The organism is Pantoea sp. SM3 (assembly GCF_000963995.1).
Taxonomy (GTDB): Bacteria; Pseudomonadota; Gammaproteobacteria; order Enterobacterales; family Enterobacteriaceae; genus Pantoea; species Pantoea rwandensis_B.
The window spans coordinates 1-56,069 of sequence record NZ_JZRD01000036.1 but is presented as its reverse complement, the minus strand read 5'-3'; the positions used below and the strand labels follow the sequence as shown (position 1 = coordinate 56,069).

The window sequence follows — 56,069 nt, the reverse complement described above, 5'->3', positions numbered from 1 at the left end:
TGGCAGGATTGGGCATTACGCAGTTTCCGGCCTGGCTGGCGGGGCCGGATTTGGCTTCAGGGGCATTGGTGCCGGTGCTGAGGGAGTTTGCAGTGGGATCGATGCCGGTAAGTGCGGTGTTCGCAACGAAGCAGACGGCGAACAGTAAGGTAAGGGTTTTTGTGGAGTATTTGCTGGGGACGTTGAGGGAGGATTTGCCGTTGATTGGAGATCACTACAAGTTGAATTTTCAAAGTAAAAAGCTACATTCAGCCCCCTCGATAGATCACTTTTTAACCATGGTAGGTAGTTAGAAAAACGCAAAAAATTATTTTCTTTTAAGTATGATGATAACTTAACTTTTAGGGATACAAATCCACTATCAAACGGTATGATTTAGTATTTTCAAGAAATTACATTACTAAATTGGTCCCCCAATGCTCCTTGGTTGCGGAGAAGGGCGGTAGCGTATGCAATGATTTTCACTAAATTTTTTAAAATATATCATTGCTTGCAAATTTAGTTAGTTTCTCAAATATGAAAATGGATAAAGCCCAATGGACATTATTACTTCGGTGTTACTTTTTGCTTTTGGGAAGAGCGAATCGATTCAAGGTGATTTTTCACTTGTAACCTTTTCACTTTCGGCATCAATTTATGGATTACTAATTGTTACCCTGGATTTCCTAACGTCTAAAACTACAAAAAATACAAGTTTCCTTAAGCTTTCCTATAATTGGCCTGGGGGAGTGTTAGTGATACTGATGTGGGGAGCAGGGGCCGGCATTGGTGCGCTTATAGGTGCCGGGATAGGTATTTTTGAAATAAAGAAAATATCTTGTATTTTTGTTGGTGCAATATGGCCTACAGTAATCCCAAGGTTATTAACATCATCCAACAATGAGCTTTCCAAAGAAAAAATAAAAGTTACGGAGTAAAACAAAATGAACCTGGAATTTTTACTAGGTAGAAAATCTTTCAGCCATGAAAAAGACATCATTAAATCGATTAGTCAATTCGAGAAATTCCAGCCCAATGAATTGTTGGGAAAAGTGAATAGCCTTTTGATTTTCAAAAGTGAAACACAACAGTGCTGGCTTATATTCACTTCATTGAGAATGTATTTTGTAATTGATGATATTGATAAGGGATTAATCAAAGTTTTATGGGCCCGAGAAAGAGAGAAAGCAATATCCAACGGAATGATCAATGTCCATCTAAAAGAGGAAAGCTTATCAAAAGAAACAGGAAAACTATATTTTGGCAAAATGAATAACAGTATACTTTTTACTAAATCATTATTTAAGAACAGCTCCATATCAGGTAAAGTTGCATCGCTATTGAAAGAACATTTCTTGGATTAAACACTAGTAATTAATTAAGTAAAAAATTAATATATGAAAAAAACTATCACCCATGAATAATCACTCAAAGTCTCAAAAGAAAGCACTTGGTGCTTATTACACTCCAAACAACCTAAGCAAAGTGCTTTGCGATTGGGCTATAAGAATGCCTAATGACCATATTTTAGAGCCAAGTTTTGGTGGTTGTGGATTCTTAGAGGCTAGCGTTGAGAGACTTACTGATTTGGGTAGTATCCATCCAAAGTCCCAGCTTTATGGTGTAGACATTGATGCAACTGCTTTTAATTTTTTAAAAGAAAACTTCGCAGATCTTAGTAATTTTAAAAGGCATTTTCTTTATAAAGATTTCATCCAAACTAAAAGTCATGATTTTAAGCATGTTGGATTTGATGTTGTTTTAGGCAATCCGCCATATGTTTCAATGCACAATATGTCAAAAACCCAAAAGGAAAGTTGTTTTAAATTGTTAAAGGAATCTGAATTTGCCGATGATACCCTAGGTAGAAATGCAAGTTTATGGTCATTTTTCCTTCTGCATAGCCTATCATTCATCAAATCTGGTGGGAGATCGGTTTGGGTTTTACCCAGCAGTCTTTTACATGCCGATTATGCAAATGCAATATTGAAAATATACTGCAGACATTTTTCAACAGTAAAAATTGTCAAACTAGGAGAAAGATTTTTTCAAGGTGATGATGCCGATGAAATTTCAGTCATTTTATTTGCGGATAACTTTTCTCAAGAAAAGAAAGAATCAGCAATTATTGGCTACTCCTCGGTATATGGTTCTAAAGAATTAGAGTTATTATGTAAAGACATTAAATTAAACTCAATCAAACAAGTAAGTTACAAATCAACAATCATTTCTGAAAAAACCATTAATGAATTCAATTTAATAAAATCATCTTCAATGTGTGTTCCCTTAGGGGAATTATCTAAAATAGTTATTGGCATGGTTACTGGTGATAACAAAACATTTATAATAGATAAAAAAACGGCTGAAAAAAACAGTTTAAAAAATGAGGATTTGAGACCTGTAATAGGTAGATTTTCAAGTTTGAGTGGATTGATTCATACAAAAACTAGGCATTTAAAAATTCAAGAAGAAAACCACAAATCATATTTGGTATGTCCGACCAGCATTCTAGAAAAACACTCTACGATTAGAAATTATTTATCTAAAGTAAGCAAGAAAAACAGAATTAATAATAGAACCTTTTCAAAAAGGCCTAATTGGTATTACCCAGATGATAATCGTTATCCTGATGCATTTCTGACTTATATGATTCATAAAACACCTCGATTGGTAATCAATTTATCAAAAATCACTTGTACTAATTCAATCCATCGGGTTTTTTTCAGAAAAGACATAAGCTCAATTGAGCAAAAGGCAATTGCGATGTCGATGCTCTCATCATTTTCTCAACTATCGGCTGAAATGGAAGGTAGAGCATATGGGTCTGGAGTTTTAAAACTTGAACCAAGTGCAGCGAAGAAAATACAGGTTTTACTTACTCCAAAACTTATACTTGCGCTTAACGAACATTACAAATCAATTGATAATTTATTGATAAACGGCTCAGTAGTTGATGCTCAATCAATTGTTGATAAAGTAATAGTTGATTCATTAGAAATTGACTCTAGGATCATGAAATTATTTTCAACTGCAGTTGAAAAATTACGCCAAGAACGATATTTAGGATTAAATAGAACATAAATAAAAGGAAATAGTCTATGATTTTTGAAGAAGATCTCAGTTTTTCAATTGACGGCAGGCTTTTATCAGAGCTTGGTGAAAAGTTAGTTACAAAAAACTATCTTGCACTTTCAGAGCTTATTAAAAACAGTTATGATGCGGACTCTTCATTTGTAGAAATTAAATTAGAAAACATAAAAGATATATCAAGCGCCAGTAAAATAATTATAAGAGATGAAGGTGAGGGTATGTCATGGGAGGACTTTAAAAACAATTGGATGAGAATATCAACTTCCAATAAGGAACGAAATCCCATTACTGAAAAATATGGAAGAAGTAAAACAGGAAGTAAGGGTATTGGGCGATTTGCTTGTCAAAAGCTTTCTGACACAATCAATCTTGAAACAACAAAGCTAATATCACCTAGCACTTATGAAATAACATCTATAACAGTCAAATGGGTTGAATTTAAAACCGAAAGTGAGCTTATTAAAGTTTCTTTCAAAGCAACTCATTACACAGTTAGTGATCAATCACTACAAACTGGCACTGTAATTACATTATTAGATTTAAAGGAAAAATGGAGCCAAGTTTCTTATAAAGGACTGCTAAAAGAGCTAGCCTCATTATCTTTAACAACACCAGTAAAACGTGATGGTTTTATCGAAGACTCCGGATTTGAAATAAGAGTTTTATCAAATGAATTTGGCTCTGAAGATAATCTGGACCTTAATGATGAAATTCTTAATGGTTCGTGGGGAAGACTTAACGCGGAGGTAACCCAAACTGGTGAAATTGAACTTATACTTGATGCAAAAACATTGGGTGTAAAAAAGTATACGTTAGCGAAACTCTATCCTGACTTATCAAAAATTGCATTTGACATATCATACTTTCCAGACAGGAGCAGTTATTTAAGAAGGCCTGACATAATTCCTTTGAAAGTGATACGGCCAATTAGGGAAGTCCATTCAGGCATCAAAATTTACAGTGAAGGATTCAGAGTATACCCCTATGGGCAAGCAGGCGATGATTGGTTAAACCTTGATCAGGATGTGGGACGACGTAAAGCTAAGATTGATAATGATGAATTAAGTTTCATAGCTGAAAGTTACGGCCTTGACCCAAAAAGAACTATGCTTGATTTATTTCCAAACAAAATGCTAATTGGTAGTGTTAAGCTTGATGCCAATAATAGTACAAAATTTCTCACTAAACTAAATAGAGAAGGATTTATTGAAAACAAAGCTTTTGAGGAACTTAGAGAAGTATTAAGATCTGCAATTGAATGGATGACCATTCAATATTCATCGTTTAAGCTTCTTTATGCTGACGAAGAAGCAGAAAAAGTTAGAAGTGATTTCGATAAGGCCCTATCTGATACTCAGCCTATAGATAAATTGATTAACCGAGAAGCAAGAGTTTCTGAAGCATTTAAAATTATTCGCAATGCAGTTAACTATGAACGCCATTCGAATAGCCCAATCGAGCAAACTCAAGATCAAACTTTAGAAAAGGCAACAAAACTATTATCGACTGAATTCAGTGTAAATGAAAAAGAGTTGAATTTATTACGTTCAATCGCTTCAGCAGGCCCATTATTTTTTGTGTTTGCACATGAGTTTAGAGGATTAGTTTCAAAGCTTGACACAAATGCTGGTAGTATTGAGCAATGGATAGAAAACAACCAAGAAAGTGCAATTGATATTACATGGTTGAAAGATATTGCCACTTCAATGAGGCAAACGAGAGAGGATTTTGTATCTCTTGAAAAACTAATTGGGATTTTCTCATCTACCCATAAACTTGAGCAAAAACAAATTAGAGTGTTGGATGCTGTGAATTCTGTTTGTGATGGCTTTTCTTTCATTACAAAAGCTTATGGAATAAAAATAACAACAAACATTGATAGCCAGTTTACTAAAACCGCATCGATGCCTGAAGCTTCCTTCTACTCAATATTAGTTAATTTACTCTCAAACGCAATCAAAGCAGTTTTGGCAAGTAAAAACAGTGGTCATCGCACAATTGAGATAACAGCATCTCGAAAATCTAACTTATTAATTTTAATTTCAGACAATGGTGTCGGTTTAGATAAGTCTTTATGGGAAGATGTTTTCAAACCTTTAGTAACTGACCCTACTGGTGAAATTTACAGAAGACTTGAAGCCACTACTAACGTTGACGATTTAGCTGTATTAGGTAAAGGCACGGGTTTGGGATTAAATATTGTTAAAAGCATGGTTTCCCAAAGCAAGGGTAAAATAAGCTTTATTGAGCCAGAAGATAACTGGGCTACAACAGTACAAGTACAATTACCATAGGTGAAAATTATGTCTGAAAAATTCAATATTTTTTTCATTGATGATGAATTAAATTCATCTGATGATACTCAAGCAAATGTCCGAGTTGTACTAGTTAATCAATTGAATAAAGATGGTAGATTTAATATTATTCCTTATCATCCCGTGGATTTTATAAAGCAAACAAGTGATGACCAAATTAAAATCATGCCTGACTTGATAATAATTGATTATAAACTGAGTGGTGGCAGCAATACTAAAAGCGAACGTTATCATGGAACTGGTTACTCTATGACCAGCTATTGCAAAGAGCGTTTTTCTGATGTTCCTTGTTATTTGATTAGCCAACTAATTGATCATGATGTGTCAGTCAGTGAACATTACGATAAGAAATTATCTCATGGTTTTCTTACAAGACTATCCGGAAGAGATAATTTGGCAAGTGATTGCCTATCTTATAAATCTCTAAAAGACTTCATGTCTGAATTTAAAGGTCAGGAACTAATTACTAAAGTTTTAAAAGTTCCTCATGAAGAAATGACCAATTTGAAAGTTGCAACCCCTTCTGAATTTTGGAATGAGTTAAATTTCGAACAGCCTAAAAGCATAACAGATAGTGAGTCTATAATAATAAAATTTACTAAGTGGGTGAACTCTACTCTTTTAGTAAAAAGAGGACCTCTGATTAATTCCCTTGAACTCGCAACACTTTTAGGCGTTTCAGAGTCTTTTTTTAAAGAGGGGCTTATTAATGGTGAACCTTTAGAAAACTTATTCTCTGAAGAAAGATATACTGGGTTATTCTGCGAAAGTTTTCCACCCAAGTGGTGGGCTCAACAATCATACAATAAAATTATGGAAATTCTTGAATGGCAGGGTGGCGCAGAACCTTGGAAGGTTTTTCCTGCGAAGCTAAATATTCCAGAGGAGTATCAATCAGTTTGTCCTGTTTGCGGGAATAAATTCCCTGAAACTGTAGCTAAAGATAAAGAAAGAGGGGTAGATCATTGCTGTCACTGGATATGTTGCACCGCTGGTGAATTAATCGATGATGTTGTAGGGTTTGAGCCTCAACTTTATCTTGACGTCTAATAAGATGATGTAAATAAAATGAAAGATGATGACTTTTTCTACATACGGTATCGTAATAACTTACGAAAATGTTTAGATTATATTATCAACAATCCAAAACTAAGCCGTATAATTGATCCGAAAGTAATATCTCAACTAAAATTCAATAACAGTCAATTAGCTGTTAAGGCGGCGCTAAAGGAATTTAACATTTCTATTGGACCTTTTGAGATTAACGCAAATGAGCTAATGAATTGTAAACACTTTCCAGAAGCTCACCTTTCAATAGGTGGAGAAATACAATTCAACAGTAATGGTGACTTTTTTCAAGCTATCTCTTTATGTGTCATTTCAAAACCCAATTGTGATGTAACAGCTGAGAATGGGTTTTCATTATGTAAGATGGATAATGGGAAAAGTTATATAGTTCGACGCTTTCATTTTGATATTGATGCGAAACAAATTAACGGTGATCGTCCTGTATTCCATCTTCAATATGGTGGAAATATTCATGACAAACAAAAATCAAGTCACCAATATGAGTTAATTAGTAGCATAGATCTGCCAAGAATACCTACAATGCCATTAGACTTGATACAGGCTTTAAATTTAATATTCAGCCAAATTAAAACTCAAATAATGAGCGTTTTTAAAGATCCACGATGGAGAAGTATAGTTATCGAAAATGATAAGATCTGGGATGATATTTATTTTTCAGCAATACTAAAAAGAGATGAGAAACAGACATTATACGAAAGACTTTGCTCACATAATGTTTTCAGTTAAGTTAATAATTTTTGGCTTATCTGTATAATTTTACAGATAAGCACTTACGATTTCACTTCACAAACATCAATTAATTATACAATTCCTTCATAAATGAGATATCTTAAAGGTGTTTTTATTATCATACTGATAACGGCCTGGTAATATCAACGAGATCTATCTAAATTTTAAAATCAAGTATAGTAATCACATATTAAAAATAAATTTGAGAAAAACAATATTTTAATTTAGTTTGCTATTTTTCATTCTACTAAATATATTTTTTTATTTTAAGAAGAATAAAAAAAGCTGATAATTTGAAAAATGAGACTCCGAACGGCATCTCATTACGAATTTGGTACGCCCTACAGGATTCGAACCTGTGACCTACGGCTTAGAAGGCCGGTGCTCTATCCAGCTGAGCTAAGGGCGCATAGTGGTTGCGTCGGATTATACGTTTGCACGCTCTCGCGTCAACGTTTTTGCCGCCCTGCGGCTCCAGAGTGTTGAATCATTGAACAATTCGTCCTGAAGACCGAGCAGTGCGCCCCATGTCTCGCGCCATCCGCCTTCGATACCCATGCCTATGCCGTGCCCAATAATCCCCTCCGCCTCAATGCCGCTTACGCCACTCGCTCATCGACACCAAATTACTCACCTCACCAGATTCCCCTTCCAGCTCGATCCCCTGCTGCGTAAACCGCGTATTATACTGCTCCCGCAACGCATGCAGTTCCGCACTCTCCGGCTCCAGCTGCCGCAGAAATCCCAACGCTAACAACAGTTGCTGCCGCGAGATCAGCCCTGAAAACCCAGCCTTAGTCAAAATCCCGTGCCAGCGCACTGCGTTCTCGTCGCTGCCATCGACAATCAACACCTGCCAGATCAGCATCACCGCTGCGCCGTTGCCCAGATGGGTTTCATTATCGCCCGCGATGTAATCGGTGAACTCTTTCGCCGCGTCCTTACCCATCAGCGACAGCATCGATTCGATGTGTACTGGCGGCAATTGCAGCCTTTTACTCAACCCTTGCGCAGCATGACGCGAACCGGCCGTCAGTAGTTGAAACCCTACAACAAACACCACCGCCAGCGTGGCGAGTATTAACCAAATCATCACGGCATCCACATAATTTCCTGAGGGACATAATACGCGCTAAGGCGGTCTCACGTCACTGCGGAAAGTCGTGAAACGCACGGGCGAAATGAATCTCTACCTGACAGCCGGACGCGCTTCTGACAGAATAGGCGCCAATCCCCGATTTAACTTTCTACAGATGGATTTCCTCTCTGATGGCAGCAAAAATTATTGACGGTAAAACGATTGCGCAGCAGGTGCGCCTTGAGGTTGCCGAAAAAGTACAGCAGCGTCTGGCAGCCGGTAAACGTGCACCAGGTTTGGCAGTGGTGCTGGTGGGTGAGAACCCCGCTTCGCAGATCTATGTCGCCAGCAAACGTCGCGCCTGTGATGAAGTGGGCTTTATCTCTCGCTCTTACGATCTGCCTGCGACCACCAGCGAAGCCGAACTGCTGGAACTGATCGATACGCTGAACAATGACAGCGAAATCGACGGCATTCTGGTTCAGCTGCCGCTGCCAGCCGGCATCGATAATGTCAAAGTACTGGAACGTATCGTGCCGGACAAAGATGTCGATGGCTTCCATCCGTACAACATTGGTCGTCTGTGCCAGCGTGCGCCGAAGCTGCGTCCTTGTACGCCGCGCGGCATCGTCACGCTGCTGGAGCGCTACAATATCGATACCTACGGCCTGAACGCCGTGGTGGTTGGCGCATCCAATATCGTCGGTCGTCCGATGAGCATGGAGCTGCTGCTGGCGGGCTGCACCACCACCGTCACGCACCGTTTCACCAAAGATCTGCGTCATTACGTTGAGCACGCCGATCTGCTGGTTGTGGCGGTCGGTAAACCGGGCTTTATTCCCGGTGACTGGATCAAGCCTGGCGCCGTGGTGATTGATGTTGGCATCAATCGTCTGGAGAGCGGTAAAGTGGTGGGCGATGTGGATTTCGCGAGCGCGTCTGAGCGTGCGTCTTATATCACCCCGGTTCCCGGTGGCGTCGGTCCGATGACCGTTGCGACTCTGATTCAAAATACATTAGTCGCGTGCGAAGAGTATCACGACGTGGAGGAGGCATAATGGCCAGTTTTTCTTTGGGCGAACATGCTCACGTTGATTTGTGTGACCTGCTGAAACTTGAAGGTTGGGTGCAGAGCGGTGCGCAGGCAAAAGTCGCCATCGCAGATGGCGAAGTGCGCGTTGATGGCGCAGTCGAAACGCGTAAGCGCTGCAAGATTGTGGCAGGCCAGAACGTTGAGTTTGCCGGTTTTAAAATTACTGTTGTAGCTTAAGCGTTCAGGCAATTAAAAAGGGGCGAACTGCGGTTCGCCCCTTTTTTATTCTGCGGCCGGTAAGTCCAGGTACGCATAAATGCATACCCTACAACTGCGGGCTGAAATTCCGGTACGCGTAAATACGTACCCTACAATTTTCGGCCAGAGTGCCGATGAAAGCGCACCCTTCAATCTGCCTATTCGGGTGCCAATAAACGCACACCCGATGCGATTACTTACGACGCCAGCTCGAACCCTGCGGACCATCTTCCACAATCACGCCCAGCTCATTCAGCTTGTCACGCGCAACATCCGCCTGCGCCCAATCTTTTGCGGCACGCGCATCAGAACGCGCTTTGACCCAATGCTCAATTTTCGCCACTTCGTCATCATTCACCTGCGCGCTGCTCTGCAGGAACTGCTCTGGATCCTGTTGCAGGATGCCAAGCACGTTCGCCAGCTGACGCAGTTTCGCGGCCAAAGCATCAGAGGCGGCTTTGTCTTCGGTTTTAAGGCGATTCACTTCACGCGCCATGTCGAAGAACACTGAGTAGGCTTCCGGCGTGTTGAAGTCGTCATCCATCGCGGTACGGAAGCGCGCTTCAAACTCTTCGCCGCCTGCTGGCGTAGCGCTGGCATCGGTGTGACGCAGTGCGGTATAGAGGCGCTCCAGCGCCGCACGTGCCTGATTGAGGTTATCTTCGCCGTAGTTAAGCTGGCTGCGATAGTGGCCCGACATCAGGAAGTAACGCACGGTTTCCGCATCGTAATGCGCCAGTACGTCACGCACGGTGAAGAAGTTGCCGAGTGATTTCGACATCTTCTCGCGGTCGATCATCACCATACCGGAGTGCATCCAGTAATTGACGTAATCGCCGTCGTGCGCACAGGTTGACTGCGCCACTTCGTTTTCGTGGTGCGGGAACATCAGATCCGATCCGCCGCCGTGGATGTCAAAGTGGGTGCCCAGCTGTTTGCAGTTCATCGCGGAACACTCGATGTGCCAACCTGGACGACCGTTGCCCCACGGCGAATTCCATGCTGGTTCATTCGGCTTGGACATTTTCCACAACACGAAGTCCATCGGGTTGCGTTTTATTTCGGTGATTTCAACACGCGCACCCGCCTGCAGCTGAGTCAGATCCTGACGCGACAGCACGCCATACCCTTTATCACTCAGTACATCGAACATCACATCGCCGTTATCCGCCACATAAGCGTGTTTACGTTCGATTAAACGCTCAACCAGTTCGATGATTTCAGGGATATGGCGCGTGGCACGCGGCTCCAGATCCGGCGGCAGAATGCCCAGCGCGTCAAAATCTTTGTGCATCTCAGCGATCATACGGTTGGTCAGCGTTTCAATGCTCTCACCGTTCTCGTTGGCGCGTTTGATGATCTTGTCTTCAATATCGGTAATGTTACGCACATATTTGAGCTGATAGCCCACATAGCGCAGATAACGTGACACCACATCAAATGCAACGAAGGTACGCCCGTGACCGATATGACAAAGGTCATAAACCGTAATTCCACAGACGTACATGCCGATCTGACCAGCGTGGATCGGTTTAAATTCCTCTTTCTGACGGCTCAGGGTGTTATAGATCTTCAGCATTGAACGATTCCGTTATTAACGTTTGCGGGATACGCCTTTCCAGCGTAGCTGGGTATTGTGCCGTATTTTTCTCAGTTGTGCATCGCTCGCTTACCTTCTGTGGCTGCCTTACTGACGAGCCATCGGAATTTGTGATATAAGAGGCGTCTACAAAAATGCCCCGCCGCTTTGCAGGCGCGGCAGTTGATACTGACGACACCCGTAACAGGACGAATATAATGGTCACTTTCCAGACGAACCATGGCGACATCGTAATCAAAACCTTCGATGACAAAGCGCCGGCTACCGTGAAAAACTTCCTGGACTACTGCCGTGAAGGTTTCTACGACAACACCATCTTCCACCGTGTTATCAACGGTTTCATGATCCAGGGCGGCGGTTTTGAGCCAGGCATGAAGCAGAAAGACACCAAAGAAGACATTCGTAACGAAGCCAACAACGGTCTGAAAAACACCAAAGGTACGCTGGCGATGGCCCGTACTCAGGCGCCACACTCCGCGACTGCACAGTTCTTCATCAACGTAGCAGACAACGACTTCCTGAACTTCCGTGACGAAAGCCTGCAGGGCTGGGGTTACTGCGTGTTCGCTGAAGTGGTTGAAGGCATGGACGTGGTTGAGAAAATCAAAGCGGTGAAAACTGGCCGCAGCGGCATGCATCAGGACGTTCCGGTTGACGACGTTGTCATCCAGAAAGTGACTGTTAGCGAGTAATGTCGCGCACGCTGTTTATCGCAGATTTGCATCTGTGCACAGAAGAACCGGCAATTACTGCCGGTTTTCTGCATTTTTTGCAGGGTGAAGCGCGCGATTGCGATGCGCTTTACATCCTCGGCGATCTGTTTGAAGCCTGGATTGGCGATGACGATCCCAATCCGCTACATCGCGAAATCGCCGCAGCACTGAAAGCCCTGCCGATCCCCACATTCTTCATCCATGGCAATCGAGACTTCCTGCTCGGCAAACGTTTTGCGCGCGAAAGTGGCATGACGCTGCTGCCGGAAGAGCAAGTGCTGAACCTTTACGGCCATCGCGTGCTGATTATGCATGGCGATACCTTGTGTACGGACGATGAAGGCTATCAACGCTTCCGCGCCAAAGTGCATCAGCGCTGGCTGCAACGTCTGTTCCTTGCCCTGCCGCTGCGCATCCGCATGCGCATTGCCGCACGTATGCGCGCCGACAGCAAGCAAGCCAATCAGCACAAGTCGATGAGCATCATGGATGTCAATCAGCAAGCCGTGATCGATACGATGACGCGCCAGCAAGTGCGGATTCTGATTCACGGGCATACTCACCGTCCGGCGGTGCATGAGCTAGTCGTGCAAGATGAAAGCGCCCAGCGCGTGGTGCTCGGAGCCTGGCATGAAAATGGCTCAATGATTCAGGTTGATGCCGATGGCGTGCAGCTGATCGAATTCCCGTTTTAACATCGAATCCTGAAATAGTCGGGCGCATTAGTGCTCGACACTCAGCGGGATGAAGTTTCCTCTTCTCGCATCATTGCCCGTTTTCCGGCCACGCAACCGTTTTCCTTGCTCCCTTCTCATGCTATTCTCTGTGCCCTTCTTTACCTGCCCGCCCGGCCAGGTTCGTTTGACTATTCACAGGAGTTGACCGCATGTCATCCAACGCCACCCCGGCTCGTATCGCCATCGTCATGGGTTCTAAAAGTGACTGGGCTACCATGCAGTTCGCCGAGGAAATTCTTAACAGCCTGGATGTTCCGTTCCACGTTGAAGTGGTCTCTGCTCACCGTACGCCAGACAAACTGTTCAGCTTTGCCGAAACCGCCGCAGATAACGGTTTCCACGTGATCATTGCCGGAGCGGGCGGTGCTGCGCATCTGCCGGGCATGATTGCCGCCAAAACCCTGGTGCCGGTGCTGGGCGTGCCAGTACAAAGCGCCGCGCTGAGCGGTGTGGATAGCCTCTACTCCATCGTACAGATGCCGCGCGGCATTCCTGTCGGCACATTAGCGATCGGTAAAGCCGGTGCGGCTAACGCGGCGCTGCTGGCAGCACAGATTCTGGCGGTGCACGACAAAGAACTGGCGGCGCGTCTTGCCACCTGGCGTCAAACCCAGACTGACGAAGTGCTGAACAACCCAGATCCACGGGTGGACGCATGAAACCGGTTTGCGTACTTGGAAACGGTCAGTTAGGCCGTATGCTGCGCCAGGCGGGTGAACCGCTGGGCATCGCGGTGTATCCAGTGGGTCTGGATGCCGAACCTACTGCCCTGCCGATCGCCGAAAGCGTGATCACCGCAGAGATCGAGCGTTGGCCGGAAACTGCGTTAACGCGTGAGCTGGCGTTGCATCCGGCATTTGTGAACCGCGATATCTTCCCGCGCCTCGCCGATCGCCTGACGCAGAAACAATTGCTCGATCAGCTGAACCTGGCAACCGCACCCTGGCAGCTGCTGGCAGCTAAAGCTGAGTGGCCGCAGGTGTTCAGCTCGCTGGGTGAGCTGGCGATTGTGAAACGTCGCACCGGCGGTTATGACGGTCGTGGTCAATGGCGTTTACGCGCTAACGAGACCGATTCGTTGCCGGATGAGTGCTACGGCGAATGCATCGTTGAGCAGGGCATCAACTTCAGCGGTGAAGTGTCGCTGGTTGGTGCACGTGGTCAGGATGGCACCACGGTGTTTTACCCGCTGACGCACAACCTGCATCAGGACGGCATTCTGCGCGCCAGCGTCGCCTTCCCGCAGGCCGATGCCGCGCAACAGCAGCAGGCGGAAGCGATGCTCAGCGCGATCATGCATGAGCTGAAATATGTCGGTGTGATGGCGATGGAGTGTTTTATCACGCCAGAAGGCCTGCTGATCAACGAACTGGCCCCACGCGTGCACAACAGCGTTCACTGGACGCAGAACGGCGCGTCGATCAGCCAGTTTGAGCTGCATCTGCGTGCGGTGCTGGGTCTGGCGCTGCCGAAGCCGGTGGTGTTTGCGCCGTCGGTGATGGTGAACCTGATTGGCACCGACGTGAATGTCGACTGGCTGCAACAGCCGCTGGTGCATCTGCACTGGTACGACAAAGAAGTGCGTCCGGGCCGTAAGGTTGGGCACTTAAACCTCACCGACAGCGATCAGGCACGCCTTGCGGCGGCGCTTAACGCGCTGGTGCCGCTGCTGCCGGAAGAGTACGCCAGTGGAATTGCCTGGGCGGTTGAGAAGCTGTAAATGAAAAAGGCCGCGCAAGCGGCCTTAAATTTATGTGCAGATGATTAAGCTGCTTCAAACCGCCTGAACAGCGCTTTGCCTTTCAGCAGTCGCACGCCCAGCCAGCCGCCGCACAGCGACAACAGCAGCGCGCCGCAAATCGGTAATGCCATCCACAGCGTCCAGTCGGGTTCCCACGGAAAATCGAAGATCTTGCGCTGTAAGCCCCACAGCGCCGCTTCTGCGCCCAGTGCCGCCGCTATCCCTGACACCACGCCAAGCAACGCAAACTCACACCATAGCGTGCCACGCAACAGGCGTTTACTCGCGCCCAGCGTGCGATACACCACCAGCTCCTGACGACGCTGACGCATGCCTACCTGAATCTGCGCCAACAGCAGCAACACACCACATACGGTCACCAATACCACCATGATCTCCAACGCCTGACTGACCTGCGCCAGCACCAGACCGATCTGCTTCAGCATGCTGCCAACATCCAGCAAGCTCAGCGTCGGGAAGGCGCGATTGAGTTGCGCCAGCAGCGCCGGATTGCTGTCCATACGGAAGCTGGTCAGCCAGGTTTGCGGCTGTTGATCCAGTGCGCCCGGCGGGAAGATAAAGAAGAAGTTCGGCCGCAGGCTCTCCCAGTCCACTTTGCGCAGGCTGGTGACTTTGGCGCTGAACTGCTGGGTATCGCCGCTAAAGGTCAGTGTATCGCCGAGCTTCAGGCCAAGACGATCCGCCAGCTCCACTTCCATCGACACTTCACCCGCTTTCGGCGGCCAGCTTCCGGCCAGCAGCGGATTGTGATCCGGTCGATCCGCCTGCCATGTCAGATTGAGTTCGCGGTTTAGCGCGTTATCCATCTTCGGATCGGCTTCTTTGCCGTTCAGTTCGGTCAGACGCGCACGCACAATCGGATAGTAGGATTCCGGTTTAACCTGATGCTGATTGAGGAAGTCGCGCACCTGCGGCACCTGTTCCTGCGTCATGTTAAGCAGGAAGTAGTTCGGCGCATCCGGCGGCAACTGCTGCTGCCAGCGATCCAATAGATCGCCGCGCATCACCAGCAGTAATGCCAGCAACATAAAGGAGAGCGAAAATGCCGCCAGCTGGCTCAGCGTCATCACTGGCTGTCTTAGCAGACGATTGATTGCCAGACGCATCGCCAGATTGCGCACCACCAGCTTACGCAGCAGCAACAGCGTGCCCCAGCCGAGCAGTGACAACAGCAGCGCCAGCATCACCACGCCCGCCAACAGCGCCCACAGCATTTTGCTACCGCCCATCAATAACGCCAGCAGACCAACCACCACCAGCGCCATGGCGGGCAGATAAAACCGCAGCGGCCAGACATTGGCTACCGCATCGCGCCGGAGCACGCGCAACGGCTGAGTCGCCATCAGCAGGCGATACGGGCGTAATCCCACCAGCAGCGAAATCACAAACATCGCACCAATCGCCCATAGCCACGGCCAGAAACTGGCGGCAGGCAAGGCGGCGGGCAGCACCGGTTTGAGCATCGCCAGCAGGATGATCTCAATCCCCTGCCCCAGCATGCTGCCCGCTATCGCCGCCAGCAGCAGCACCGCCAGCCACTGGCCGATGATCAGCCGTTGTAGGGCTTTGCGCGTGGCGCCCAGCGTTTTCAGCACTGCCACTAAATCGTAGCGGCTGCGGCAGTAATGGCTCATTGCTACCGCCACGGCCGCAATCGCCAGCATCAGCGTCAGTAGTGCCGATAACAGGAGGAATTGCTGCGCACGCTGCATCGATCGGCCCAGCGCATCTTCCGAGTTCTCGACGCTGATCCAGCGCTCACCGGCTTTTAACTGCGGCTGGATCCAGCTGTCATAACGCGCCAGCGGAGCCGGATCGCCAGAGAATTTGTAGCGCCAGCTGAGCCGGCTGCCAGGCTGGATGGCACCGGTTTTATCAACATCCGCGAGGTTCATCAGCAGGCGTGGCGCCGTCTGGAACGGATTGAAGCCACCATCCGGCTCCTGAATCACCTCACCCGCGATGCGCAGCGTGGTATCACCCACATCGACGTTGTCGCCGACTTTTAGATTAAGCAGCGCCAGCAAGCGCGGCGCGGCCAGCACCGTGCCCGCCTGCGGTTTTAATCCCGGCGGATCGGTCTGCAGGGTGCCGAACATCGGATAGGCATCGTCCACCGCTTTCACATCCGCTAACTGCGGCGTCTGATCGGCGAAGGTCATGGTCATAAAGCTGAGCTGACGACTGACGGAGAGCCCTTCATCACGCGCTTTATTCAGCCAGGCTTCCGGCGCGGGCGCGCTGCTGCGCAGAGTACGATCGCCCGCCATAAAATCACGGCTCTGCTGGCTCAGCCCTTTCTCCATGCGATCGCTGATCGAGCCCAGCGCCAGCACGCAGGCCACCGCCAATGTCAGCGCCAGCCAGACAATTAATAGTGAGGGCGAACGCCATTCACGCCAGAACCAGCGCCAAATCATGTCTCCTCCCACAGCTTGCCGTCGCGCAGGCGCAGTCGACGATCGCAGCGCGCCGCCAGTTGCTCATCGTGCGTCACCAGAATCAGCGTGGTGGCGAAATCGCGGTTGAGGGAGAAAAGCAGGTCGGCGATGCGATCGCCGGTTTTGCGATCCAGGTTGCCGGTGGGTTCATCGGCGAACAGTAAACCAGGACGGCCGCTAAACGCGCGCGCCAGCGCCACACGCTGCTGCTCGCCACCGGAAAGCTGCGCAGGCAGATGATGCAGACGATCTTTCAGGCCAAGTTGCGTTAAGAGATCCACCGCCTGGGCGCGGCTGTCGCGATCGCTGTCACCGCGCAGCAAGGCAGGCAGCTGGACGTTTTCCAGCGCGTTGAGCGTCGGCACCAGCATAAAGGACTGGAACACAAAGCCCACTTCCCGTGCGCGCAACGCGGCACGTTGCTCTTCGTTCATGTTATGCAGCGGCTGGCCGAGCAGATTGACCTCGCCGCTGCTGCCATCGTCCAGCCCGGCCAGAATGCCCAGCAATGTGGATTTGCCGGAACCCGATTCGCCAATCAGCGCGATGGTCTCAGCTGGTTTGACAACCAGCTCAACTCCGGTAAGGATGGTCAGCTGATGCTCTCCCTGACCGACGGACTTAGTAAGATGATGAACTGCAACAATGTTTTCCGCTGGCATTATCCCTTCCTGTTTTTATTGCTTCTGCTGGTGTCCCGCATCGCCGCCGCCGATACCTTGCTGGTATTGGGTGACAGCCTGAGCGCCGGGTACCGCATGTCCGCCACCGCGGCATGGCCCAGCCTGCTCAATAAAACCTGGCAACAGCAGCCCCAGATTATTAACGCCAGCATCAGCGGAGATACCGCAGGACAAGGGCTGGCGCGTTTGCCTGGCCTATTAAAACAGCATCAACCCCGTTGGGTGTTAATCGAATTGGGCGGTAACGATGGCTTGCGCGGCTTCCCGCCTGCCAATATCGCGCAGGACCTGAGTAAAGTGATCGACGAAGTCAAAGCCGCCAAAGCGCAGCCGCTGCTGATGCAAATTCGTTTACCTGCTAATTATGGACGTCGTTATACGGAGGCGTTTAGCGCGATTTATCCGCAGCTGGCACAGCAGTACAACATTCCTCTGGTGCCCTTCTTTATGGAGCAGGTCTATCTGAAGCCGGAATGGATGCAGCAGGACGGTATTCACCCCAATCCGGATGCACAGCCGTTTATTGCCAACCTGATGGCTAACGAACTGGCTCCGCTAGTAAAGCAGAATTAATGCCGGCGTGTGATTTTAAACAGGTAAAGAAATGCAAAAAACAATCGTAATCACCGGCTGCTCCAGCGGTATTGGCTTAGCAGCCGCCAACGATCTGCAATCTCGCGGCTATCGCGTGATTGCTGCCTGCCGTCGAGCGGACGATGTGGCGCGCATGGAAGCCCTGGGCTTTATTGGCGTCCAGCTCGACCTTGATGATGCAGCCAGCGTGGATGCCGCCGCTGAGCGCATACTGGCATTGTGCGAGCATCGTCTGCACGGCTTGTTTAACAACGGCGGCTTTGGTCAATATGGCCCACTGAGCAGCGTGTCGCGCGCGCAGCTGGAAAAACAGTTCTCCACGAACCTCTTCGGCACCCACCAACTGACAATGCGTTTGCTGCCTGCGCTGCAAGCCAGCGGTAATGGGCGTATTATTAATACCAGCTCGGTGCTGGGGCTGATCTCCACGCCCGGACGCGGCGCCTACGCCGCCAGTAAATGGGCACTGGAAGCCTGGAGCGATGCACTGCGCATGGAAGTGCGCGATAGCGGTGTGCGCGTGAGTTTGATCGAGCCCGGGCCAATTGCCACGCGTTTCACCGACAATGTGCATCAGGGCGAGCAGGATAAACCGGTGCGTAATCCGGGCATTGCCGCACGTTTCACCCTGCCACCGGAAGCCATCTTGCCCAAATTGCGCCACGCGCTGGAAAGCAAACACCCGCGCCTGCGTTATCCGGTGACGCTGGTTGCATGGGTGATGAGCCTGCTGAAACGCCTGTTACCCGGTTGGATGCTGGATCGCATCTTGCGCAGCAACTAAGCTGCAAGCCAGATTTGAACTTGAACACGGGCAGCTTGCCCCCATATTCTCAACACACTTTCTGCAAAGAGACGTATTCATGTCACACGCTTTGATTATCGACATCAACGAATCCAACCTGCACCAGACGCTGGAACAATCCACGCAGATGCCGGTGCTGTTCTACTTCTGGTCCGATCGCAGCCAACACTGTCAGGAGCTGACGCCGGTGCTGGAGCGTCTGGCACAGGAGTATGCGGGTCAGTTCATTTTGGCCAAACTGGATTGCGATAAAGAGCAGATGGTGGCATCGCAGTTTGGTCTGCGCTCCATTCCAACCGTGTATCTGTTCCAGAATGGACAGCCGGTAGATGGCTTCCAGGGCCCGCAGCCGGAAGAGGCGATCCGTGCACTGCTGCAAAAAGTGCTGCCGCGTGAAGAAGAGATTAAAACCCATCAGGCAATGCAGCTGATGGAAGAAGGTAAACCGCTGGATGCACTGCCGCTGCTGAAAGATGCCTGGCAGTTGAGCAACCAAAACAGTGAAATTGGCTTCCTGCTGGCAGAAGTGTTGATTACGCTGAACCGCAGCGATGAAGCCGAAGCGGTGCTGGCAGTGGTACCCTTACAGGATCAGGATACCCGCTATCAGAGCCTGGTTTCGCAAATTGAACTGCTAAAGCAAGCTGCGGATACCCCAGAGATCCAGCAATTGCAGGAACAGCTGGCCAGTGAGCCCGCGAATGCGGAGCTGGCTGCTAAACTTGCTTTACAGCTGCATCAGGTGGGCCGCAACGAAGAATCACTGGATCTGTTGTTCAGCTTCCTGAAGAGCGATCTCAGTGCGGGTGAAGGTCAGGTGCGCAAAATGTTCCAGGAAATTTTGGCTGCGCTCGGCACAGGCGATGCACTCGCTACGCGCTATCGTCGCCAGATGTATTCGCTGCTGTACTGATCGGTACCGCACGTGCAACGGGCCGAACGACTCGGCCCGACAATCTGACAACCAGGAGGTTATATGTTGACTGTGATTCCCGTCATTATCGTGCTTGCGCTCGTTACCGTGTGGGCCGGTGTAAAAATCGTGCCACAAGGCTATCAGTGGACGGTAGAACGTTTTGGCCGTTACACTAAAACCCTGCCACCCGGCCTGAGTTTGATCGTCCCGTTTATGGATCGTATTGGTCGCAAGATCAATATGATGGAACAAGTCCTCGATATTCCCTCGCAAGAAATCATTTCCAAAGATAACGCTAACGTCACCATTGATGCCGTGTGCTTTATTCAGGTGGTTGATCCTGCGCGCGCAGCCTATGAAGTCAGCAATCTTGAGCTGTCGATCCTCAATCTGACCATGACGAATATCCGTACTGTCCTCGGTAGCATGGAATTGGATGAGATGCTGTCGCAGCGCGATAACATCAATACCCGCTTGCTGCACATCGTCGATGAAGCCACCAATCCGTGGGGCGTGAAGATCACCCGTATCGAAATCCGTGACGTGCGTCCGCCGCAGGAACTGATCGCCGCGATGAACGCGCAGATGAAGGCCGAGCGTACCAAGCGTGCCGACATTCTTACCGCAGAAGGCGTACGCCAGGCGGCGATTTTACGCGCCGAGGGGGACAAGCAGTCGCAGATTCTGAAAGCCGAAGGTGAACGAACTTCCGCCTTCCTGCAAGCCGAAGCGCGTGAACGTCAGGCGCAGGCTGAAGCCAACGCCACGCGTGCCGTATCGGAGGCGATTGCGGCAGGCGACATTCAGGCGGTGAACTACTTTGTGGCGCAGAAATATACCGATGCGCTACAAAAGATCGGTGAATCTCATAACAGCAAAGTGGTGATGATGCCGCTAGATGCCAGCAGTTTGCTGGGTTCCATTGCCGGGATTGGTGAATTGCTGAAGGAGAGCCGTCAGGAGCGTAAACCGTGATTCTGATGGAACTGATAGCCCATCCGCACTGGTTCTGGCTGACGCTGGGCGGCCTGCTGCTGGCGGCTGAAATGCTGGGTACCAGCGGTTATCTGCTGTGGAGTGGATTAGCGGCGGTGCTGGTCGGCCTGATCGAATGGCTGTTCCCGTTCTCGTGGACGCATCAGGGCATTTTGTTCGCGGTGCTGACGTTGCTGTGCGTCTACTTCTGGTATCGCTGGATGCGCTACCGTGAGGTTTCCCAGCAGCCAAACACTTTGAATCAACGCGGATCGCAGATGATCGGGATGCACCTGACCCTGGATACCACGCTCAGAGAAGGTTTAGGTCATGTGCGCATTGGCGACAGCAGCTGGCGCGTGCAGGCTAAAGAAGATTTGCCTGCCGGAACACCCGTGATCGTCACCGGTGTGGTGGGTATCACGCTGCTGATTCAGCCTCGCTTTCCTTCACCCTGATGGCAGCAGCCCGCCAGATGATTGATGATCGGACATTCAGCACTGTCATCGCCGGGGCAGGCTTCAGCAAGTTCCAGCAATCGCGCGCGCATCGCATGCAATTCTTCGATGTGCGCAGCGATTTCATCCGCTTTCTGCAAGGTGCGCGCTTTGACATCCGCGCTGTGGCGAGCGGGATCGTTGAACAGGGTCACCAGCTCGCGGCACTCGTCCAGGGTAAAGCCAACCTGACGCGCCTGACGCAGTAGATTCAGCTCATCAATATGATGCGCGGCATAGCTGCGATAACCATTGTGACTGCGCAACGGCGGCGTCACCACGCCCTTCTCTTCATAAAAACGGATCGCCTTGCTGGTTAGCCCGGTTTTTTTTGCCACATCGCTGATGTTCATCTTTTGTCTTCACCTCATGACCGCTTGACCTTCCCCTGAATGGAAGGTTTAGGCTCTATAACTAATGCAAAGTTTGCAGACAGTCAAACCTCTCGTTTAAGGAGTTTAAGATGTCACACACACAATTACTGGCGCTGGACGGTTTGTCCTGTGGCCACTGCGTCAAACGGGTCAAAGAAGCGCTGGAGCAGCGCGACGATGTGGAACAAGCGGACGTCACGCAGCAGGAAGCGCGCGTTACCGGTGCGGCCAGCGCCAGCGATCTGATTGCAACCGTTGAACAAGCCGGCTATCACGCGGCGGTGAAAGACAGCCCAAAGCCTGAGCCGTTGACAGCAACAGAGCCGCCGCCGGAGGCGCTGACAACGGAGTCGCAACCGGCAGAAGAAAACCTTCCTGTTCACCATTTGCTGATCAGCGGCATGAGCTGTGCCAGCTGCGTGAGCCGTGTGGAACAGGCACTGCAAAACGTGCCCGGCGTGAGTCAGGCACGCGTCAACCTGGGTGAGCGTAGCGCGCTGGTATTGGGCAATGCGTCTGCCGAAGCGCTGATGAGTGCCGTGGATCAAGCGGGCTACGCCGCTGAAGCTATCGACGATGAACAAACCCGACGCGAACGCCAGCAAAGCAGCGCACAGCAGGCGATGCGCCGCTTTAGCTGGCAGGCGGCATTGGCGCTGTTGCTCGGCGTGCCCATGATGATCTGGGGCATGCTCGGCGACAATATGATGCTGAGTGACGCCAACCAAACGTTATGGCGCACACTCGGCATTATCACCTTGCTGGTGATGGTGATCGCCGGCGGTCATTTCTATCGCAGTGCGTGGCGCAGCTTACGTCACGGCACCGCCAGCATGGATACGCTGGTAGCCCTCGGCACTGGCGCCGCATGGATCTACTCGATAAGCGTGGCGCTGTGGCCAGAATTTTTCCCGATGCAGGCGCGACATCTCTATTTTGAAGCCAGCGTGATGATCGTCGGTTTGATTAACCTCGGCCATGCGCTGGAACAGCGAGCACGCCAGCGGGCATCCAAAGCCCTGGAACGCCTGTTGGATCTCACCCCTGCTCAGGCGCGTGTGATCGGTGAACAGGGCGAAACGCTGATGCCGTTGAGCGAGGTCCAGCCCGGCATGCTGCTGAAGCTGGTCACCGGCGATCGCGTGCCGGTGGATGGCGAAGTCGACAGCGGCGAAGCCTGGTTTGATGAAGCGATGTTGACCGGTGAAGCAGTACCGCAGGCGAAACAGCCGGGCGACAAAGTCTATGCCGGCACGCTGGTGCAGGATGGCACGTTGCGCTTCGTGGCACGTGCCACCGGCAGCCACACCACGCTGGCTCGCATCATCAATCTGGTGCGCCAGGCGCAGAGCAGCAAACCGGACATTGGCCGACTGGCCGATCGCATCTCAGCGGTGTTTGTGCCGGTGGTGGTGGCGATTGCGCTGCTGGCCGGTCTGGTGTGGTATCTGGTCGGCCCGCAGCCGCAGCTCGCCTACACGCTGGTGATCGTCACGACGGTGTTGATTATCGCCTGTCCTTGCGCACTGGGGCTGGCGACGCCGATGTCGGTGATTGCCGGGGTGGGTCGCGCGGCAGAACTGGGCGTGCTGGTGCGTGATGCTGACGCGCTGCAGCGTGCCAGCGAAGTCGATACCATCGTGTTTGATAAAACCGGCACGCTGACGCGCGGCACGCCTCAGGTGAGCGATGTGCTGGTGTATGGCGACTGGAATCGCCAGCAGGTGCTGAGCGCTGCGGCGCAGCTTGAACAAGGTTCGAACCATCCGCTGGCGAAAGCGATTCTGGCGGCAGCACCCGATCTCAGCGATGAGCCGACTAAGCAATTTCGTACAATACGCGGCAAAGGCGTGAGCGCTAAAGTCGCGGGCAGAACGCTGCTGCTCGGCAATCAGGCACTGCTGGATGAACAACAGATTGATTACCGCGCCGCACAAGAAGATATCGACCGTTTCGCCGCGCAAGGCACGACGCCGGTGCTGCTGGCCGATCAGCGTCAGTTGCTCGGCCTGATCGCCTTGCGTGACAGCCTGCGCCCGGAAAGCGCGGAGGCGTTACAGCGCCTGCACCAGTTGGGCTATCGGTTAATCATGTTGACCGGCGATCACCAGAAAACCGCGCAGGTAATCGCTGCCGAAGCCGGCATTGATGAAGTGATTGCGGGCGTGCTGCCCGAAGGCAAAGCGCAGGCGATCGCGCAGTTGCAGCAGCAGGGGCGTAAAGTGGTGATGGTCGGTGATGGCATCAATGATGCCCCGGCGCTGGCGCAGGCCGATGTCGGCATTGCGATGGGTGGCGGCAGCGATGTGGCCGTCGAAACCGCCGCCATGACGTTGATGCGCAACGATCTGCACTGTGTTGCCGATGCGCTGGCGATGGCAGGCGCGACACTGCGTAATATGCGTCAGAACTTGCTCGGGGCTTTTGTGTATAACAGCCTGGGGATTCCGATTGCGGCGGGCGTGCTCTACCCGTTCACCGGCTTGCTACTTAGCCCGATCGTGGCGGGCGCGGCGATGGCGCTGTCTTCGATTACCGTGGTGAGTAACGCGAATCGTTTGTTGCGCTTTAAGCCAGCAAAACGCTAATCGCCCTCTCTGCCCTGTTTTTCGCTGACTGAAATCGCTAGCATGGATTTTTGACTTCAAAAGGACAGGGCATGAGACGCAGTCTGTGGCACAGCTTCCAGCAGATGGCCGCCAGCCTCTTACCGGCGCGATATACCTGGCCGGCAATGGATATCAAATTGGGCGATCGACGCCTGCATCTGGCGGGCAGTATTCATATGGGCACGCGCGATATGCAGCCGTTGCCAGCGGGCCTGTTACGCCAGTTGAGTCGCGCCGATGCGCTGATTGTCGAGGCGGATATCACTCAGGGCGCATCCCCCTTCACCCATGACGATGCCTGTCCGCCGCTGGCGATGCGTCTGGACGCAGAGGTGTTGCAGCGGCTGGATGTTCTGTGCGATGAGCTTTCGCTTTCCATGGCGGTGTTCGATACGTTGCCGTTCTGGCAAATCGCTTTGATGATGCAGGCGCAACAGGCGCAGCGTCTGGGGCTGCGACCGCAATATGGCATTGATTACCAGCTGCTGATGGCGGCGAAATCGGCCAATAAGCGCATCATTGAACTGGAAGGCCCGGAAACCCAGATCGCGCTGCTGAAATCGCTACCGCAGGAGGGCTTATCGCTGTTACTGGATACGCTGGAGCATTGGCACACCAACGCCCGCCTGCTGCAAACCATGATCAGCTGGTGGTTGGATGCACCGCCCACGCAACAACCGGTGGCCCTGCCGACCACCTTTAGCAGCGATCTCAATGACACGCTGATGCGCAATCGTAATCAGCACTGGCGCGAGTTATTGCAGGCGCTGCCGAAAGGCCGTTATGTGGTGGCTGTGGGTGCACTGCATCTGTATGGCGAGGATAACCTGCCAGGGTTGTTGAAGTCGTAACAAGTGCAGTCACCGCAAGACCTTATGCATCCTCAAGTCCTGAAAGTTATCAGGTCGATGACCTGCGTATGTCTGATTGCGCAGAAATGTGCCTTGGTGGATGCGCGGCGGAGGGTTGGCTCTGCGGATGAGCAGTGAGCTATGAGCAGTGAGCAGTGAGCAGTGAGCAGTGAGCAGTGAGCAGTGAGCAGTGAGCAGTGAGCAGTGAGCAGTGAGCAGTGAGCAGTGAGCAGTGAATTGCAGGCAAAAAAGAAGGCCAATATCGCTATCGGCCCGTCAAAGAGGAATTTGTTTATGATTTTGGTTATCACCAGCATTGCTGGCGCGGGCCAATTTTCGCGCAAAGTTCAGAATTTCGCCAGTATTATTCACCAAAACTGAAATAAGAATTTTCGTAGCAAGGACAGAACATGACACCCGCCGTAAAACTGCTGGAAAAACAAAAGGTCGCTTTTACCCTTCATCCTTATGAGCATGACAGCCACGAAACCAATTTTGGTGATGAAGCGGTTCGTAAGCTCAATCTCGATGCACGTCAGGTGTTCAAAACCCTGCTAGTGGCGCTCAACGGCGATGCCAAAGCGCTGGCGGTAGCCGTGACACCGGTCTCCTCGCAGCTCGATTTGAAAAAAGTGGCAAAGGCGCTGGGCGCGAAAAAAGCGGATATGGCCGATCCACAACTGGCACAGCGCGTGACCGGCTATCTGGTGGGTGGCATCAGCCCGTTAGGGCAGAAAAAACGCCTGCCAACGGTGATCGATCAGCAGGCCGCAGAATTTGCCACCATCTTTGTCTCCGGTGGCAAGCGCGGGCTGGATATAGAACTGGCGGCGCAGGACCTGGCACGACTGCTGGATGCCACACTGGCCGACGTAGCACGCCGTGATTAATCCGGCTGCTGGGCGCAGAGTTGATCGATCATCCAGCGCCCGGCAGGACCCGGTGGATTGCGTCGCGACCAGATCACATCCACCGCAATGCGCTGTGGCCAGCCTGGCACCGGCAACTCTTTCAACACCTGATGACCAAACTGCTCCACCAGCCAGCGCGGTAACACGCTCCAGCCAAAGCCCTGCTCCGCCATTTCCAGCAGCAATAAATAAGATGGCGCCGACCAAACGCGCCCGGCGGGCAGCGGTTCGCGGTTTTGCACCCAGGTATTAAGCCGTAAATGACGCAATTCACCGAGTTGTGCTTCACTCACCTGTTTTGACTGCGCCAGCACATGATCCTGATGCAGATAGATCGCCATTTCCGCACCCACCTGTAAACGCGCCACCGCTAAATCCGGCGGCAGCTGCGGCTGCGCACGCACCACGCCGAGATGCACGCGACCGGCCTGCAGCAGGTCCAGCGCGTCCGCGTCCTCAGCAATCATGCATTCAAATTCAATATCCGGATAACGTGCTTCAAAGCGGTTGAGCAGATTTTCATGGTGATCGGCCTGCCAGAAATCGGAAATCGCCAGACTGAGTCGCGGTTCCACGCCCTGTGACAACCGCACCGCCAGCTCATCCAACCGCTGGCTGGCCGCCAGAATCTGCTGCACCTGCGCCAGGGCGCGCTGTCCTTGCTCGGTGAGTACCGGCTGGCGACCGCTGCGATCGAACAGGGTGAAACCGAGATCATCTTCCAGATTAGCCACGGCGCTGCTAATGGTGGACTGGCTTTTGGCCAGCGCACGCGCCGCCGCAGAAAACGAGCCGCTGGCGACAGTCTGGACAAAGGCCTCAAGGGATTCTGGGGAGTATTTCATGGTGAACCATCGCTTTTATCGATAGGTAATCATTTTATCTTAGCATTTCGCGGTGAGAAAATATGTCGCGTTACCCAAAAGGAGGTTTATATGCGTACCCGTTCGCTGAAAGAACGTTTTTATCATGCTGCAGGATTTGAAGTGCTGGCGATTCTCACTGTGGCTCCGCTGGCTGCCTGGATTATGGAAAAGCCGCTGTTTCAGATGGGCGCGCTGGCGATTATGCTGTCAACGGTCGCCATGCTGTGGAACATGATCTATAACACCGGTTTTGATCGCATCTGGCCGCCGCAGAAAACACGCGGCCTCGGTCTGCGTGCCATCCACGCGCTGGGCTTTGAAGGGGGCTTTATCGTTATCGGTTTGCCGATTGCCGCCTGGATGCTGAAGATCACGCTGCTGGAAGCCTTTATGCTGGAAGTGGCGTTCTTCCTGTTCTTCCTGCCCTATACCATGGCCTATAACTGGATGTGGGATAAATTGCGTCAGCGCTGGCTGACGCAAAAATCCTGCCAGGCATAAAACAACGGCGCCCTATCGGGCGCCGTTTTCAATTGTGCAGTGCGCGCGGCCAAATCCACGCCAGAATGGCTTGTGGGTAGCTCCGCTTCCTGGGTTTTTCCTGCGCTTTGTCGCGCTCCTGCACCTGTGCTTCCGTTAAATGCACGATACCGGTTGGCGCATAGTCGGCGATTTTCAGCGGTGAGTGTGCGGTGACATAAGCACGCAGCACATCCGCATCACGCTGGCCGGTATTGCTAAAGCCGGCATGCGCCTCGATGTTGGGATAACCATCGCCCCCGCTGGCATTAAAGCTGTTAGTCGCCATGCGATAGGTTTTGTCCTTTTGCAGCGGCTCGCCATTGATCTTCACCTCACTCACCGCTTTGCCATCCGCCACCAGACTGATATTGCTGAACTGCGCGAAACCACCGGAGTTGGTTTTGATATTGGCAACCGTGGCAAGATACTTCAGCAATTCGTCTCCGGTCAGCGTGACTGACACCACCTGATTACCAAACGGCTGCACCTGCAACAAATCGCGCCAACTCAGCTTGCCTGCGGCCAGCGAAGTGCGAATGCCACCGCCACTGATCACCGCGAAATCCGCTTTAGTCGCTGCCATTTGCGCGCGCAGAATCAGCTGCCCAAGATTGGTTTGTTCAAAGCGCACCTTATCGCGCTCACCGACGAACACGCCATCACTGCTGCCAACCGTGACGTCGAGTTTCTTTGCCGCGCGCAGTTGATACGGCGTCAGTAGTTTCATCATCGCGCTGTTAGGTGGGATCTCTTCCTGCCACGTGAGCCAGGAGACGCTGCCATCCAGATTTTTCACTTCATGCTTGAGATTAACCGGGATCAGCTGATAGCTGTCCAGCGTCAATTCGCCATTGCGGAAGGTGAAATCGCCGCGCCCGACATATTTGCCCCACTCTTTCGCCTGCATGATCCACACGCCATTTTGGCGATCGGGCTGGCAAGGCTGGCCGGGCTGATAATCTTTCACACTGACGTTATCTTTTTCCATGCACACCGCATCCTGCGAGTGGCCGCCGATGATCACATTGATAGTGCCCGGCGGCAGGCTGCGCGCCAGTTCCACATCACCCGGCGCGTTGCTGCCGTGCTGTCCATCGTCGTAATGGCCCATGTGCGTCAGCGCCACGATCACATCGGGTTTCTCGCTGGCACGCAGTTCCGCCACCGCTTTTTCTGTCTCTTTCACCGGATCGCGGATGTCGATATTAGCGATATTTTCCGGATTGGAAATTTTCAGGGTATCGGTGGTGGTCAGACCGATCACTGCGATCTTCAGCCCCATGCGATTAAAGATCGCCCACGGCTTAAACAGACGCTGGTCGGTACCCTTTTGATAGATATTGGCAGAGAGGAAGGGAAATTTGGCCCACTTCTGTTGCTGTTGCAGCACGCTGAGCGGCTTATCGAATTCGTGATTGCCGAGCGCCATGGCATCGTAGCCGATGAGGTTCATGCCGCGAATATCGGGTTCGGCATTGAGCAGATCCGATTCCGGCACGCCGGTATTCACGTCTCCGGCGGAAAGGATCAAGGCACCGCCGCCTTTGGCCTGCACATCATAACGCTGTTTATCCATCAGCGTTTTCTGCGCCGCCAGACCGTATTCGCCCTGCGCATTAGTCCAGTAGCGACCGTGATGATCGTTGGTGTGCAGGATACTGAATCGATAACTGCGATCCGTCTGCCATGCCTGCGCCAACATCGGCAGCAACAGCATGATCAGCGCCAGCCAGCGCCCTCTCCGCGGGAATAACAACAAAGCCGATCTCCTTATTCTGCGTCTTTCCACTTTGCCGTGGACTTAATGTGCTTTATCACCCTTCTGTGTCGCACAGATGGCACTTTAACTCAAGACAAAAGGCTTATAGAGTCATGCGGGTAGTAACAAATTGATAACGATAACCGCACTCTTCAGGATTTTTATGGCAAGTGACATCGCAACCCCGGCACGCGCACCGGGACGGACCGCTTTTGGCATTTTAGGTGCCATCAGCCTCGCGCATCTGCTCAACGATATGCTGCAATCGCTGCTGCTGGCGATCTACCCGATGCTGCAAAAAGATTTTAGCCTTAACTTCGTCCAGATAGGTCTGATAACGCTGACCTTTCAGGTTACCGCTTCGCTGCTGCAACCAATCATCGGTCATTACACCGACAAATACCCAAAACCCTGGTCGTTGCCGGTCGGGATGGGCTTTACACTGTGTGGTCTGGTGCTGCTGACGTTCTCCAGCACCTATCCGCAGGTGCTGCTCGCTGCCGCGCTGGTGGGCAGCGGTTCCTCGGTGTTTCATCCGGAATCTTCGCGCGTGGCGCGTATGGCCTCCGGTGGACGTCATGGTTTGGCTCAATCACTGTTCCAGGTGGGCGGTAACTTTGGTAGCGCGCTAGGCCCGCTGTTGGCAGCGATGATCGTTGCCCCTTACGGCAAAGGGCATCTTGCCTGGTTCGTGCTGGCGGCATTGCTCGGCATTATCGTGCTGCTGCAGGTCAGCCGCTGGTATAGCCACCAGCAGCGCGCCAGTAAGGCAAAGGCAACGATTGCGCCGGTTAACCCGCTGCCGCGTAAGAAAGTGGCACTGGCGATCAGCATTTTGCTGCTGCTGATCTTCTCTAAATACTTCTATCTCACCAGCCTGAGCAGTTACTACACCTTCTATTTAATCCAGAAATTCGGACTTTCTGTTCAGGCCTCGCAATTCCATCTGTTTGCCTTCCTCGGCGCGGTGGCTGCGGGCACCATCATTGGCGGGCCGATTGGCGATAAAATCGGCCGTAAATACGTGATTTGGGTATCGATTCTTGGCGTTGCGCCCTTCACCTTGCTGTTGCCGCACGCCAACTTAATGTGGACCAGCGTGTTGAGCGTGATCATCGGCTTGATTCTCGCCTCGGCGTTTTCTGCCATTTTGGTGTATGCGCAGGAGCTGATGCCAGGGCGTATTGGTATGGTTTCCGGGCTATTTTTCGGTTTTGCCTTTGGTATGGGTGGGCTCGGTGCCGCCGTGTTGGGCGTAGTGGCAGACCACACCAGCATCGAGTGGGTATATCAAATCTGTGCCTGGCTACCTTTGATCGGCCTATTGACCGCTTTCCTGCCTGATAACCGTCACGCCTAAGCCGCTTTAGGGGGGCAACGCTTTTTCCTCGCCCCCCTACATTCTGCGGAAAACCTGCCGATAGAGTGAGATAACTGAGGAAAATGCCGCTTCAGCTGCGTTTTCTTCTTAATTTTTCAATTTTTTCGCTTTTCACCGCTCAAATGTTTAAACGTGGTTAGCGAATGTGCATTACACTAGGTTGTTACAAGCGGATACATTTGCATACAAGGAGACAGGCATGCATCACACCACACCGTTGATCACCACCATTGTCGGGGGCCTGGTCCTCGCCTTTCTCCTGGGTATGATTGCCAACCGCCTGCGAATCTCCCCGTTGGTCGGTTATCTGCTTGCTGGCGTGCTCGCCGGTCCCTTTACCCCTGGCTTTGTCGCTGATACCAATCTCGCACCTGAGTTAGCAGAGCTCGGCGTTATCCTGCTGATGTTTGGCGTGGGTTTGCACTTCTCGCTGAAGGATTTGATGTCGGTAAAGTCGATCGCCATTCCCGGCGCCATCGCGCAAATCGCGGTGGCCACGCTGCTGGGAATGGGGCTGTCGTGGGCGATGGGCTGGTCGTGGATGACCGGTCTGGTGTTTGGCCTCTGTCTTTCCACCGCCAGTACCGTGGTGTTACTGCGCGCGCTGGAAGAGCGTCAACTGATTGATAGTCAGCGGGGGCAGATTGCCATCGGCTGGCTGATTGTTGAAGATCTTGTGATGGTCCTGACGCTGGTACTGCTGCCCGCCATTGCCGGCATGCTGGAAGAAGGCAACGCCAGCCCCTCTCTACTGTTCTGGGACCTGATGCTGACCATCGGCAAAGTCGTCGCCTTTATGGTGCTGATGATGGTGGTGGGCCGTCGGGTCGTGCCGTGGATTCTGGCAAAAAGTGCCGCAACCGGATCGCGCGAACTGTTCACCTTATCCGTACTGGCCCTGGCGCTGGGTATCGCTTTCGGTGCGGTTGAATTCTTCGATGTCTCCTTCGCACTCGGCGCCTTCTTTGCCGGTATGGTGCTTAACGAATCCGAACTCAGCCACCGCGCCGCTCACGATACTCTCCCGCTGCGCGATGCCTTCGCCGTACTGTTCTTTGTCTCGGTCGGCATGCTGTTTGACCCAATGATTTTGATTGAGCAGCCGCTGGCGGTGTTAGGCGCACTGGCGATCATCGTATTGGGCAAATCCATCGCCGCCTGGCTGCTGGTGACGCTGCTCGGCCACTCACGCCGTACCGCCATGACCATTTCGGTGAGCCTGGCGCAGATTGGTGAGTTCGCCTTTATCCTTGCCGGTTTGGGCATTTCACTCGGCATGCTAAGTGATGAAGGACGCAATCTGGTGCTGGCGGCGGCGATCCTCTCCATCATGCTCAACCCGATTCTGTTTACTCTGCTTGAGCGCTACCTCGATAAGACCGAAACCATCGAAGAGCAGACGCTGGAAGAAGCGATTGAAGAAGAGAAGCAGATTCCGCTGGATATCTGCAATCACGCGGTGATCGTTGGCTATGGCCGCGTCGGCAGCTTGCTGGGTCAGCAGCTGATGGAGGCCGATGTGCCGCTGGTGGTGGTGGAAAATTCCCGTCCGCGCGTCGAAGCGCTGCGTGAGCAAGGGATCAAAGCGGTGCTGGGTAATGCGGCACGCGTTGATACCATGGAATTAGCCCGTCTTGATTGCGCTCGCTGGCTGCTGCTGACCATTCCAAACGGTTACGAGGCCGGTGAGATTGTCACTGCCGCGCGTGAAAAGCGCCCGGATATCGAAATTATTGCCCGCGCGCATTACGACGATGAAGTGAATTACATCATGGAGCGCGGTGCGAATCGCGTGGTGATGGGCGAGCGTGAGATCGCCAACAGCATGCTGAATGTCCTGCAGGAAGAGATCGCGCAGAACCCAATTGTGCGGGAGTGCCCGATTTAACGACGTGCGGTGATGGGCCAGGTCGCCATTAATGGCGACCCTACGGAATTGAGATCTATCAATCAGTTAGCGCATCGATTTAGCAGTCATAGCTGAACAAATGCGCATCAATCTGCCCAACTTTGCGCATAGATTTCGCAGGCATAGAGGAACGGATGCGCACCAATCCTCCCAACTTTGCGCATCGATTTCGCAGGCATAGCGGAACGGATGCGCATCATCGGTTTACGCTTACCTGTCCCAGTACGACTCCTCTAAACTGTCTTCCCGCTCAGGCAGCCCGCGCATCAGACGCGGTGAATGCTGATTCAGCACCTGATAACTCACCCGGTTGGCATACTTACACACCTGCGCTAGCGACGAATAGGTGAGATAACCGCGTGCGTGTTTGCTGGAGTTCGGTACTTTCTGACGGTGGAAATTATTGGCGGTGATATCATGCAGCAGCGCGGCTAAAGCACCATCGCCTGCACCGTTGGTGTTCATGATCTTCTCAGGGCCGCCCATATAAGGCGCGATGTGCGAGAAAATGCGCAGCGGCTGCTGGCAATCCTGATGGCGCATAGCGCGGCTGAACTCGTATTGGTTGAATTCGGCTATCGCGCCCGGCAGCAGCGGATGATTGGTTTTGCGCTTGAACGCCTCTTCCGTGAAGCCAGCCATGTACAAACCGGTGGGACCGGCGGTGCACAGCACCAGGTCCACCCAGTCGAGCGCAATATTCGAGGCCAGCAGCGGATCCTGCTCACCCGTCAGCGCAAAGGCCTCTTCTTCGTTCATCGCCACGATCGACACATGATCGCGCAGGAAATCACGCCAGAACTGCGGATCGTCCTGAATCACGTATTTAGTGCCTAACGTCAACACCACCGGCACGTTATGTTTTTTCGCGTAGTCGATGGCACGCAGCGTGGCTTCCGGCATCGGTTCACCGGGTTGGCAGCGCACCAGATAGGAAGTCAGCACCAACGCCGACGCCCCGGCAATGACCTCTTCCGGAATGCTGTCAGCCTGCAGTTGGTTCATCAAGCCTGGGCTGATGGCAAAGGTGCGTTCACCCTGCTCACCAATCAGGGTGAAGCAGCGACCAATCGCACCATCAACGCCCTGCAGGAAGTTGAGATCCATACGGCTGGAGGTGTTGCACAAATAACGATAGGCATAACCGCCAATCTGGATGTTGTTGCACATCACGCCGAGCAATACTGAACGGTCATCGGCCAGCACGGAGTAGTTGTGCAGGGTATTACCGATGGTGCCGCCGGCAAATTGATGGCTGATCAGCGCATCATGCATCAGCTCGTTATACAGGGCCTCTGCGGTGGCATCGTCGATCACCAGCGAGTGACCGGCGCTCAGCCCGTAGCGTTGCAGAAAGTCATCATCAACTTTGGCTTCAATATCCACCAGCGTCTGGTCGATACCCACCACCCAACTGCCCTCTTCCTGCTCCTGCTGGGTTGCCTGCAGCAGCGGATCGCGCGCGTTAACGGGAAAATAGTGTTTGGATTTGCGTTTGCCGGGAAATTTCATCGTGGCTGCCGTAAGGGAAATCTGGCAGAGAATGATATCACACTCTCTGCCAGCACTTTATCGGCGTGCGTTGACCAGCTGAACCATCATCTCGATGTGCTCGTCATCGGCGTTGAGCGCCGGAATGTATTCAAACTTCTCGCCACCGGCGTGCAGGAAGAACTCACAGTTCTGCTCGCTGATCTCTTCCAGGGTTTCCAGACAGTCAGCGGAGAAGCCAGGGCTCATCACCTGCACATGCTTGATGCCTTTGGCCGGTAAACCTTGCATGGTTTCGTCGGTGTACGGCGTCAACCACGGCTCGCGACCAAAGCGTGACTGGAAGGTCATCATGATTTTGTGCGGCGCGATGCCCAACGCGGCAGCCAGCGCCTCGGTGGTGTCTTTGCAGCGCTGCGGATAATCATCACCTTCGTCGGCAAAACGCTGCGGGATGCCATGATAGGAGAGCACCAGCAGATCCGGTTCGCCATGCTGCGCAAATGAACGCTCAACGGAGGCTTTCAGAGCCGCAATATAAGCCGGATGCTCAGCATAATCGCGGATAAAAGCGACTTCCGGCAAGGAGCGCAACGGTTTGAAGCTGGCGGATAATCCATCCCACACGGCGGCGACCGTTGAGCACGAGAACTGCGGGTAGAGCGGCAGCACAATCAGTTTGGTGACACCCTGATCCAGCAAACGCTGTACCGCCCCGTCGAGGCTCGGCTGGCCGTAGCTCATGCCCAGCTCAACCGGCATATCCACGCGCTGCGCCAGCGCATCGCGCTGCTGCTTGCTGAACACCATCAGCGGAGAGCCTTCTTTCATCCACACCGAGGCGTACAGCTTCGACACGCGCGGCGAACGGAACGGCAAAATGGCGAAATTGAGAATCGGCCACCATAACCAACGCGGTGTATCCACCACGCGCGGGTCGCCAAGGAACTGTTTCAGATAGCGCTTAACGGCAGGTGTTGTAGGCGCATCGGGTGTGCCTAAGTTGACCAGCAAAACCCCAGGCTTTTCTTGCCTCATTGGTATTTCCTTGATGTCAAAACGAATGGATCAAAATCAGGGGGAAATTGTAGCGGAAATCGTGGGAGGGGAAAGCAATTGCTGCAAAAGGGCCGGACAACCGGCCCTTAATAGCACAACCCTAAATAATTCAAATGGCAGGAAGGCGGCAAACGAGAGACAAATCGACTTGTCGATTTGAACAGCGCTTGTGCTGGCCCGCAGGGTAAACCTCCTTGAGGAGGTTCATCATCCCGATGCGCTGACTCAAGTCAGTGAATCGGGTGAACGAGAGCAGCTAACGCCCCTGCACATTGAAGTAGGACGGGTTAACCGAGAATGCCGGCCAGTTGCGTGCTCACTTCAGCTACCTTACGGGTGCCGTCGATCTTGTGATACTGGGTGTTACCGGCTTCCGCTTCTTTGCTGTAGTAAGCAATCAGCGGTGCAGTCAGCTGATGGTATTCCACCAGACGCTTACGCACGGTTTCTTCCTGATCGTCTTTACGCGTGGTCAGCTCTTCGCCGGTCACGTCATCTTTACCGTCCACTTTTGGCGGATTGTAGGTGACGTGATACACGCGGCCAGACGGCGCATGCACGCGACGGCCAACAATACGATCCACAATCAGTTCATCCGGTACGGCAAACTCCAGCACGAAGTCCACATTGATGCCCGCGTCTTTCATGGCGTCAGCTTGTGGGATAGTGCGCGGGAAGCCATCGAGCAGGAAACCGTTTTTGCAGTCTTCCTGCGCGATACGCTCTTTCACCAGCGCAATCACCAGTTCGTCTGTTACCAGTTTACCGGCATCCATGATGGCTTTCGCCTGTTGGCCCAGTTCGGTGCCTGCTTTAACTGCCGCACGCAACATATCACCAGTGGAGATTTGCGGAATACCGTATTTCTCCATGATGAATTGAGCCTGAGTGCCTTTACCTGCGCCCGGTGCCCCGAGCAGAATAATACGCATTGCGTAATTCCCCTTGCGAATCGCATTGATCAATCTGAGAAGGCCAAGAACATACCATTATGACCCGCGCACCACAAGGAAACGGGCGCGCTTCCGGTGAAAGCTTTACTTTGACTGGCTTTAGCGCAGAACACCAGCAGAGTGCCCGTTTTTAAGAATCACGGCTAACGTTTAACACCTCTTTCAGACGTCTTTTCAGTATTGGCGTGACGTTTTGATTTTTGTTCACGCTACCGCGCACGTTGGCATGCAGGCGTAAACGATGGTGAGCGGAAAGCAGATGCATATCCTGCGGCACGTCGCGTAAGGTAAAACTGACTGGCAGCGGGAACAGGGCGAACGGTAAGCCGTGCTGCTGAATCGATTGCAGCTGAACCGGGGCATCAAGCGTAATATTATCCACGCTAGCGATATTAAACGGTCGCCAGTCGCTGTTTTCCATTATTTTTAAGGTTTGCTCCAGCGACGTCCCAAACGCCAGTCCCTGCTCAAATAAGCGCAATTCACTGCGCACCAGCGTGCTGAAATCGCAGGTTTTCAACGCAATCAACACCAGGTCACTGCTTAACGCCGCATGACGATCGAGCCGCGCCACAAACAATCGCGCATCGCTGATTAATCGTTTATGCAACAGGGTGGCAAAGGATTCCGAAGCGTCGGTCACGCCCTGACTTTGACACTCTGCCAGCGGGCGCACCCGCCCCTGCTGCATGTCGACATGCTCAACCAGTGCAATGTTACCGGCCATCATCGGCACCGCGGGTAACACACTCAGTTCACTGACCGGATATTGCGAAGCGTAACGCGTTTGATTGCGCGCCTGTTCCTGACGTAAAAACAGCTGTGAGAGCAGCACCCGCGAAATATGCAAAGAAGGTGCAAAGAAGAGGTCGTAATTTTCCAGCCGATAGTGACGTGATAGCAAGCCGCGAAGTCGATCGCGCGCTGCCGCCGCCCTGGCAGAAGCATGTTGATGATCCATCGCGTAAGATTTCTCTAATTATAAAGATGCTGTGTGTGTCGCAGATTGAGGGGGGAACATTAGCCGCGTTAAACACAGACAACGCCATCCGTCAACCCGCCATAATCTGGGGGAAAGGTTAGGCCAATGCGGCTGGACATTAAAATGATATAAACTGACAATCCCTGTTAGGTTTTTACACAGGGGATGAGTATGACCGCGCTTCCGTCGTTACGTGCACTGCACTATTTTCATCAGGCAGCACTGCATAGCAGTTTTAGCGTGGCGGCCGAGCGTCTTCATGTGACTCACAGCGCCATTAGCCATCAGATTCGACAGCTGGAAAGCTGGATGGGAAAGCCCTTATTCGTCCGCACCAATGGACGCGTCAAATTAACCTCACACGGCGAGCGCTTGCTGGTGAGTTGTCAGAAGGCGTTTAGCGAACTCTCCACCACCTGCGAAAGCATTCGCACCGGCATGCGTCATCACCTCAGCGTCTCTTGCGCGCCCAGTTTTCTCTCGCAATGGCTGATTCCACGTATTAGCAGTTTTTATCAACGCTATCCCGATATTGAAGTGCAGTTTCAGCCGCTGGTGGAGATCGACCAGTTGCGCAGTGAACACACCGATGTGCTGATTCTCAGCTATGAGCAGTCACCGGATGAGGATATTGATGCCACGCTGATCAGCGATGACTACATCGGCCCACTATGCGCGCCTCAGTATGCCGCGCGTTTTCACAATGAGCAGGATTTAGCGTCATTGCCGCTGCTGCATGCCGACACGCGGCTGCATGCCTGGGCTGAGTGGGCAAAAACCAGCGGTGCGCGCGGAAATTACTGGGTCGGTAAGCATTTCGATAACCTTACCCTTGGCATTCAGGCGGCGAGAAACGGCCTGGGCGTGATCATGGCTCCGCGTTTACTGGTCAGGCAGGAGTTGAGCGACGGTACGCTGATCGCCCCATTGGGATTTGTGCGTGTGGACCGCGCCACCTGGATGATGACGAAAATGTCACGTCAGCATGATGCGGAGATTACGTTGTTCCGGGATTGGCTGCGCGATCAGGCGCTGCATTAAAAGAAAGGTCGGCATTCAATGCCGACCTTTTTTGTCTCCTGCCAACCCTACCGCCGGTCTCAATGCCAATCGGCGCGGGCGCTGAATGGCTTACGCCGTCAGCAACTGGTTCATACGACGGATAAACTGGTTGGGATCGTCCAGCGTGCCGCGCTCAGCCAGCAGCGCCTGATCCAGCAGCAGCTCAACCCATTCAGCAAAGTGCGCTTCGTCGTGGGTATTCGCCACGCGTTTCACCAGCGTATGCTCCGGATTGATTTCGAAGATGTACTTCACATCCGGAACGTCCTGGCCCGCAGCAGCAAACAGTTTCGCCATCTGCGTGGTCATTTCGTTCGCATCGGTGGTGACAATCGCTGGGGTGTCGGTCAGACGATGGGTCAGACGCACCTCTTTCACACGCTCGCCCAGCAGCGTTTTCACGCGCTCAACAAACGGCTCCAGCGCTTTTTCCGCTTCCTTCTGCTCTTCCGTTTCTTCATCCGCCAGCTTACTCAGCGACTCATCCGCTTTGCTCACTGACTGGAAGGTTTTGCCGTCGAACTCGGTCAGGTAGCTCATCATCCACTCGTCGATACGATCGGACAGCAGCAGCACCTCGATACCTTTTTTGCGGAACAGTTCCAGATGCGGGCTGCTCTTCGCGGCGGCATAGCTGTCAGCAGTGATGTAGTAAATCTTATCCTGCCCTTCCACCATACGGCTCAGGTAATCGTCCAGCGAAATGGTCTGCTCAGCGCCTTCACTCTGGGTGGTGGCAAAGCGCAACAGCTTAGCAATCGCCTGCTGATTGGCGTTATCTTCCGCCGGGCCTTCTTTCAGGACCAGACCAAACTCTTTCCAGAACTGCTGATATTTCTCCGCGTCGTCCTTCGCCAGTTTTTCCAGCATCTGCAGGCTACGCTTGGTCAGCGCGGCACGCAGGCTCTGGGTCACACGGCTGTCCTGCAGGATTTCACGCGAGACGTTCAGTGGCAGATCGTTGGAGTCTATCAGGCCACGTACGAAGCGCAGGTAGTTCGGCATGAACTGCTCGGCGTCGTCCATGATGAACACGCGCTGCACATACAGTTTCAGGCCGTGTTTGCTGTCGCGGTTGAACATGTCGAAGGGCGCACGCTGCGGGATATACAGCAAGCTGGTGTACTCCTGCTTACCTTCCACACGGTTGTGGCTCCAGATCGCCGGATCGCTGTAATCATGGGCGATGTGTTTGTAGAACTCGTTGTACTCGTCGTCGCTGATTTCAGACTTGTTGCGCGTCCACAGTGCCTGGGCTTTGTTGATCTTCTCCCAGCTGGTGGTATCGCTCTCTTCGTCTTTGGTTTCAATCTCAACCGGCAGCGCAATGTGATCGGAGTATTTGCTGATGACGTTGCGTACACGCCACGCGTCGAGGAAATCATCTTCGCCTTCGCGGAAGTGCAGCGTGATCTCGGTACCGCGATCGGCTTTCTCGATTTCGGCGAGGGTGTATTCACCCTCGCCTGCGGATTCCCAGAACACCGCTTCGTCGGCCTTAGCGCCGGCCGCGCGAGTGCGCACGGTGACTTTATCGGCAACGATGAACGCTGAGTAGAACCCCACACCAAACTGACCGATCAGTTGGCTGTCTTTTGCCTGGTCAGAACCCATGGACTCGAGGAAGGATTTGGTGCCGGATTTCGCGATAGTGCCGAGGTTCTCAATCACTTCGTCGCGACGCATACCGATACCGTTGTCGCTCAAGGTCAGCGTACGATTGTCCTTATCGACCGAGATACGCACGCGCAGGTCGCCATCGCCTTCATACAGATCCGGCGTGGACAGTGCGCGGAAACGCAGTTTGTCAGCGGCATCAGAGGCGTTGGAGATCAGCTCACGCAGGAAAATCTCTTTGTTTGAATAGAGAGAGTGAATCATCAGGTGCAGAAGTTGTTTTACCTCTGACTGGAAGCCACGCGTCTCTTGTCCTTTCATGGTCATTGCTACCTCAACTAAATGGGGGTTGATCATAGGTTGAGAGAGAAATGGGGATGATGCTGAGGATTTCAAGCCGATGTCGGTGAAGACATCGGCAAGTGATTAGAATTTAATCTTGTGGCGTCCGGCAAGTGAGTGCGACAGCGTGGTGCCATCGACCATTTCCAGCTCACCGCCGACCGGTACACCGTGCGCGATGCGGCTGGCATCGACGCCATATTGCCCGCACAGTTCAGCGATGTAGTTGGCCGTGGCTTCACCTTCCACCGTCGGGTTGGTGGCGAGGATCACTTCGGTCAGCGTTTCACGCTCCAGGCGCTGCTCTAACCGATCCAGACCGATATCCTGCGGGCCGATGCCATCCAGCGGTGACAAGTGGCCCATCAGCACAAAGTAGCGGCCGCCAAACTGGCCGGTTTGCTCAATGGCGTGGATATCGGCAGGACTTTCCACTACGCAAATCTGGCCGTTTTGTTGACGGCGCGGATTGGCGCAGATGGTGCAAATTTCCTGCTCGGTGAAGGTGCGGCAATCGGCACAGTGGCCGATTTCCGACATCGCGCGGGTCAAAGCCTGCGCCAGACGCATACCACCGCTACGATCGCGCTGTAACAGCTGAAAAGCCATGCGCTGCGCCGATTTCGGGCCCACGCCCGGCAGGCAGCGCAGCGACTCCATCAAAGATTCAAGCAGTGGACTGGTTTGCATCAGAACGGCATCTTGAAGCCAGGTGGCAGCTGCATACCAGAAGACACAGAAGCCATTTTCTCTTTCTGCGTTTCATCGATACGACGTGCTGCATCGTTGAAGGCTGCCGCGATCAGATCTTCCAGCATGTCTTTGTCGTCTTCCAGCAAGCTTGGATCGACTTCAACACGGCGGCAGTTATGTGCACCGTTGATGGTGACTTTGACCAGGCCAGCGCCTGATTCACCGGTCACTTCCAGCGCGGCAATCTCTTCCTGAACTTTGGCCATTTTGTCTTGCATCTGCTGGGCCTGTTTCATCAGGTTGCCCAATCCGCCTTTACCAAACATAGTCTTCTCTCTCTGCTGGGGCTGCGCGCCACTCACGCGCGACAGCGGGTGTTCAAACGGGTCGAATACTCTCTTCATCCAGATCGGCATCGAAGAATCGACGCAATGTCTGAATGTGAGTATCGCTTTCAATCGACTGGCGCGCCTGCACCAGTTTCTCTTCATAAATGGCCTGACGCCATTCCAGTGGCGTCAACACCGCAGGATTATCGTCTTCAACGATGGTCAGTTCAACCGTTTGTCCGGCTGCCTGACTGAGCGCTTCCGTCAGCGCCTGTTTTGCCGACGCTGAATTCAGGTGACGCTGACTGCTGCGCAAATGCAGCGTGACGGCGTTCTCGCCCACCTCTTTCCACGCGTTTAACGCCACCTGCTGCACCAGTTTTGGCAACGTCAGTGCGGCTATTTCGGCGGCCCACGCATCGCGCTGCTGGGCCTCTTCGGCCAGACGAAGCGCCAGCTCAGGCGTTTTCTCATGCTCCAGAGCGGAACGCAAGGCTTTTGGCGTTGCGATGGGCTCCGCTTTTACCTCAACCGTTTGCTGGGCTTTCCAGCGATAGGCTTCTGGCTTCGCGGGCGCTTTTACCGCGGGTTCCGATGCGCGCTGTTGCACGCGCTCGGTGACACTGGCAAGACGTTCCAGCGCCGGGTTCGCCGGCCGCGCGGGACGCGCTGCCGGCTCACTCTTTTTTGCTTTGCCGGCTCCCTGACGCAGTAACTGCGTTCGCGCCTGTAACAGCTGGCTGGTGGAGTCAGACAAATGTTCGGGCGCCGGTTGCATATCAGCGTAATCATCGGCCATCGGCGGTGCGTCCTGCATCGGCGGCGCCATTTGCGGCTGGGCTGCAGAAGTGGGGCGAGAGGCCGAAGAGGAGGCGGCGTGAGCTGAACCCGCTGGTGTTGCTGTCGCGGCAGCGTTGGCTGAAGTCACTGGCGTTGCTGACGCAGTAACCTGAGCGGAAGAGGCCGGCGCAGCAGCGCCTGCAGATGCAGCAGACGCTTGCGGTGCCGCCTGCGGAATCAGACTGGGCCTGGCAACCGGCTCAGCGATGGTCGCCTGTGGATGGAACGCCAGCGCGCGCAGCAGCGTCATCTCGACGCCGAGGCGACGATCCGGTGCCAGCGGCAGATCTTTACGTCCCATCAACAAAGTTTGGTAATAGAGCTGTACATCGGCGGGCGGTAACACGCGTGCCAAATCGCGCAGGCGCTGCGCCTGATTCACATCGTCCTCACCCAGCGAAGCCGGCAACAGTTGCACCATCGCCACGCGATGCAGTAAACGCAGCATTTCGACCAACAGCGCTTCCCACTCGACACCGCGTGATGCCGCCTGATTCAGCAGCGCCATCACCTGTTCACCCTGCCCCTCCACCAGCGCTTCAATCAGCGCCAGCGGCTGTTCGTCATCCAGTGTACCCAGCATTTGCGCCACGGTTTCACGCGTCACGCTGCCCTGCCCCATGGCAATCGCCTGGTCAGTGAGGCTTAGCGCATCACGCATACTGCCGTCAGCGGCGCGCGCCAGCAGATGCAGCGCTCGCGGCTCGGCGGCAATCTGCTCCTGCTGCAATATATGCACCAGCTGCTGCTGGATTTGTTCGACGTCGAGCGCTTTAAGATGGAACTGCAGGCAACGCGACAGAATGGTCACCGGCAGTTTTTGCGGATCGGTGGTTGCCAGCAGAAATTTGACGTGCGAAGGCGGCTCTTCCAGCGTTTTCAACAGCGCATTGAAGCTGTGACGCGAGAGCATGTGCACTTCATCGATCAGGTAAACCTTGAAGCGACCGCGCGCCGGAGCGTATTGCACGTTATCCAGCAAATCGCGCGTGTCTTCGACTTTAGTCCGTGACGCGGCATCAATCTCGATCAGATCGACAAAGCGTCCCTGCTCAATTTCACGGCAGTTATCACACTGACCACAAGGCGTAGAGGTGATGCCGGTTTCGCAGTTGAGGCCTTTCGCCAGCAAACGGGCGATCGAGGTTTTCCCTACGCCGCGCGTACCGGAAAAGAGATAAGCATGATGGATTCGTCCCAGTGACAACCCGTTGGCCAGCGCGGTCAGCACATGTTCCTGACCGACTACGTCAGCGAAAGCCTGGGGACGCCATTTTCGCGCAAGTACCTGATAGCTCATGTGGATTCAATCACTGGATTTTATTGAGTTGGCACAGCGGTGCGGCTAAGTGAACCGGGTTCCGCCACAAGAAAAAGGGGAAAAATGCAGCTTCGCAAACCCTGTGTATATGGGCAGTAGTCTAACAGCCACAACAGGATATGCCTATACCCGACATACTTCACGTTGCAGGTGCTGAATTTTAATCGCGCACTTGCAATGGCGGAACGATTTATCGAGCATTGATACAAGGGCACGGCGGCAGGGATGCGTAATGAAATGCGCCGCGATGGCTATTGCCTGCGGCGCACAGGCCTTAGTGGCCGGGGAAATTCACGAGGCTGTAGCAGTCAATGCCGATCGCCTTAAGGCGCGCTTCACCGCTCAGATCAAACAGGTTGATCACAAACGCAGCATCTTTCACTTCACCACCGGCACGGCGGATCAGTTTCACTGTGGCTTCCAGCGTTCCGCCGGTGGCCAGCAGATCGTCCACCACCAGCACCACATCGCCTGGCTTGATGGCATCTTTGTGCAGCTCCAGCGCATCAGAACCGTACTCCAGCTCATAGCTCTCGCTGTAGGTTTCACGCGGCAGCTTGCCGGGTTTGCGCACCGGGACAAAGCCTACGCCCAGACCCAGCGCCACAGGTGCACCAAACAGGAAGCCACGCGCTTCCGTACCCACCACTTTGGTGATGCCTTTGTCACGATAGCGCTCAACCAGAATGGCAATCGACGCGGCATACGCCTGCGGATCTTCCATTAAGCTGGTGACGTCACGGAACAGGATGCCCGGCTTAGGGTAGTCAGGGATGCTTTTGATGCTGTTTTTGATGAGTTCAAGCTGCTGAGCAGTTGCGGTCATAAGTGTTACGCCTGGAAAAATATCTAATACGCGCAGCATCCGACAGCGCCAATACCCGGAAACCGGGTTAAGCGAAGACGTTTAAAAGGGAAGCCACGCACGAAGATGCCCAAATCTATGCAAATACCCGGCTAAATGCAACCCTGCCGCGCTTAATCGCCGCTGTCATCCTTTTCTGCCACCACCGGAATGCGCCACATAAATAGCAGCAGCACGCACAACATGATGCCCAGCATGATGCGCACCCATAGCATGTTAACCAGATAGAGAGAGACGGCAAAGGTGATGACAATCAGCAACATGGCACGGCCTTTGGCGCCGGGCGGCATGGCGCGATGTTGCTGCCAGTGGCGAATGTAGCGGCCAAACGGCGAGCGCCACAGCAGCCAGTGGTGAAAACGCGGTGACGAACGGGCAAAACACCAGGCGGCCAGCAACACAAATGGCGTGGTCGGTAATAAAGGTAATACAATGCCCAGCGTGCCCAGCACAATCGCCAGCCAGCCAAGACACAGAAGAAAAATTCGTTGCATGCCTGATGCCTGATAAAATCGGAACTGCGCTACGTTAACACAGTCGGAATCAGAGTGATGCCCCAACCGCCCGCACATCAACGCCTGCTCGCCCTTGTCGATCAGTTACGACAGCAAATCTCGCAGCAACGCGATGGTGCCTGCCGACAGCCCCGTTTTGACGCCCAACTGTTCCGTTGCAAAGGCACGCGGCTCGCTGATTATCTCGCTGAGCTGGAACAGAATTTAACCCAGCTCAGCGCCGCTGACACCGACGTCATGCGCCGTCAGTGGCTGGCAGAGAAAGTGCTGGATCAGATTGCCGCCCTGCAACGCGAATGTCAGAGCCAGCAACTGCGCACCCAGCGTGAGCGTCCTCGCGTTGATCCGCGCCAGTCGAAGCGCGAAGAGTATCAGGGCTATGAAACGCGCTTGCTGGCGATGATCGAACAACGTGAGCAACATCTGGCGCGCGCCGAAACCCTCAGCGTGCAGCAGCAGTTGATCCGTGATATCGAAGTGCTGCATGAGCGGCTGGCACGCTGTCGCCATGCGATGCACAAACTGGAAATGTCAGGCCCGGCACGGTAATCACCGCCCACTTCCCTCATACTTCACATGGCCGGTGCGTTAGCTGCGCTCAATCCCCCATTTCTTACCTGAGTCAGCGCCTGCGGGTTCATTCCCTTGCCACTTGCCTGCACCTGAATTTATTTAGGGTATATACTCCCCTACGAATGAAGGAGGAAAATCATGACTCTTATTATGTGGATAGCGATTGGCGTGGTGGCTGGCTGCATCAAGCGCATGGTTTTTCCCGGTCGGCCGGGTGGGTTTGTTCCAACGCTGGTTCTGGCGGTGATTGGTGCGTTAATTGGGGGTTACATCGCCACCTATTTTACGACGGGTGATTTAGCGACGTTGCATCCCGCTGGCTTTGGAGTGGCACTGCTGGGCTCAATTTTGATGTTGCTGGTGGCGGCAAAATTACGTATTTAACAAGGAGAGATCATGTCACTGGAAACTGCATCCGATGAGATCAAACTGGCAGTGGATTTGATTCAACTGCTGGAAGAGAACCAGGTGCCGACCGCAACCGTGTTAGCCGCGCTGGCGATTGTCCAACGCGATTATCAGCAGAAACAGGCAGCAGAAGGCACCGATTAGCGCGCCCCAGACAAGGTCGGACTCAGCCGCAGCATATCCAAAAATGCATCGACCAGTTGCGGCGCCTCCGCTGCCAGATCAAACGCCTGCGGATTAAACAACCAGTTTTCCATCATGCCGTTGATATAACCGCACATCAGACGCGCCGACTGCAACGTGTTCAATCTCGCAGGTAACTGCCCGACTTCGATACACTCACGTAGCACCAATTCAATTCGGTCGTAACACTCAAGCAGTAAACTTTGACGCATATCCTGTAATGTCGACATTTCGCCAACGAATTCACATTTATGGAAGATAATCTCCATTAGTGCGCGTCTTTGAGGATCCTTTGCAGTGGCGTCAAGGATATAGATCAACATTGAACGAATAACAGAAAGTGGATCACCCGGGTATTTTGTCTGATACTCAAGTTCCACATCGTCAAGCCCAGCGTCACACCGAAGCCAGATTTCATGCAGAACATCGGCTTTATTTTTGAAATGCCAGTAGATAGCACCGCGCGTTACGCCGGCCGCTGTTGCGATATCTGCCAGGGATGTGGCAGCCACACCGTGTTCAGAGAAGTGTGCTAAAGCGGCATCCAGAATTTGGTTCCGCGTTTCAAGTGCTTGCGCTTTGGTTTTTCGTGCCATAGAGGACTTTTTTTACAAACTGGCAAGTTTACATACATTTGTGAATGTATGTACCATAGCACGACCCGTGTTTTAACGCAGCAATGGGTTTATCGGTTTGTGATCCATTGATCATTTGATATCGGACACTAGAGGTTTATTTATGAATAAAAACAGAGGATTAGCGCCTCTGGCGGCCGTCCTGATGCTTTCAGGCAGCTTTGTGTTAACAGGATGTGATGATAATAAATCCCAGCAAGCCGCCCAGCAGCAGCCCCCAGAAGTGGGTGTTGTGACGTTAAAAAACGAGCCTTTGAAAATTACCACCGAATTGCCAGGTCGTACTTCGGCATTTCGCGTGGCAGAAGTGCGCCCTCAGGTGTCAGGTATTATTCTGAAGCGTAATTTTGAGGAAGGTACGGATATCAAAGCAGGCGTTTCCCTGTATCAGATCGATCCGGCCACTTACCAGGCGGCTTATGATAGCGCCAAAGGCGATTTAGCACAGGCGCAAGCCAATGCACACGTCGCGCAGTTAACCATCAAGCGTTATAAGCCGCTGCTGGGTACCAAGTACATCAGTCAGCAGGACTATGACACCGCTGCGGCTACCGCTGCGCAGACGGCTGCTGCGGTTCAGGCGGCGCAAGCCAACGTGGAAACCGCACGCATCAATCTGGCTTATACCAAAGTCACTTCGCCGATCAGCGGCCGCATTGGTAAATCGTCAGTCACTGAAGGTGCTCTGGTCTCCAGCGGTCAAACCACTGCACTGGCGACCGTGCAACAGCTCGATCCAATGTATGTCGATGTCACCCAGTCCAGTGATGATTTCCTGCGTTTGCGCGCAGAACTGGAATCCGGTCAGCTGAAACAGAATGACGGCAAAGCCAACGTCACGCTGTTAATGCAAAACGGTAACGCATACACGCAGACAGGCACATTGGAATTCTCTGATGTGACTGTGGATGAAACCACCGGCTCTATAACGCTGCGCGCCATCTTCCCGAACCCGGACCACCGCCTGCTGCCAGGCATGTTTGTGCGTGCGCGTCTGGATGAGGGGACCAATCCAACCGCATTGCTGGTACCGCAACAGGGCGTAACCCGTACCCCAACCGGTCAGGCAACCGCGATGGTGGTTGGCGCAGATAATAAAGTGGAAGTCCGTAACATCACCGCTAATCAGGCATTTGGCGACAAATGGCTGGTAACGGATGGCCTGAAAGAGGGCGATCGCGTGATCACCGCCGGTCTTCAGCGTGCCAAGCCAGGTGCGCAGGTGACACCACAAGAAGTCAAAGATGATGCCAAAGCAGCACCGGAATCACAGTCTGCTAAAGCATCGTCCTAAACAGGAGCCACTGATACATGGCTAAGTTCTTTATCGATCGCCCCATTTTTGCCTGGGTGCTTGCCATCATCATTATGCTGGCGGGTACCCTTGCGATTATCAGTTTGCCGATTGAGCAATATCCCAATGTTGCGCCGCCGGCCGTTGAAATCCAGGCAACTTATCCGGGTGCTGATGCGAAAACGCTGCAGGATTCGGTAACCCAGGTTATCGAACAAAACATGAACGGCATCGATGGCCTGATGTACATGGCCTCGAGCAGTGACTCGTCCGGTACCCTGACCCTGACGCTGACCTTCCAGTCCGGTACTAACGCTGATATCGCGCAGGTACAGGTACAGAACAAGTTGCAGCTGGCGATGCCGCTACTGCCGCAGGAAGTTCAGCAACAAGGTATTCAGGTTAAAAAATCCTCCAGCAGCTTCCTGATGGTAGCGGGCTTTGTCAGTGATGACGGCAGCATGACGCAGAATGATATCTCTGACTATGTTGCTTCCAACATCAAAGACCCGATCAGCCGTACGCCTGGCGTCGGTGATACTCAGGTGTTTGGTGCGCAGTACGCGATGCGCATCTGGCTGGACCCACACAAACTGAACAACTACCAACTGACGCCGGTGGATGTGATCAGTGCGTTGGGCACCCAGAACACCCAGGTCGCCGCCGGTCAGTTGGGTGGCACACCGCCCGTCCCTGGCCAGCAGTTGAACGCCTCGATCATTGCGCAAACCCGTCTGACCAATACCGAAGAGTTCGGCAATATCATGCTGAAAGTGAACCAGGACGGCTCACAGGTGCGCTTGCGTGACGTGGCGAAGATTGAACTCGGTGGTGAAAACTACGAGATCATCGCCCGCTACAACGGCAAACCGGCTTCGGGTATCGGTGTGAAACTGGCAACCGGTGCGAATGCGCTGGATACCGCCAAAGCGGTGAAAGATGAGCTGGCCAAACTGCAGCCGTTCTTCCCGTCAGGCATGAAAACCGTTTACCCGTACGACACCACGCCGTTCGTTAAGATCTCGATCTTTGAAGTGGTGAAAACGCTGTTTGAAGCGATCGTGCTGGTGTTCCTGGTGATGTATCTGTTCCTGCAGAACTTCCGCGCGACCTTGATTCCAACCATCGCTGTTCCGGTCGTGCTGTTGGGTACCTTTGCCATCATCAGTGCATTCGGTTACTCGATAAACACGTTAACGATGTTCGGTATGGTGCTCGCCATCGGCCTGCTGGTGGATGACGCCATCGTGGTGGTGGAGAACGTTGAGCGTGTGATGGCGGAAGAAGGTTTACCGCCAAAAGAAGCGACGAAACGTTCGATGGAACAGATTCAGGGCGCGCTGGTCGGTATTGCCTTGGTGCTGTCTGCGGTATTTATTCCGATGGCCTTCTTCGGCGGCTCTACCGGGGTTATCTATCGTCAGTTCTCGATCACCATCGTTTCCGCGATGGCGCTGTCAGTGTTGGTGGCGTTGATTCTGACGCCGGCACTCTGTGCCACCATGCTGAAACCGATCAAGAAAGGCGAGCACGGTAAAACCACCGGCTTCTTTGGCTGGTTCAACCGTCTGTTCGACAAGAGCACCAACCACTACGTCGATAGCGTTGGTCACATCGTGCGTAGCACCGGTCGTTATCTGGTGATCTACCTGGTGATCGTGGTCGGTATGGCGTATCTGTTCCTGAAACTGCCCACCTCCTTCCTGCCGGAAGAGGATCAGGGTCTGTTACTGGCGCAGGCGCAGTTGCCAGCCGGTGCAACCCAGGAACGTACGCAGAAAGTGCTGGACCAGGTGACGGATTACTTCCTGAACAAAGAAAAAGACAGCGTTAACTCCGTATTTACTGTTAACGGCTTTGGCTTTGCGGGACGTGGTCAGAACACCGGTATTGCCTTCGTCAGCCTGAAACCGTGGGATGAGCGTGGCGATGCCAGCCTGAAAGTGCCCGCGATTGCCGGACGCGCGATGCAGGCGTTGGGTCAGATCAAAGATGCAATGGTCTTCCCGTTCAACCTGCCAGCGATTATTGAACTGGGTAACGCCACCGGCTTCGACTTCATGCTGACTGACCAGGGTAACCTGGGGCACGAGAAGTTGACCGCCGCGCGTAACCAGCTGTTTGGCATGATTGCCCAGCATCCGGATACGCTGGTGGGCGTGCGTCCAAACGGTATGGAAGATACACCGCAGTACAAACTGATCATCGATCAGGAGAAAGCGCAGGCACTGGGTGTGTCATTGTCTGACATCAACACCACGCTGGGCGCTGGCTGGGGTGGCTCTTACGTCAATGACTTCATCGACCGTGGTCGTGTGAAGAAGGTATACGTGATGGGCCAGGCTGACTCACGTATGTTGCCAGATGACATCAGTAAATGGTTCGTGCGTAACAGCTCAGGCACCATGGTTCCGTTCTCGGCCTTCTCTTCGGCGAAATGGCAGTATGGTTCACCGCGTCTGGAACGTTACAACGGCTTACCTTCAATGGAGATTCTGGGGCAGGCTGCTCCAGGTAAGAGCTCCGGTGATGCCATGAACCTGATGGAAGAGCTGGCGGGCAAACTGCCTGCGGGTATCGGCTACGACTGGACGGGTATGTCCTATCAGGAACGTCTGTCCGGTAACCAGGCCCCTGCCCTGTACGCCATCTCGCTGATTGTGGTGTTCCTGTGTCTGGCCGCGTTGTACGAGAGCTGGTCGATTCCGTTCTCCGTTATGCTGGTCGTTCCGTTGGGTGTGGTGGGTGCATTGATCTTTACCACCCTGCGCGGGCTCAGTAATGACGTCTACTTCGTGGTGGGGCTGCTGACAACCATTGGCTTGTCGGCGAAGAACGCCATACTGATCGTTGAATTCGCCAAGGATTTGATGGAGAAGGAAGGGAAAGGTTTGGTGGAATCAACACTGGAAGCGGCACGTATGCGTCTGCGTCCAATTCTGATGACCTCACTGGCCTTTATCCTCGGTGTTCTGCCGCTGGCCATCAGTACCGGTGCCGGTTCCGGCGCACAGAACGCCGTAGGTACCGGCGTAATGGGCGGCATGGTCACTGCAACCGCGTTGGCGATCTTCTTCGTGCCTGTGTTCTTTGTGGTGGTACGTCGCCGCTTTGGTAAAAACAAAGCGGAGATTGAGCAAGGCCATCCGGTCGAGCACAAACACTAAGTTGTCACCTGTTGAAAAGGCCGCGCAAGCGGCCTTTTTTATTGCCTGAACGCCGCCCTTCACCCGACCATTCAATACCCTTACTGCGATCGCGGTTGCAATCAATTCGCTGCAGGTTCATACTATTGTTATATTATAACATTACATGAGAGTGCAGCTATGAAAGCCAATATCCATCCTCAATACCGTCCCGTGGTGTTCCATGACACTTCTGTCGATGAGTATTTCAAAATCGGTTCCACCATTAAAACCGAACGCACCATTGAGTTTGAAGGTGAAGTGCTGCCTTACGTGACGCTGGATGTCTCGTCTAAATCCCACGTCCACTACACCGGCAAGCAAAAAGATCTCACCAAAGAAGGCAGCGCCGCACGCTTCAACAAGCGTTTCGGCAGCTTCCTGACGCGCGGCAATTAATCAGGAGTTCACGCATGCAGGTTTTAAGTTCATTACGGTCTGCCAAGACCCGTCACAAGGATTGCAAAGTTGTGCGTCGTAAAGGTCGCATTTACGTGATCTGCAAAACGAATCCGCGCTTTAAGGCGGTTCAGGGAAGAAAAAAGAAAAGGTAGGAAAGTGTCGTGATAATTGGCCGGGATGCTCCCCGGCCTTTTTTTTTACTTCATGCTCTGCAACATAATATCGACGTTGTGCTTGAAGGCAGCAACATAAGTCGCAGCAGGTCCGTTCGCCTCGGACAACGCTTCTGGATAGAGTTCACCACCTGGCTGTGCGCCGGTTTCGCTGGCAATCTGTTTCACCAGACGCGGATCGGTCTGATTCTCCATGAAGTAAGTCTTGATGTGCTCGGCTTTCAACTGCTTGATAATCGATGCCACATCGCTGGCACTGGCTTCGGCTTCAGTGGAGAAACCGACTGGCGCAAGGAAACTCACACCATAACGCTGGCCAAAGTAACCAAAGGCATCATGGCTGGTCAGCACTTTACGCTTGCTCTTCGGCACCGCAGCAAACTCCGTTTTCGCCCAGCTATCCAGTTTCTCCAGCTGCTGAATATAGCTTTCACCGCTCTTGCGGATATCCGCCGCATCTTCTGGATCGGCTTTAATCAGCGCATTCATCACGTTGGTGGCATAAATCACGCCGTTGTGCATGCTGTTCCACGCGTGTGGGTCCGTCACGGTTTTGCCGTCTTCTTCCATTTTGCGCGTGTTGACGCCGTTGGAGGCGACCACAATCGTGCCTTTATAACCGGAGGCGCTGATCAGGCGATCCATCCACCCTTCCATCCCCAAACCACTCACAAATACCACATTGGCTTTAGCCAACGCCTGGCTATCCTGTGGCGTGGGTTCGAAGGTGTGGGGATCACCGTTAGGCTGCACCAGCGATTTCACGTTAACGTGATCGCCTCCGACTTGCTTAACGATATCGGCCAGCACGGTGAAACTCGCCACGACATCCACCGTTTTTGCCATAGTCAGCGGGCTAATAAACATGGCGCCAATCGCCAGGCTCAGCGGTAACTTCTTCATTCGTATCCCCTAATTGTATAGTTATCGACGGCGCAGCAGGCCGCCACACGGTCCTGTTAAAACAGAAAGCAAAAACAGTACGGCAGCACTCAGCACCACCGCCGGTCCAGCGGGCAGTGAGAAGTGCCAGGAAAGAATTAAACCGACCAGCGCGGCGATCATCGCTAGCAGCATGGCGATGCCGAGCATGCAGGCAAGATGGCGACTCCAGAAACGCGCGCTGGTCGCCGGTAACATCATCAATCCCACCGACATCAACGTGCCGAGCACCTGAAAACCCGCAACCAGATTCAGCACGACCAACATCAGGAAGATGCCGTGGACGATCGGCGCGCTCCACTTGCCTTGAGCACGCAGGAAATCCGGATCGAACGCATCGATCACCAGCGGGCGGAAAATCACTGCCAGCATCAGCAAAGTGAAAGCCGCGATGCCGCCCACTAGCAGGATGGCCGCGTTATCGACGGCCAGCAGTGAACCGAACAGAACGTGCAGCAGATCGACGCTCGATCCGCGCAATGACACCAGCGTCACGCCCAGCGCCAGCGAGCCGAGATAAAAGCCTGAGAAACTGGCGTCCTCTTTTAAGGGGGTGTAGCGACTGACGGCACCAGAAAGCAGCGCAACGGCTAATCCCGCAATCAGCCCGCCGATGCCCATCGCCACCAGCGATAAGCCGGAAACCAGATAGCCAATCGCCGCGCCAGGCAGCACCGCGTGGGAGAGCGCATCACCCACCAGACTCATACGACGCAGTGAAAGGAAAACACCCAGCGGCGTGGCGCTCAGCGCTAATGCCACACAAGCCACTAACGCGCGGCGCATAAAACCAAATTCGATAAACGGTTGAATCAATGTCACGAGGCCACCCTGCGCAGCAGTGGGGTTTGAGCGGAGTCAGCATCGTCGAGCGACAACACATCTTTGAAGTAACGCGCAACCAGTGGGCGATCGTGCAACACCACTAATAAGGTGGTGCCCGCCTGCTGCTGCTGCTCGAGGATTGACATCAACAGCGTGACGGTTTGCGTATCGATGCCATTAAAGGGTTCATCCAGCAGCCAGACTTTACTTTGCTGCAGCATCAGGCGCGCAAACAGCACACGTTGCAACTGGCCGCCGGAAAGCATAGAAGGCTGCGCATCGGCGAAATCACGCATCTGCACGGCATCCAGTGCGGCATCGATCTCCTGTCGCATCGCACGATTGATGCCACCAAACCAGCCGCAGCGCGGCCAGCATCCCATAGCAACCAGCTCATAAACGGTAAGCGGGAAACGAGTTTCTAACTCACTACGCTGCGGTAACCAGCCAAGCGACTTAGGCGAAATCTTTAATTCGCAAGTCCCTGCAATAGGTGGCAACAGACCGGCGATGGTTTTCAGTAGCGTGGATTTTCCGGTGCCGTTCGCGCCGATTAATGCCGTCATGCTGCCTGCCGCCAGTTCTCCGGTCACTATCGGCGTCACCGCTTGTCCCTGATAGCCGCCCTGCAAGCGATTGAAATGCATCATTTCTGCATTCCCCAATAGATAGCCAGCGCCAGGAACGCGATAAGCAACAGCGCGACCATTAAGCGACCGCTGAGTGAAAGGAGTAAACCACTGTGATTCATGGTGGGAGGCCAAATACGTTATAACATAACAATTATACTACCCGATTTCCCTGACGCGATGCCCGGGAGAAAGTGTTTCAAAAGTTAACCATTCGGCGCTTCCTCTGTGGCTATCACTGGATCTGAATCGATTGAGTGATAAATCCCATCGCAACGATTACGTATTCTGCACAGAGTTAACTTGCAATATTTGGCCAGAACCCCAATGATAGATTCATCCTCATTTTTTACCGGAAGCGAAATGCAGTCTATTATTCATTGTGATATTGCTGCGGATGAGGACGATTGCGAGAAGTTGCAGGCTATTATCCAGGGGAATATTCTCAAAATAGCCGAAGCCCTGGCAGGTGATTTACAGTGGTATTCTCAAAACGCGCAATTAGTTCCCGACAGTTTTAAGATTATTTCCATTCAACCGCACGACAACAATCGATTTAAAATGCTTTACGATTTTAAGTGGGATTTATTTAATCCTTGCCTGGATTTAAATGAAACATCTACCCAGCATGAAGAAGTTTTGTTCCAGATAGTACCGGGCGCACTGGTGTTTTCAGTGATAGACAATACCCGCCCCTCGCCAGCCGACGAATTGTAATATTTGGTAATCGAGGTGAGCAAAGCTAATGAATGTGGATTATATTTAAGGAGTCGCTGAATCCTTAATATTCGTGATCGCTTCCTGATAGCTTTTCCAAATCTCGCCGCGCTGCGGTCACTGTGCAAGCTCTGGAGGGGAAAAAGATGGACGAATACTCACCAAAACGGCATGATATTGCCCAGCTTAAATTCCTGTGTGAGAACCTGTTTGACGAAAGTATGGCGACACTGACTGACAGCCATCACGGCTGGGTGAATGACCCTACTGCGGAAAGCAATTTACAGCTCAACGATTTGATTGAGCATATCGCGTCTTTCACGATGAACTACAAAATTAAGCACGTTGAAGATGAAGCGCTGATTACGCAAATCGATGAATATCTTGACGATACCTTTATGCTGTTTAGCAGTTATGGAATCAATACTCAGGATCTTCAACGGTGGCAACGTTCAGCAAGACGCTTATTTAATCTGTTTGCCGAAGAGTGCGCTTTTCTCCAACAACCCAGCCATTCCTTTTAGCATCAGAGTGAGACCGGTTTATTTATGAGCAACCAAGCCTTAACCAAAACAGACTATTTGATGCGACTGCGTCGTTGTCGCTCAATTGATACCCTTGAACGGGTGATTGAAAAGAACAAGTACGAATTATCTGACAACGAGCTCGCGGTATTTTATTCTGCTGCCGATCATCGCCTTGCAGAACTGACGATGAATAAGCTTTACGATAAAGTACCGGTTTCTGTCTGGAAGTTCGTCCGCTAACTATTTTTATCCGCTGATCGTTACGCCCTCTTTTCACTTCAGGGAATGATTCACAGGCAAAGGAGTGCCAGCGTTTCGCTGTGTACTGATTTCTTGAGGATTTTTTCGGAGAGTAGAAATGGTGGAGGCCCTGCCAGCTACATCCCGGCACACGCGTCGCCTGCTGCGGCTGCTTCCTTCCGGACCTGACCGAGTTCACAAGTTAGCGTTGCGGGAGAACCAACAGGGCCCCCATTGACGAGCTCTTTTTCGAGAGCGCAGGCATTATCAAGTAACCCCCTGGCAATTGCAAGCGCAGGCCGGGTGACCGTTGTTTTCTTGAACAGCTCTCCAGTAAAACCCTGATTCTCCACCTCCTGGCATGCTAAAGTCGGCATTTAATCGCTGAATCAGGTGCGTGCATGAACGACACAAGCAATTTCTCCGAGCGCGTATGGCAAATCATTGCCGCGATCCCCAGAGGCAAAGTCACCACCTACGGCGATATCGCCCTGCTTGCCGGCTCACCGCGTGCCGCAAGACAAGTCGGCGGCGTATTACGTCGCTTACCCGAGGGCAGCAAACTGCCATGGTTTCGCGTCATCAATCGCCATGGCCGTATTTCTCTGCAAGGCGACGATCTCTTCCGCCAGCGAGATGCGCTGGAAGCCGAAGGCATCGAAGTCAGTGATGCCGGTGAGATTGAATTAGAGAAGTATCGCTGGAAGTACTAAGCGCACCCATGCTGAGGTGCGGGCAAGCAAACTGTGAAGTAAAGCGTCAAGCCAAAGATAAAAGTGACGAGCACTCTG

The 56,069-nt window shown here is 52.7% G+C and carries 57 protein-coding genes, 1 tRNA gene, 1 other RNA gene and 1 other annotated feature (1 of these 60 running past the window's edge); of the genes, 36 read left to right on the top strand and 23 right to left on the bottom strand.

Features of this window, described 5'->3' with window-relative positions:
- The 7 genes from VI01_RS19685 to VI01_RS19655 form a co-directional block, all read left to right on the top strand.
- Positions 1-293, top strand: partial view of a LysR family transcriptional regulator gene (locus tag VI01_RS19685; RefSeq protein ID WP_052697017.1) — the end only. The gene continues 694 nt to the left of window position 1, outside the view; only the last 293 of its 987 coding nucleotides appear in the window; its start codon lies beyond the left edge, outside the window; its stop codon occupies positions 291-293.
- A gap of 243 nt (positions 294-536) precedes the next feature.
- Positions 537-917, top strand: coding sequence for a hypothetical protein (locus tag VI01_RS19680; protein WP_045816363.1), 381 nt, complete (start codon positions 537-539; stop codon positions 915-917).
- A 6-nt stretch (positions 918-923) separates the two neighbouring features.
- Positions 924-1,343: a hypothetical protein gene (locus tag VI01_RS19675; RefSeq protein WP_045816362.1), complete on the top strand. Its 420-nt coding sequence runs from the start codon at positions 924-926 to the stop codon at positions 1,341-1,343.
- Between the two features lie 52 nt (positions 1,344-1,395).
- Positions 1,396-3,060 (top strand): N-6 DNA methylase, encoded by a 1,665-nt coding sequence (locus VI01_RS19670; RefSeq protein WP_045816361.1) that lies wholly within the window; start codon positions 1,396-1,398, stop codon positions 3,058-3,060.
- A gap of 17 nt (positions 3,061-3,077) precedes the next feature.
- Positions 3,078-5,363: a sensor histidine kinase gene (locus VI01_RS19665; protein WP_045816360.1), complete on the top strand. Its 2,286-nt coding sequence runs from the start codon at positions 3,078-3,080 to the stop codon at positions 5,361-5,363.
- 9 nt (positions 5,364-5,372) lie between these two features.
- Positions 5,373-6,434, top strand: coding sequence for a hypothetical protein (locus tag VI01_RS19660; protein WP_045816359.1), 1,062 nt, complete (start codon positions 5,373-5,375; stop codon positions 6,432-6,434).
- Between the two features lie 18 nt (positions 6,435-6,452).
- Complete coding sequence (locus VI01_RS19655) at positions 6,453-7,199, top strand: hypothetical protein (protein ID WP_045816358.1); 747 nt, start codon at positions 6,453-6,455, stop codon at positions 7,197-7,199.
- A gap of 335 nt (positions 7,200-7,534) precedes the next feature.
- Here VI01_RS19655 and VI01_RS19650 read toward each other — a convergent pair.
- Positions 7,535-7,611, bottom strand: a tRNA-Arg gene (locus VI01_RS19650).
- 180 nt (positions 7,612-7,791) lie between these two features.
- Positions 7,792-8,295: a DUF1198 family protein gene (locus VI01_RS19645; protein WP_045816375.1), complete on the bottom strand. Its 504-nt coding sequence runs from the start codon at positions 8,293-8,295 to the stop codon at positions 7,792-7,794.
- Between the two features lie 176 nt (positions 8,296-8,471).
- Between VI01_RS19645 and folD the strand changes: the two genes are divergently transcribed.
- Complete coding sequence (folD, locus tag VI01_RS19640; RefSeq protein ID WP_045816357.1) at positions 8,472-9,338, top strand: bifunctional methylenetetrahydrofolate dehydrogenase/methenyltetrahydrofolate cyclohydrolase FolD; 867 nt, start codon at positions 8,472-8,474, stop codon at positions 9,336-9,338.
- Positions 9,338-9,550, top strand: coding sequence for a ribosome-associated protein YbcJ (gene ybcJ, locus VI01_RS19635; protein ID WP_038648448.1), 213 nt, complete (start codon positions 9,338-9,340; stop codon positions 9,548-9,550). The genes folD and ybcJ overlap by 1 nt, the downstream gene beginning before the upstream one ends.
- A gap of 214 nt (positions 9,551-9,764) precedes the next feature.
- On the opposite strand, the gene cysS is transcribed toward ybcJ, so the two are convergent.
- A complete protein-coding gene (cysS, locus tag VI01_RS19630) occupies positions 9,765-11,150 on the bottom strand; it encodes a cysteine--tRNA ligase (RefSeq protein ID WP_045816356.1) in 1,386 nt (461 codons plus the stop codon).
- 218 nt (positions 11,151-11,368) lie between these two features.
- Between cysS and ppiB the strand changes: the two genes are divergently transcribed.
- The 4 genes from ppiB (at position 11,369) to purK (ending at position 14,341) form a co-directional block, all read left to right on the top strand.
- The gene (gene ppiB, locus VI01_RS19625; RefSeq protein WP_034828227.1) at positions 11,369-11,863 is read left to right on the top strand and encodes a peptidylprolyl isomerase B; all 495 of its coding nucleotides are present in this window, start codon (positions 11,369-11,371) and stop codon (positions 11,861-11,863) included.
- The gene (gene lpxH, locus VI01_RS19620) at positions 11,863-12,579 is read left to right on the top strand and encodes a UDP-2,3-diacylglucosamine diphosphatase (RefSeq protein WP_045816355.1); all 717 of its coding nucleotides are present in this window, start codon (positions 11,863-11,865) and stop codon (positions 12,577-12,579) included. Before ppiB ends, lpxH begins: the two co-directional genes overlap by 1 nt.
- 191 nt (positions 12,580-12,770) lie before the next feature.
- Positions 12,771-13,280, top strand: a complete 510-nt coding sequence (purE, locus tag VI01_RS19615; RefSeq protein WP_038648460.1) for a 5-(carboxyamino)imidazole ribonucleotide mutase — start codon at positions 12,771-12,773, stop codon at positions 13,278-13,280.
- Entirely contained in the window at positions 13,277-14,341 is a 1,065-nt protein-coding gene (gene purK / locus VI01_RS19610; RefSeq protein WP_045816354.1) for a 5-(carboxyamino)imidazole ribonucleotide synthase, read from the top strand. Before purE ends, purK begins: the two co-directional genes overlap by 4 nt.
- 44 nt (positions 14,342-14,385) lie before the next feature.
- Here the strand turns inward: purK and ybbP are convergent, their stop codons facing one another.
- A complete protein-coding gene (ybbP, locus tag VI01_RS19605) occupies positions 14,386-16,803 on the bottom strand; it encodes a putative ABC transporter permease subunit YbbP (RefSeq protein WP_045816353.1) in 2,418 nt (805 codons plus the stop codon).
- The gene (gene ybbA / locus VI01_RS19600) at positions 16,800-17,486 is read right to left on the bottom strand and encodes a putative ABC transporter ATP-binding protein YbbA (RefSeq protein WP_034828216.1); all 687 of its coding nucleotides are present in this window, start codon (positions 17,484-17,486) and stop codon (positions 16,800-16,802) included. Before ybbA ends, ybbP begins: the two co-directional genes overlap by 4 nt.
- On the opposite strand from ybbA, the gene tesA reads away from it, so the two are divergent.
- From tesA to VI01_RS19575, 5 genes are all read left to right on the top strand, one after another.
- Entirely contained in the window at positions 17,454-18,080 is a 627-nt protein-coding gene (gene tesA, locus VI01_RS19595) for a multifunctional acyl-CoA thioesterase I/protease I/lysophospholipase L1 (protein ID WP_231638565.1), read from the top strand. The two genes, ybbA and tesA, sit on opposite strands and share 33 nt — an antisense overlap.
- Positions 18,081-18,111: 31 nt before the next feature.
- Entirely contained in the window at positions 18,112-18,885 is a 774-nt protein-coding gene (locus VI01_RS19590; protein ID WP_045816352.1) for an SDR family oxidoreductase, read from the top strand.
- Between the two features lie 79 nt (positions 18,886-18,964).
- Complete coding sequence (locus VI01_RS19585; RefSeq protein WP_045816351.1) at positions 18,965-19,819, top strand: co-chaperone YbbN; 855 nt, start codon at positions 18,965-18,967, stop codon at positions 19,817-19,819.
- A gap of 63 nt (positions 19,820-19,882) precedes the next feature.
- Positions 19,883-20,797: an SPFH domain-containing protein gene (locus VI01_RS19580; RefSeq protein WP_034828210.1), complete on the top strand. Its 915-nt coding sequence runs from the start codon at positions 19,883-19,885 to the stop codon at positions 20,795-20,797.
- Entirely contained in the window at positions 20,797-21,255 is a 459-nt protein-coding gene (locus VI01_RS19575; RefSeq protein WP_045816373.1) for an NfeD family protein, read from the top strand. Before VI01_RS19580 ends, VI01_RS19575 begins: the two co-directional genes overlap by 1 nt.
- On the opposite strand, the gene cueR is transcribed toward VI01_RS19575, so the two are convergent.
- Positions 21,231-21,647, bottom strand: coding sequence for a Cu(I)-responsive transcriptional regulator (gene cueR / locus VI01_RS19570; protein ID WP_045816350.1), 417 nt, complete (start codon positions 21,645-21,647; stop codon positions 21,231-21,233). The genes VI01_RS19575 and cueR overlap by 25 nt on opposite strands.
- A gap of 110 nt (positions 21,648-21,757) precedes the next feature.
- On the opposite strand from cueR, the gene copA reads away from it, so the two are divergent.
- The 3 genes from copA (at position 21,758) to ybaK (ending at position 26,018) form a co-directional block, all read left to right on the top strand.
- On the top strand, positions 21,758-24,256 hold the full coding sequence (gene copA / locus VI01_RS19565; RefSeq protein ID WP_045816349.1) for a copper-exporting P-type ATPase CopA: 2,499 nt from the start codon (positions 21,758-21,760) through the stop codon (positions 24,254-24,256).
- Positions 24,257-24,327: 71 nt separating this feature from the next.
- Positions 24,328-25,128 carry a TraB/GumN family protein gene (locus tag VI01_RS19560; RefSeq protein WP_045816348.1) on the top strand — a complete coding sequence of 267 codons (801 nt, stop codon included), beginning with the start codon at positions 24,328-24,330 and terminating at the stop codon, positions 25,126-25,128.
- 410 nt (positions 25,129-25,538) lie between these two features.
- Entirely contained in the window at positions 25,539-26,018 is a 480-nt protein-coding gene (gene ybaK / locus VI01_RS19555; protein ID WP_045816347.1) for a Cys-tRNA(Pro)/Cys-tRNA(Cys) deacylase YbaK, read from the top strand.
- On the opposite strand, the gene VI01_RS19550 is transcribed toward ybaK, so the two are convergent.
- Positions 26,015-26,884 (bottom strand): LysR family transcriptional regulator, encoded by an 870-nt coding sequence (locus tag VI01_RS19550; RefSeq protein WP_038648485.1) that lies wholly within the window; start codon positions 26,882-26,884, stop codon positions 26,015-26,017. The two genes, ybaK and VI01_RS19550, sit on opposite strands and share 4 nt — an antisense overlap.
- Positions 26,885-26,974: 90 nt before the next feature.
- Between VI01_RS19550 and VI01_RS19545 the strand changes: the two genes are divergently transcribed.
- Entirely contained in the window at positions 26,975-27,406 is a 432-nt protein-coding gene (locus VI01_RS19545) for a multidrug/biocide efflux PACE transporter (protein ID WP_045816346.1), read from the top strand.
- Positions 27,407-27,434: 28 nt separating this feature from the next.
- Here the strand turns inward: VI01_RS19545 and ushA are convergent, their stop codons facing one another.
- Positions 27,435-29,186 (bottom strand): bifunctional UDP-sugar hydrolase/5'-nucleotidase UshA, encoded by a 1,752-nt coding sequence (gene ushA, locus VI01_RS19540; protein ID WP_038648487.1) that lies wholly within the window; start codon positions 29,184-29,186, stop codon positions 27,435-27,437.
- 163 nt (positions 29,187-29,349) lie between these two features.
- Here ushA and VI01_RS19535 point away from each other — a divergent pair, with 163 nt between their 5' ends.
- Together VI01_RS19535 and ybaL are read left to right on the top strand one after the other, a co-directional pair.
- Entirely contained in the window at positions 29,350-30,546 is a 1,197-nt protein-coding gene (locus VI01_RS19535; RefSeq protein WP_045816345.1) for an MFS transporter, read from the top strand.
- Between the two features lie 220 nt (positions 30,547-30,766).
- A complete protein-coding gene (ybaL, locus tag VI01_RS19530; protein ID WP_038648489.1) occupies positions 30,767-32,455 on the top strand; it encodes a YbaL family putative K(+) efflux transporter in 1,689 nt (562 codons plus the stop codon).
- Between the two features lie 231 nt (positions 32,456-32,686).
- Here ybaL and VI01_RS19525 read toward each other — a convergent pair whose 3' ends face one another.
- The 4 genes from VI01_RS19525 to VI01_RS19510 all read right to left on the bottom strand — a co-directional run bounded on the left by VI01_RS19525 (position 32,687) and on the right by VI01_RS19510 (position 36,940).
- Complete coding sequence (locus VI01_RS19525; protein ID WP_038648490.1) at positions 32,687-33,988, bottom strand: inosine/guanosine kinase; 1,302 nt, start codon at positions 33,986-33,988, stop codon at positions 32,687-32,689.
- 57 nt (positions 33,989-34,045) lie between these two features.
- Entirely contained in the window at positions 34,046-35,005 is a 960-nt protein-coding gene (hemH, locus tag VI01_RS19520) for a ferrochelatase (protein ID WP_034828187.1), read from the bottom strand.
- A gap of 308 nt (positions 35,006-35,313) precedes the next feature.
- Positions 35,314-35,958 (bottom strand): adenylate kinase, encoded by a 645-nt coding sequence (gene adk / locus VI01_RS19515; protein ID WP_045816344.1) that lies wholly within the window; start codon positions 35,956-35,958, stop codon positions 35,314-35,316.
- A 151-nt stretch (positions 35,959-36,109) separates the two neighbouring features.
- Positions 36,110-36,940, bottom strand: coding sequence for a DUF6024 family protein (locus tag VI01_RS19510; RefSeq protein WP_045816343.1), 831 nt, complete (start codon positions 36,938-36,940; stop codon positions 36,110-36,112).
- 192 nt (positions 36,941-37,132) lie between these two features.
- Between VI01_RS19510 and VI01_RS19505 the strand changes: the two genes are divergently transcribed.
- Positions 37,133-38,002, top strand: a complete 870-nt coding sequence (locus VI01_RS19505; RefSeq protein WP_038648497.1) for a LysR substrate-binding domain-containing protein — start codon at positions 37,133-37,135, stop codon at positions 38,000-38,002.
- A gap of 90 nt (positions 38,003-38,092) precedes the next feature.
- Here VI01_RS19505 and htpG read toward each other — a convergent pair whose 3' ends face one another.
- From htpG to VI01_RS19475, 6 genes are all read right to left on the bottom strand, one after another.
- Positions 38,093-39,967 (bottom strand): molecular chaperone HtpG, encoded by a 1,875-nt coding sequence (gene htpG / locus VI01_RS19500; RefSeq protein ID WP_045816342.1) that lies wholly within the window; start codon positions 39,965-39,967, stop codon positions 38,093-38,095.
- A gap of 99 nt (positions 39,968-40,066) precedes the next feature.
- Positions 40,067-40,672 (bottom strand): recombination mediator RecR, encoded by a 606-nt coding sequence (gene recR, locus VI01_RS19495; protein ID WP_007886897.1) that lies wholly within the window; start codon positions 40,670-40,672, stop codon positions 40,067-40,069.
- Positions 40,672-41,001 (bottom strand): YbaB/EbfC family nucleoid-associated protein, encoded by a 330-nt coding sequence (locus tag VI01_RS19490; protein WP_031377860.1) that lies wholly within the window; start codon positions 40,999-41,001, stop codon positions 40,672-40,674. The genes recR and VI01_RS19490 overlap by 1 nt, the downstream gene beginning before the upstream one ends.
- 52 nt (positions 41,002-41,053) lie before the next feature.
- Positions 41,054-43,144 (bottom strand): DNA polymerase III subunit gamma/tau, encoded by a 2,091-nt coding sequence (gene dnaX, locus VI01_RS19485; RefSeq protein ID WP_045816341.1) that lies wholly within the window; start codon positions 43,142-43,144, stop codon positions 41,054-41,056.
- Positions 41,651-41,712, bottom strand: a sequence feature (DnaX frameshifting element). Its footprint overlaps the gene before it by 62 nt.
- Before the next feature lie 295 nt (positions 43,145-43,439).
- The gene (gene apt, locus VI01_RS19480) at positions 43,440-43,991 is read right to left on the bottom strand and encodes an adenine phosphoribosyltransferase (protein ID WP_038648506.1); all 552 of its coding nucleotides are present in this window, start codon (positions 43,989-43,991) and stop codon (positions 43,440-43,442) included.
- A 152-nt stretch (positions 43,992-44,143) separates the two neighbouring features.
- The gene (locus tag VI01_RS19475; RefSeq protein WP_045816340.1) at positions 44,144-44,524 is read right to left on the bottom strand and encodes a DUF454 family protein; all 381 of its coding nucleotides are present in this window, start codon (positions 44,522-44,524) and stop codon (positions 44,144-44,146) included.
- A gap of 57 nt (positions 44,525-44,581) precedes the next feature.
- Between VI01_RS19475 and priC the strand changes: the two genes are divergently transcribed.
- From priC to rsmS, 3 genes are all read left to right on the top strand, one after another.
- Positions 44,582-45,094, top strand: coding sequence for a primosomal replication protein PriC (gene priC, locus VI01_RS19470; RefSeq protein ID WP_045816339.1), 513 nt, complete (start codon positions 44,582-44,584; stop codon positions 45,092-45,094).
- A gap of 162 nt (positions 45,095-45,256) precedes the next feature.
- Positions 45,257-45,502, top strand: a complete 246-nt coding sequence (locus tag VI01_RS19465) for a GlsB/YeaQ/YmgE family stress response membrane protein (RefSeq protein WP_034828157.1) — start codon at positions 45,257-45,259, stop codon at positions 45,500-45,502.
- A 12-nt stretch (positions 45,503-45,514) separates the two neighbouring features.
- A complete protein-coding gene (gene rsmS / locus VI01_RS25055; RefSeq protein ID WP_071845628.1) occupies positions 45,515-45,670 on the top strand; it encodes a pleiotropic regulatory protein RsmS in 156 nt (51 codons plus the stop codon).
- On the opposite strand, the gene acrR is transcribed toward rsmS, so the two are convergent.
- Positions 45,667-46,305 (bottom strand): multidrug efflux transporter transcriptional repressor AcrR, encoded by a 639-nt coding sequence (gene acrR, locus VI01_RS19460; protein ID WP_045816338.1) that lies wholly within the window; start codon positions 46,303-46,305, stop codon positions 45,667-45,669. The two genes, rsmS and acrR, sit on opposite strands and share 4 nt — an antisense overlap.
- Before the next feature lie 142 nt (positions 46,306-46,447).
- On the opposite strand from acrR, the gene VI01_RS19455 reads away from it, so the two are divergent.
- From VI01_RS19455 to ykgO, 4 genes are all read left to right on the top strand, one after another.
- Positions 46,448-47,638, top strand: a complete 1,191-nt coding sequence (locus VI01_RS19455) for an efflux RND transporter periplasmic adaptor subunit (RefSeq protein WP_045816337.1) — start codon at positions 46,448-46,450, stop codon at positions 47,636-47,638.
- A gap of 17 nt (positions 47,639-47,655) precedes the next feature.
- Positions 47,656-50,805 (top strand): multidrug efflux RND transporter permease subunit AcrB, encoded by a 3,150-nt coding sequence (locus VI01_RS19450; RefSeq protein ID WP_038648518.1) that lies wholly within the window; start codon positions 47,656-47,658, stop codon positions 50,803-50,805.
- Positions 50,806-50,964: 159 nt separating this feature from the next.
- Positions 50,965-51,222: a type B 50S ribosomal protein L31 gene (locus VI01_RS19445; RefSeq protein ID WP_038648520.1), complete on the top strand. Its 258-nt coding sequence runs from the start codon at positions 50,965-50,967 to the stop codon at positions 51,220-51,222.
- A 14-nt stretch (positions 51,223-51,236) separates the two neighbouring features.
- Complete coding sequence (gene ykgO / locus VI01_RS25050) at positions 51,237-51,377, top strand: type B 50S ribosomal protein L36 (protein WP_008103894.1); 141 nt, start codon at positions 51,237-51,239, stop codon at positions 51,375-51,377.
- A gap of 45 nt (positions 51,378-51,422) precedes the next feature.
- On the opposite strand, the gene VI01_RS19440 is transcribed toward ykgO, so the two are convergent.
- The 3 genes from VI01_RS19440 to VI01_RS19430 are packed head-to-tail and all read right to left on the bottom strand — an operon-like array spanning position 51,423 to position 53,815.
- Positions 51,423-52,301 (bottom strand): metal ABC transporter substrate-binding protein, encoded by an 879-nt coding sequence (locus tag VI01_RS19440; RefSeq protein WP_045816336.1) that lies wholly within the window; start codon positions 52,299-52,301, stop codon positions 51,423-51,425.
- Between the two features lie 21 nt (positions 52,302-52,322).
- Positions 52,323-53,162 (bottom strand): metal ABC transporter permease, encoded by an 840-nt coding sequence (locus tag VI01_RS19435; protein ID WP_045816335.1) that lies wholly within the window; start codon positions 53,160-53,162, stop codon positions 52,323-52,325.
- Positions 53,159-53,815: a metal ABC transporter ATP-binding protein gene (locus VI01_RS19430; protein WP_045816334.1), complete on the bottom strand. Its 657-nt coding sequence runs from the start codon at positions 53,813-53,815 to the stop codon at positions 53,159-53,161. Before VI01_RS19430 ends, VI01_RS19435 begins: the two co-directional genes overlap by 4 nt.
- A 342-nt stretch (positions 53,816-54,157) precedes the next feature.
- Here VI01_RS19430 and VI01_RS19425 point away from each other — a divergent pair, with 342 nt between their 5' ends.
- The 3 genes from VI01_RS19425 (at position 54,158) to VI01_RS19415 (ending at position 55,278) form a co-directional block, all read left to right on the top strand.
- Complete coding sequence (locus VI01_RS19425; RefSeq protein ID WP_045816333.1) at positions 54,158-54,511, top strand: hypothetical protein; 354 nt, start codon at positions 54,158-54,160, stop codon at positions 54,509-54,511.
- Between the two features lie 146 nt (positions 54,512-54,657).
- On the top strand, positions 54,658-55,035 hold the full coding sequence (gene tomB, locus VI01_RS19420) for an Hha toxicity modulator TomB (protein WP_034828139.1): 378 nt from the start codon (positions 54,658-54,660) through the stop codon (positions 55,033-55,035).
- 24 nt (positions 55,036-55,059) lie between these two features.
- Complete coding sequence (locus tag VI01_RS19415) at positions 55,060-55,278, top strand: HHA domain-containing protein (protein WP_034828137.1); 219 nt, start codon at positions 55,060-55,062, stop codon at positions 55,276-55,278.
- 128 nt (positions 55,279-55,406) lie between these two features.
- On the opposite strand, the gene ffs is transcribed toward VI01_RS19415, so the two are convergent.
- Positions 55,407-55,503, bottom strand: an RNA gene (gene ffs, locus VI01_RS25045) — signal recognition particle sRNA small type.
- 176 nt (positions 55,504-55,679) lie between these two features.
- Here ffs and VI01_RS19405 point away from each other — a divergent pair.
- Complete coding sequence (locus VI01_RS19405) at positions 55,680-55,991, top strand: MGMT family protein (RefSeq protein ID WP_038648530.1); 312 nt, start codon at positions 55,680-55,682, stop codon at positions 55,989-55,991.
- Positions 55,992-56,069 lie beyond the last annotated feature (78 nt).

Excerpts from the sequence above, each read along its gene's own strand:
- VI01_RS19680 (WP_045816363.1), top strand. The coding sequence starts at position 537 with ATGGACATTATTACTTCGGTGTTACTTTTTGCTTTTGGGAAGAGCGAA.
- VI01_RS19675 (WP_045816362.1), top strand. The coding sequence starts at position 924 with ATGAACCTGGAATTTTTACTAGGTAGAAAATCTTTCAGCCATGAAAAA.
- VI01_RS19670 (WP_045816361.1), top strand. The coding sequence starts at position 1,396 with ATGAATAATCACTCAAAGTCTCAAAAGAAAGCACTTGGTGCTTATTAC.
- VI01_RS19665 (WP_045816360.1), top strand. The coding sequence starts at position 3,078 with ATGATTTTTGAAGAAGATCTCAGTTTTTCAATTGACGGCAGGCTTTTA.
- VI01_RS19660 (WP_045816359.1), top strand. The coding sequence starts at position 5,373 with ATGTCTGAAAAATTCAATATTTTTTTCATTGATGATGAATTAAATTCA.
- VI01_RS19655 (WP_045816358.1), top strand. The coding sequence starts at position 6,453 with ATGAAAGATGATGACTTTTTCTACATACGGTATCGTAATAACTTACGA.
- VI01_RS19645 (WP_045816375.1), bottom strand. The coding sequence starts at position 8,295 with ATGATTTGGTTAATACTCGCCACGCTGGCGGTGGTGTTTGTTGTAGGG.
- folD (WP_045816357.1), top strand. The coding sequence starts at position 8,472 with ATGGCAGCAAAAATTATTGACGGTAAAACGATTGCGCAGCAGGTGCGC.
- ybcJ (WP_038648448.1), top strand. The coding sequence starts at position 9,338 with ATGGCCAGTTTTTCTTTGGGCGAACATGCTCACGTTGATTTGTGTGAC.
- cysS (WP_045816356.1), bottom strand. The coding sequence starts at position 11,150 with ATGCTGAAGATCTATAACACCCTGAGCCGTCAGAAAGAGGAATTTAAA.
- ppiB (WP_034828227.1), top strand. The coding sequence starts at position 11,369 with ATGGTCACTTTCCAGACGAACCATGGCGACATCGTAATCAAAACCTTC.
- lpxH (WP_045816355.1), top strand. The coding sequence starts at position 11,863 with ATGTCGCGCACGCTGTTTATCGCAGATTTGCATCTGTGCACAGAAGAA.
- purE (WP_038648460.1), top strand. The coding sequence starts at position 12,771 with ATGTCATCCAACGCCACCCCGGCTCGTATCGCCATCGTCATGGGTTCT.
- purK (WP_045816354.1), top strand. The coding sequence starts at position 13,277 with ATGAAACCGGTTTGCGTACTTGGAAACGGTCAGTTAGGCCGTATGCTG.
- ybbP (WP_045816353.1), bottom strand. The coding sequence starts at position 16,803 with ATGATTTGGCGCTGGTTCTGGCGTGAATGGCGTTCGCCCTCACTATTA.
- tesA (WP_231638565.1), top strand. The coding sequence starts at position 17,454 with ATGATGAACTGCAACAATGTTTTCCGCTGGCATTATCCCTTCCTGTTT.
- ybbA (WP_034828216.1), bottom strand. The coding sequence starts at position 17,486 with ATGCCAGCGGAAAACATTGTTGCAGTTCATCATCTTACTAAGTCCGTC.
- VI01_RS19590 (WP_045816352.1), top strand. The coding sequence starts at position 18,112 with ATGCAAAAAACAATCGTAATCACCGGCTGCTCCAGCGGTATTGGCTTA.
- VI01_RS19585 (WP_045816351.1), top strand. The coding sequence starts at position 18,965 with ATGTCACACGCTTTGATTATCGACATCAACGAATCCAACCTGCACCAG.
- VI01_RS19580 (WP_034828210.1), top strand. The coding sequence starts at position 19,883 with ATGTTGACTGTGATTCCCGTCATTATCGTGCTTGCGCTCGTTACCGTG.
- cueR (WP_045816350.1), bottom strand. The coding sequence starts at position 21,647 with ATGAACATCAGCGATGTGGCAAAAAAAACCGGGCTAACCAGCAAGGCG.
- copA (WP_045816349.1), top strand. The coding sequence starts at position 21,758 with ATGTCACACACACAATTACTGGCGCTGGACGGTTTGTCCTGTGGCCAC.
- VI01_RS19560 (WP_045816348.1), top strand. The coding sequence starts at position 24,328 with ATGAGACGCAGTCTGTGGCACAGCTTCCAGCAGATGGCCGCCAGCCTC.
- ybaK (WP_045816347.1), top strand. The coding sequence starts at position 25,539 with ATGACACCCGCCGTAAAACTGCTGGAAAAACAAAAGGTCGCTTTTACC.
- VI01_RS19550 (WP_038648485.1), bottom strand. The coding sequence starts at position 26,884 with ATGAAATACTCCCCAGAATCCCTTGAGGCCTTTGTCCAGACTGTCGCC.
- VI01_RS19545 (WP_045816346.1), top strand. The coding sequence starts at position 26,975 with ATGCGTACCCGTTCGCTGAAAGAACGTTTTTATCATGCTGCAGGATTT.
- VI01_RS19535 (WP_045816345.1), top strand. The coding sequence starts at position 29,350 with ATGGCAAGTGACATCGCAACCCCGGCACGCGCACCGGGACGGACCGCT.
- ybaL (WP_038648489.1), top strand. The coding sequence starts at position 30,767 with ATGCATCACACCACACCGTTGATCACCACCATTGTCGGGGGCCTGGTC.
- VI01_RS19525 (WP_038648490.1), bottom strand. The coding sequence starts at position 33,988 with ATGAAATTTCCCGGCAAACGCAAATCCAAACACTATTTTCCCGTTAAC.
- hemH (WP_034828187.1), bottom strand. The coding sequence starts at position 35,005 with ATGAGGCAAGAAAAGCCTGGGGTTTTGCTGGTCAACTTAGGCACACCC.
- adk (WP_045816344.1), bottom strand. The coding sequence starts at position 35,958 with ATGCGTATTATTCTGCTCGGGGCACCGGGCGCAGGTAAAGGCACTCAG.
- VI01_RS19510 (WP_045816343.1), bottom strand. The coding sequence starts at position 36,940 with ATGGATCATCAACATGCTTCTGCCAGGGCGGCGGCAGCGCGCGATCGA.
- VI01_RS19505 (WP_038648497.1), top strand. The coding sequence starts at position 37,133 with ATGACCGCGCTTCCGTCGTTACGTGCACTGCACTATTTTCATCAGGCA.
- htpG (WP_045816342.1), bottom strand. The coding sequence starts at position 39,967 with ATGACCATGAAAGGACAAGAGACGCGTGGCTTCCAGTCAGAGGTAAAA.
- recR (WP_007886897.1), bottom strand. The coding sequence starts at position 40,672 with ATGCAAACCAGTCCACTGCTTGAATCTTTGATGGAGTCGCTGCGCTGC.
- VI01_RS19490 (WP_031377860.1), bottom strand. The coding sequence starts at position 41,001 with ATGTTTGGTAAAGGCGGATTGGGCAACCTGATGAAACAGGCCCAGCAG.
- dnaX (WP_045816341.1), bottom strand. The coding sequence starts at position 43,144 with ATGAGCTATCAGGTACTTGCGCGAAAATGGCGTCCCCAGGCTTTCGCT.
- apt (WP_038648506.1), bottom strand. The coding sequence starts at position 43,991 with ATGACCGCAACTGCTCAGCAGCTTGAACTCATCAAAAACAGCATCAAA.
- VI01_RS19475 (WP_045816340.1), bottom strand. The coding sequence starts at position 44,524 with ATGCAACGAATTTTTCTTCTGTGTCTTGGCTGGCTGGCGATTGTGCTG.
- priC (WP_045816339.1), top strand. The coding sequence starts at position 44,582 with ATGCCCCAACCGCCCGCACATCAACGCCTGCTCGCCCTTGTCGATCAG.
- VI01_RS19465 (WP_034828157.1), top strand. The coding sequence starts at position 45,257 with ATGACTCTTATTATGTGGATAGCGATTGGCGTGGTGGCTGGCTGCATC.
- rsmS (WP_071845628.1), top strand. The coding sequence starts at position 45,515 with ATGTCACTGGAAACTGCATCCGATGAGATCAAACTGGCAGTGGATTTG.
- acrR (WP_045816338.1), bottom strand. The coding sequence starts at position 46,305 with ATGGCACGAAAAACCAAAGCGCAAGCACTTGAAACGCGGAACCAAATT.
- VI01_RS19455 (WP_045816337.1), top strand. The coding sequence starts at position 46,448 with ATGAATAAAAACAGAGGATTAGCGCCTCTGGCGGCCGTCCTGATGCTT.
- VI01_RS19450 (WP_038648518.1), top strand. The coding sequence starts at position 47,656 with ATGGCTAAGTTCTTTATCGATCGCCCCATTTTTGCCTGGGTGCTTGCC.
- VI01_RS19445 (WP_038648520.1), top strand. The coding sequence starts at position 50,965 with ATGAAAGCCAATATCCATCCTCAATACCGTCCCGTGGTGTTCCATGAC.
- ykgO (WP_008103894.1), top strand. The coding sequence starts at position 51,237 with ATGCAGGTTTTAAGTTCATTACGGTCTGCCAAGACCCGTCACAAGGAT.
- VI01_RS19440 (WP_045816336.1), bottom strand. The coding sequence starts at position 52,301 with ATGAAGAAGTTACCGCTGAGCCTGGCGATTGGCGCCATGTTTATTAGC.
- VI01_RS19430 (WP_045816334.1), bottom strand. The coding sequence starts at position 53,815 with ATGATGCATTTCAATCGCTTGCAGGGCGGCTATCAGGGACAAGCGGTG.
- VI01_RS19425 (WP_045816333.1), top strand. The coding sequence starts at position 54,158 with ATGCAGTCTATTATTCATTGTGATATTGCTGCGGATGAGGACGATTGC.
- tomB (WP_034828139.1), top strand. The coding sequence starts at position 54,658 with ATGGACGAATACTCACCAAAACGGCATGATATTGCCCAGCTTAAATTC.
- VI01_RS19415 (WP_034828137.1), top strand. The coding sequence starts at position 55,060 with ATGAGCAACCAAGCCTTAACCAAAACAGACTATTTGATGCGACTGCGT.
- VI01_RS19405 (WP_038648530.1), top strand. The coding sequence starts at position 55,680 with ATGAACGACACAAGCAATTTCTCCGAGCGCGTATGGCAAATCATTGCC.